Annotated in this window: 42 protein-coding genes and 2 pseudogenes (2 of these 44 running past the window's edge); 14 read left to right on the top strand and 30 right to left on the bottom strand. The window is 61.8% G+C overall.

Annotation, left to right across the window (positions count from 1 at the left end):
- The 4 genes from KKQ10_RS03845 to KKQ10_RS03830 all read left to right on the top strand — a co-directional run.
- Positions 1-2,680: the 3' portion of an efflux RND transporter permease subunit gene (locus KKQ10_RS03845; protein WP_127647011.1), read on the top strand. Its footprint begins 428 nt before the window's first position; the window shows 2,680 of its 3,108 coding nt (coding positions 429-3,108); its start codon lies off the left edge, out of view; its stop codon occupies positions 2,678-2,680.
- Positions 2,677-4,137 (top strand): efflux transporter outer membrane subunit, encoded by a 1,461-nt coding sequence (locus KKQ10_RS03840; protein ID WP_215500252.1) that lies wholly within the window; start codon positions 2,677-2,679, stop codon positions 4,135-4,137. Before KKQ10_RS03845 ends, KKQ10_RS03840 begins: the two co-directional genes overlap by 4 nt.
- A 272-nt stretch (positions 4,138-4,409) precedes the next feature.
- A complete protein-coding gene (locus KKQ10_RS03835) occupies positions 4,410-6,491 on the top strand; it encodes a putative bifunctional diguanylate cyclase/phosphodiesterase (RefSeq protein WP_215500251.1) in 2,082 nt (693 codons plus the stop codon).
- A 251-nt stretch (positions 6,492-6,742) separates the two neighbouring features.
- Positions 6,743-7,489, top strand: coding sequence for an SDR family oxidoreductase (locus tag KKQ10_RS03830; protein WP_127647017.1), 747 nt, complete (start codon positions 6,743-6,745; stop codon positions 7,487-7,489).
- Between the two features lie 116 nt (positions 7,490-7,605).
- On the opposite strand, the gene mapR is transcribed toward KKQ10_RS03830, so the two are convergent.
- From mapR to KKQ10_RS03815, 3 genes are all read right to left on the bottom strand, one after another.
- Complete coding sequence (gene mapR, locus KKQ10_RS03825; protein ID WP_008087199.1) at positions 7,606-9,015, bottom strand: GntR family transcriptional regulator MpaR; 1,410 nt, start codon at positions 9,013-9,015, stop codon at positions 7,606-7,608.
- Positions 9,016-9,183: 168 nt separating this feature from the next.
- On the bottom strand, positions 9,184-10,614 hold the full coding sequence (ccoG, locus tag KKQ10_RS03820; protein WP_215500250.1) for a cytochrome c oxidase accessory protein CcoG: 1,431 nt from the start codon (positions 10,612-10,614) through the stop codon (positions 9,184-9,186).
- Positions 10,615-10,809: 195 nt separating this feature from the next.
- Positions 10,810-11,058 carry a DUF3203 family protein gene (locus KKQ10_RS03815; RefSeq protein WP_215500249.1) on the bottom strand — a complete coding sequence of 83 codons (249 nt, stop codon included), beginning with the start codon at positions 11,056-11,058 and terminating at the stop codon, positions 10,810-10,812.
- Positions 11,059-11,180: 122 nt separating this feature from the next.
- On the opposite strand from KKQ10_RS03815, the gene KKQ10_RS03810 reads away from it, so the two are divergent.
- The gene (locus KKQ10_RS03810; protein ID WP_127647025.1) at positions 11,181-11,693 is read left to right on the top strand and encodes an MgtC/SapB family protein; all 513 of its coding nucleotides are present in this window, start codon (positions 11,181-11,183) and stop codon (positions 11,691-11,693) included.
- A 102-nt stretch (positions 11,694-11,795) separates the two neighbouring features.
- On the opposite strand, the gene KKQ10_RS03805 is transcribed toward KKQ10_RS03810, so the two are convergent.
- Positions 11,796-11,954, bottom strand: a complete 159-nt coding sequence (locus KKQ10_RS03805) for a hypothetical protein (RefSeq protein ID WP_164747810.1) — start codon at positions 11,952-11,954, stop codon at positions 11,796-11,798.
- Positions 11,955-12,171: 217 nt separating this feature from the next.
- Here KKQ10_RS03805 and KKQ10_RS03800 point away from each other — a divergent pair, with 217 nt between their 5' ends.
- The 3 genes from KKQ10_RS03800 (at position 12,172) to glgB (ending at position 19,878) form a co-directional block, all read left to right on the top strand.
- Positions 12,172-14,169 (top strand): alpha-1,4-glucan--maltose-1-phosphate maltosyltransferase, encoded by a 1,998-nt coding sequence (locus KKQ10_RS03800; RefSeq protein WP_215500248.1) that lies wholly within the window; start codon positions 12,172-12,174, stop codon positions 14,167-14,169.
- 133 nt (positions 14,170-14,302) lie between these two features.
- Positions 14,303-17,644: a maltose alpha-D-glucosyltransferase gene (gene treS / locus KKQ10_RS03795; RefSeq protein WP_215500247.1), complete on the top strand. Its 3,342-nt coding sequence runs from the start codon at positions 14,303-14,305 to the stop codon at positions 17,642-17,644.
- Positions 17,645-17,646: 2 nt separating this feature from the next.
- Positions 17,647-19,878 (top strand): 1,4-alpha-glucan branching protein GlgB, encoded by a 2,232-nt coding sequence (gene glgB, locus KKQ10_RS03790; RefSeq protein ID WP_215500246.1) that lies wholly within the window; start codon positions 17,647-17,649, stop codon positions 19,876-19,878.
- A gap of 128 nt (positions 19,879-20,006) precedes the next feature.
- Here the strand turns inward: glgB and KKQ10_RS03785 are convergent, their stop codons facing one another.
- The gene (locus KKQ10_RS03785; RefSeq protein ID WP_215500245.1) at positions 20,007-21,077 is read right to left on the bottom strand and encodes an autotransporter domain-containing protein; all 1,071 of its coding nucleotides are present in this window, start codon (positions 21,075-21,077) and stop codon (positions 20,007-20,009) included.
- A 404-nt stretch (positions 21,078-21,481) separates the two neighbouring features.
- A complete protein-coding gene (locus tag KKQ10_RS03780; protein ID WP_215500244.1) occupies positions 21,482-22,264 on the bottom strand; it encodes an endonuclease/exonuclease/phosphatase family protein in 783 nt (260 codons plus the stop codon).
- 469 nt (positions 22,265-22,733) lie between these two features.
- Between KKQ10_RS03780 and KKQ10_RS03775 the strand changes: the two genes are divergently transcribed.
- Together KKQ10_RS03775 and KKQ10_RS03770 are read left to right on the top strand one after the other, a co-directional pair.
- Positions 22,734-23,108, top strand: a complete 375-nt coding sequence (locus tag KKQ10_RS03775) for a DUF6124 family protein (protein ID WP_215500243.1) — start codon at positions 22,734-22,736, stop codon at positions 23,106-23,108.
- Between the two features lie 138 nt (positions 23,109-23,246).
- Positions 23,247-23,606: a DUF6124 family protein gene (locus KKQ10_RS03770; RefSeq protein ID WP_215500242.1), complete on the top strand. Its 360-nt coding sequence runs from the start codon at positions 23,247-23,249 to the stop codon at positions 23,604-23,606.
- Between the two features lie 189 nt (positions 23,607-23,795).
- Here the strand turns inward: KKQ10_RS03770 and KKQ10_RS03765 are convergent, their stop codons facing one another.
- From KKQ10_RS03765 to KKQ10_RS28690, 17 genes and pseudogenes are all read right to left on the bottom strand, one after another.
- On the bottom strand, positions 23,796-24,554 hold the full coding sequence (locus KKQ10_RS03765) for a PIG-L deacetylase family protein (RefSeq protein WP_127647039.1): 759 nt from the start codon (positions 24,552-24,554) through the stop codon (positions 23,796-23,798).
- A 157-nt stretch (positions 24,555-24,711) separates the two neighbouring features.
- The gene (locus KKQ10_RS03760) at positions 24,712-25,398 is read right to left on the bottom strand and encodes a glycosyltransferase family 2 protein (protein ID WP_215500241.1); all 687 of its coding nucleotides are present in this window, start codon (positions 25,396-25,398) and stop codon (positions 24,712-24,714) included.
- Positions 25,395-25,994 (bottom strand): SAM-dependent methyltransferase, encoded by a 600-nt coding sequence (locus KKQ10_RS03755; protein WP_215500240.1) that lies wholly within the window; start codon positions 25,992-25,994, stop codon positions 25,395-25,397. Before KKQ10_RS03755 ends, KKQ10_RS03760 begins: the two co-directional genes overlap by 4 nt.
- Positions 25,991-26,761, bottom strand: coding sequence for a PIG-L deacetylase family protein (locus tag KKQ10_RS03750; RefSeq protein WP_215500239.1), 771 nt, complete (start codon positions 26,759-26,761; stop codon positions 25,991-25,993). The genes KKQ10_RS03755 and KKQ10_RS03750 overlap by 4 nt, the downstream gene beginning before the upstream one ends.
- Positions 26,758-27,756 carry an acyl-CoA dehydrogenase family protein gene (locus tag KKQ10_RS03745; protein ID WP_215500238.1) on the bottom strand — a complete coding sequence of 333 codons (999 nt, stop codon included), beginning with the start codon at positions 27,754-27,756 and terminating at the stop codon, positions 26,758-26,760. Before KKQ10_RS03745 ends, KKQ10_RS03750 begins: the two co-directional genes overlap by 4 nt.
- Position 27,757: 1 nt before the next feature.
- On the bottom strand, positions 27,758-29,917 hold the full coding sequence (gene glgX, locus KKQ10_RS03740; RefSeq protein ID WP_127647049.1) for a glycogen debranching protein GlgX: 2,160 nt from the start codon (positions 29,915-29,917) through the stop codon (positions 27,758-27,760).
- Between the two features lie 224 nt (positions 29,918-30,141).
- Positions 30,142-30,474, bottom strand: a complete 333-nt coding sequence (locus KKQ10_RS03735; RefSeq protein ID WP_215500237.1) for a DUF2934 domain-containing protein — start codon at positions 30,472-30,474, stop codon at positions 30,142-30,144.
- A 27-nt stretch (positions 30,475-30,501) separates the two neighbouring features.
- Positions 30,502-33,270 (bottom strand): malto-oligosyltrehalose synthase, encoded by a 2,769-nt coding sequence (locus tag KKQ10_RS03730; RefSeq protein WP_215500236.1) that lies wholly within the window; start codon positions 33,268-33,270, stop codon positions 30,502-30,504.
- Positions 33,267-35,345 (bottom strand): 4-alpha-glucanotransferase, encoded by a 2,079-nt coding sequence (gene malQ, locus KKQ10_RS03725; RefSeq protein ID WP_215500235.1) that lies wholly within the window; start codon positions 35,343-35,345, stop codon positions 33,267-33,269. The genes KKQ10_RS03730 and malQ overlap by 4 nt, the downstream gene beginning before the upstream one ends.
- On the bottom strand, positions 35,342-37,144 hold the full coding sequence (gene treZ / locus KKQ10_RS03720) for a malto-oligosyltrehalose trehalohydrolase (RefSeq protein WP_215500234.1): 1,803 nt from the start codon (positions 37,142-37,144) through the stop codon (positions 35,342-35,344). Before treZ ends, malQ begins: the two co-directional genes overlap by 4 nt.
- 18 nt (positions 37,145-37,162) lie before the next feature.
- On the bottom strand, positions 37,163-38,749 hold the full coding sequence (gene glgA / locus KKQ10_RS03715; RefSeq protein WP_215500233.1) for a glycogen synthase GlgA: 1,587 nt from the start codon (positions 38,747-38,749) through the stop codon (positions 37,163-37,165).
- A gap of 591 nt (positions 38,750-39,340) precedes the next feature.
- A complete protein-coding gene (locus KKQ10_RS03710; protein ID WP_215500232.1) occupies positions 39,341-40,294 on the bottom strand; it encodes a D-2-hydroxyacid dehydrogenase family protein in 954 nt (317 codons plus the stop codon).
- Between the two features lie 13 nt (positions 40,295-40,307).
- A complete protein-coding gene (locus KKQ10_RS03705; protein ID WP_215500231.1) occupies positions 40,308-41,372 on the bottom strand; it encodes an alpha/beta fold hydrolase in 1,065 nt (354 codons plus the stop codon).
- Between the two features lie 86 nt (positions 41,373-41,458).
- Positions 41,459-41,893, bottom strand: coding sequence for a YqaA family protein (locus tag KKQ10_RS03700; protein WP_215500230.1), 435 nt, complete (start codon positions 41,891-41,893; stop codon positions 41,459-41,461).
- Complete coding sequence (locus KKQ10_RS03695) at positions 41,893-42,339, bottom strand: DUF411 domain-containing protein (RefSeq protein ID WP_127647067.1); 447 nt, start codon at positions 42,337-42,339, stop codon at positions 41,893-41,895. Before KKQ10_RS03695 ends, KKQ10_RS03700 begins: the two co-directional genes overlap by 1 nt.
- A gap of 276 nt (positions 42,340-42,615) precedes the next feature.
- Positions 42,616-43,143: pseudogene (locus KKQ10_RS28695) on the bottom strand (methyl-accepting chemotaxis protein); the annotation flags it as partial.
- A gap of 333 nt (positions 43,144-43,476) precedes the next feature.
- A pseudogene (locus KKQ10_RS28690) lies at positions 43,477-44,607 on the bottom strand (HAMP domain-containing protein); the annotation flags it as partial.
- A gap of 380 nt (positions 44,608-44,987) precedes the next feature.
- Between KKQ10_RS28690 and KKQ10_RS03685 the strand changes: the two are divergent.
- Complete coding sequence (locus tag KKQ10_RS03685) at positions 44,988-45,515, top strand: hypothetical protein (protein WP_215500228.1); 528 nt, start codon at positions 44,988-44,990, stop codon at positions 45,513-45,515.
- A gap of 47 nt (positions 45,516-45,562) precedes the next feature.
- Here the strand turns inward: KKQ10_RS03685 and KKQ10_RS03680 are convergent, their stop codons facing one another.
- The 5 genes from KKQ10_RS03680 to KKQ10_RS03660 are packed head-to-tail and all read right to left on the bottom strand — an operon-like array spanning position 45,563 to position 52,627.
- Positions 45,563-46,489 (bottom strand): GNAT family N-acetyltransferase, encoded by a 927-nt coding sequence (locus KKQ10_RS03680; RefSeq protein ID WP_215500227.1) that lies wholly within the window; start codon positions 46,487-46,489, stop codon positions 45,563-45,565.
- The gene (locus KKQ10_RS03675; protein WP_215500226.1) at positions 46,486-47,778 is read right to left on the bottom strand and encodes a phenylacetate--CoA ligase family protein; all 1,293 of its coding nucleotides are present in this window, start codon (positions 47,776-47,778) and stop codon (positions 46,486-46,488) included. The genes KKQ10_RS03680 and KKQ10_RS03675 overlap by 4 nt, the downstream gene beginning before the upstream one ends.
- 48 nt (positions 47,779-47,826) lie before the next feature.
- On the bottom strand, positions 47,827-50,229 hold the full coding sequence (locus tag KKQ10_RS03670; RefSeq protein ID WP_215500225.1) for an acyl-CoA reductase: 2,403 nt from the start codon (positions 50,227-50,229) through the stop codon (positions 47,827-47,829).
- A 1-nt stretch (position 50,230) separates the two neighbouring features.
- Positions 50,231-51,361 carry a LuxE/PaaK family acyltransferase gene (locus tag KKQ10_RS03665; protein WP_215500224.1) on the bottom strand — a complete coding sequence of 377 codons (1,131 nt, stop codon included), beginning with the start codon at positions 51,359-51,361 and terminating at the stop codon, positions 50,231-50,233.
- A gap of 9 nt (positions 51,362-51,370) precedes the next feature.
- On the bottom strand, positions 51,371-52,627 hold the full coding sequence (locus tag KKQ10_RS03660) for an MFS transporter (protein WP_215500223.1): 1,257 nt from the start codon (positions 52,625-52,627) through the stop codon (positions 51,371-51,373).
- Positions 52,628-53,181: 554 nt separating this feature from the next.
- Between KKQ10_RS03660 and KKQ10_RS03655 the strand changes: the two genes are divergently transcribed.
- Positions 53,182-53,370: a hypothetical protein gene (locus KKQ10_RS03655; protein WP_127647081.1), complete on the top strand. Its 189-nt coding sequence runs from the start codon at positions 53,182-53,184 to the stop codon at positions 53,368-53,370.
- Positions 53,371-53,388: 18 nt separating this feature from the next.
- Here the strand turns inward: KKQ10_RS03655 and KKQ10_RS03650 are convergent, their stop codons facing one another.
- Complete coding sequence (locus tag KKQ10_RS03650) at positions 53,389-53,766, bottom strand: fe2+ zn2+ uptake regulation protein (RefSeq protein ID WP_127647083.1); 378 nt, start codon at positions 53,764-53,766, stop codon at positions 53,389-53,391.
- A 277-nt stretch (positions 53,767-54,043) separates the two neighbouring features.
- Here KKQ10_RS03650 and pvdQ point away from each other — a divergent pair, with 277 nt between their 5' ends.
- Positions 54,044-56,389, top strand: a complete 2,346-nt coding sequence (pvdQ, locus tag KKQ10_RS03645; RefSeq protein ID WP_215500222.1) for a bifunctional acylase PvdQ — start codon at positions 54,044-54,046, stop codon at positions 56,387-56,389.
- Between the two features lie 75 nt (positions 56,390-56,464).
- On the opposite strand, the gene KKQ10_RS03640 is transcribed toward pvdQ, so the two are convergent.
- Positions 56,465-57,466: a FecR family protein gene (locus tag KKQ10_RS03640; protein WP_215500221.1), complete on the bottom strand. Its 1,002-nt coding sequence runs from the start codon at positions 57,464-57,466 to the stop codon at positions 56,465-56,467.
- A 153-nt stretch (positions 57,467-57,619) separates the two neighbouring features.
- On the opposite strand from KKQ10_RS03640, the gene KKQ10_RS03635 reads away from it, so the two are divergent.
- Positions 57,620-57,671: the start of a PepSY domain-containing protein gene (locus KKQ10_RS03635; protein WP_215500220.1), read on the top strand. Its footprint extends 218 nt past the window's final position; only the first 52 of its 270 coding nucleotides appear in the window; the start codon lies at positions 57,620-57,622; its stop codon lies off the right edge, out of view.

Genomic DNA, 57,671 nt, shown 5'->3' with positions numbered 1-57,671 from the left:
GCTGACCTCGGACGTGCTGGAAAAAGGCCAGCTCTATGACCTGGCCTCGACCATCCTGTCCCAGAGCCTGTCGCAGGTGCAGGGCGTGGGCGAAGTGCAGATCGGCGGCAGTTCGTTGCCGGCGGTGCGCATCGAACTCGAACCGCAGGCGCTGAACCAGTACGGCGTGGCGCTCGACGATGTGCGCAAGACCATCGCCGGGGCCAACGTGCGCCGGCCCAAGGGCTCGGTCGAAGACGGCGAGCGCCTGTGGCAGATCCAGGCCAACGACCAGTTGGAGAAGGCCAAGGATTACGAATCGCTGATCATCCATTACAACAACGGCGCGGCCCTGCGCCTGAAGGACGTGGCCAAGGTCAGCGATGGCGTCGAAGACCGTTACAACAGCGGTTTCTTCAACGATGACGCGGCGGTGCTGCTGGTGATCAACCGCCAGGCCGGCGCCAACATCATTGAGACGGTCAACGAGATCAAGGCCCAGTTGCCGGCCCTGCAAGCGGTGCTGCCGGCCAGCGTGAAGCTGAATCTGGCGATGGACCGCTCGCCGGTGATCAAGGCCACCCTGCATGAAGCGGAAATGACCCTGCTGATCGCCGTGGCGCTGGTGATTCTGGTGGTGTTTCTGTTTCTCGGTAACTTCCGCGCCTCGCTGATTCCGACGCTGGCGGTGCCGGTGTCGCTGGTCGGCACCTTTGCGGTGATGTACCTGTATGGCTTCTCGCTGAACAACCTGTCGCTGATGGCGCTGATTCTGGCCACCGGGCTGGTGGTGGACGATGCCATCGTGGTGCTGGAGAACATTTCCCGGCACATCGACGAAGGCATCAAACCGATGCAGGCCGCGTATCTCGGGGCCAAGGAAGTCGGCTTCACCTTGCTGTCGATGAACGTGTCGCTGGTGGCGGTATTCCTGTCGATCCTGTTCATGGGCGGAATTGTCGAGAGTCTGTTCCGCGAGTTTTCCATCACGTTGGCGGCGGCGATCGTGGTGTCGCTGGTGGTCTCGCTGACCCTGACGCCGATGCTCTGTGCGCGCTGGCTCAAGCCGCACACGCCGGGGCAGGAAAACCGTCTGCAACGCTGGAGCCGCAAGACCAACGACTGGATGGTCGGCAAGTACGCCACCAGCCTCGACTGGGTGCTGCGCCATCGGCGCCTGACCTTGCTCAGCCTGATCATCACGGTCGGGGTCAACGTCGCCCTGTATGTGGTTGTGCCCAAGACGTTCATGCCGCAGCAGGACACTGGTCAGTTGATCGGTTTCGTGCGCGGCGACGACGGCCTGTCGTTCAACGTGATGCAGCCGAAAATGGAAACCTTCCGCCGCGCCGTGCTCAAGGACGAAGCGGTGGAAAGCGTGGCCGGGTTCATCGGAGGCACCAACGGCACCAACAATGCCTTCATGCTGGTGCGCCTGAAGCCGATCAAGGAACGCAACCTGTCGGCGCAGAAGGTCATCGAGCGGCTGCGCAAGGAAATGCCCAAGGTGCCCGGCGCCCAGTTGATGCTGATGGCGGACCAGGACTTGCAGTTCGGCGGTGGCCGCGAGCAGACCACCTCGCAATACAGCTACATCCTGCAAAGCGGTGATCTGGGGGCGTTGCGCGAGTGGTATCCGAAAGTGGTCACCGCGCTGCGCGCACTGCCTGAACTGACGGCCATCGATGCCCGCGAAGGGCGCGGTGCACAGCAGGTGACGCTGATTGTCGACCGCGATCAGGCCAAGCGCCTCGGCGTCGACATGAACATGGTCACGGCGGTGTTGAACAACGCCTACAGCCAGCGGCAGATCTCGACCATCTACGACAGCCTCAACCAGTATCAGGTGGTGATGGAGGTCAATCCGAAGTACGCGCAGGATCCGGTGACCCTCAAGCAAGTGCAGGTGATCACCGCTGATGGCGCACGGATTCCGTTGTCGACCATCGCCCACTACGAAAACAGCCTGGAAGACGACCGGGTCAGCCACGAAGGCCAGTTCGCCTCCGAAAGCATCGCCTTCGACATGGCCGAAGGGGTGACAGTGGAGCAGGGCAGCGCCGCGATCGAGCGGGCAATTGCCAAGGTCGGTTTGCCGGAAGAGGTGATTGCGAAAATGGCCGGCACCGCCGACGCCTTTGCCGCGACCCAGAAGAGTCAGCCATTCATGATCCTCGGCGCGCTGCTGGCGGTGTATCTGGTGCTCGGGGTGCTCTATGAAAGCTACATTCACCCGCTGACGATTCTTTCGACGTTGCCGTCGGCCGGGGTCGGTGCGTTGCTGTCGATCTATGCGCTGGGCGGCGAGTTCAGCCTGATCTCGTTGCTCGGGCTGTTCCTGCTGATCGGTGTGGTGAAGAAAAACGCGATCCTGATGATCGATCTGGCGCTGCAACTGGAGCGCCATCAGGGCCTGTCGCCGCTGGAGTCGATCCGCAGCGCCTGCCTGCAACGACTGCGGCCGATTCTGATGACTACCCTGGCGGCGATTCTCGGTGCCTTGCCGTTGCTGCTCAGCCGGGCCGAGGGCGCAGAGATGCGCCAGCCGCTGGGCCTGACCATCATCGGCGGGCTGATCTTCAGCCAGGTGCTGACCCTTTACACCACCCCGGTGGTTTACCTCTATCTCGACAAGTTGCGCCACCGTTTCAACAAGTGGCGTGGCGTGCGTACTGACGCTGCTCTGGAAACTCCGCTATGACTGACCGTTCGCTTATCAATCTGGCCACTGTGCGGGGCTCGCGTCTGTTGAGCCTGTCGCTGTGCGTGGCGATGCTCAGTGCCTGCGCCGTCGGCCCGGACTATCAGCGCCCGCAGACCGCCGAAATCGCGCAATACAAAGAGGCCAAGGGCTGGCGTCAGGCCAACCCCAGCGACTCGCTGGCCCGCGGCGCCTGGTGGGAGCTGTATGGCGATCAGCAACTCAACGCACTGGTCGAGAAACTCAACAGCGCCAACCAGACCGTCGCCCAGTCCGAGGCTCAGTACCGTCAGGCCCAGGCTTTGGTACGCAGTGCCCGCGGGGCGTTTTACCCGAGTGTCGACCTGAGCGTGGGCAAGACCCGCTCCAGCCAGGGCACCGGTAGTAGCAGTTCGAGCCTGAGCAGTTCTTCCAGCGGCATTCGCGACACCTACAATGCGCAGTTGGGCGTGAGTTGGGAGGCGGACATCTGGGGCAAATTGCGTCGGGGACTTGAGGCCGACGAAGCCAGCGCCCAGGCCAGTTTTGCCGATCTGGCGGCGATGCGTCTGAGCCAGCAATCGGAACTGGTGCAGAATTACCTGCAATTGCGCGTGATCGATCAACAGAAACGCTTGCTCGAGTCGACGGTGGCGGCTTACGAAAAATCGCTGCAAATGACCCAGAACCAGTACCGCGCAGGGATCTCCGGACGTGATGCGGTAGCGCAGGCTCAGACCCAGCTGAAAAGCACCCAGGGCGATCTGGTGGACCTGATCTGGCAGCGCGCGCAATTCGAAAACGCTATCGCGGTGCTCACCGGACAGGCACCGGCCGAGTTCAGCATCGCCGAGACCCAGAACATTCCGAACCTGCCGCAGATTCCGTTGAACCTGCCGTCGCAGTTGCTGGAACGGCGTCCGGACATCGCTTCGGCGGAACGCTCGGTGATCGCCGCCAACGCCAACATCGGTGTGGCAAAAGCGGCGTACTACCCGGACCTGACCCTGAGCATGAGCGGCGGTTACAGCAGCAGTACATCAAAAAACCTCCTGACGCTGCCCAACCGTTTCTGGTCGGTTGGCCCGAAACTGGACTTGCCGATCTTCGATGGCGGGATCCGTTCCGCCGAAGTCGATCGCACCGAGGCGGTGTATGACCAGACCGTCGCCAAGTACCGCCAGACCGTGCTCGACGGTTTCCGCGAGGTGGAAAACTATCTGGTGCAATTGAAGGTGTATGAGAACGAGGCGGTGGTGCGTCAGGAAGCGCTGGACGCCGCGCGCGACTCGTTGCGCCTGACCCAGAACCAGTACAAGGCCGGGTTGATCGCCTACCTCGACGTGGTGGTGGTGCAGGCCACGGCGCTGAGCAACGAGCGCACCGTCCTCAACATTCTGCAGAACCGCTTGATTGCCAGCGTGCAGTTGATCGCGGCGCTGGGCGGTGGCTGGGATGGGCAAGTGCCTGCCGAATAAACTGTGTAGGAGCTGCGGCACGCTGCGATCCTTTGATCTTGATCTTCAAAAGCAAAGTCAAAAAAACGCGGCGTGCCGCAACTCCTGCAGGGGATTTGAGTAGCCTGTGAAGGCTGTTTCAGAGCCTTGCAGAGCGATCAAACAAGCGTTTCATCGGCTTGATGGCAAAATGATTACTTTGTCAGTGCGTTCTTCTGCGCAATCAGTACAATCGCCGCATTTTCCCGGCCGAGAATGGACGCAGTACGGCGCGGGTGGCTGCGAGAATCCCCATGCTCATCGGTAATTATTCCTTCACTCTGGTTTTCATTTCGCTGTGCGTGGCGATTCTGGCGTCGTATACGGCGCTTGATCTGACCGGGCGCATCGCCACCGCCCGTGGGCGTGCGGTGCATTTCTGGACCGCGGGCGGCGCACTGGCGATGGGCGTCGGCGTGTGGTCGATGCACTTTATCGGCATGCTCGCGTTCAAACTGCCGATCACCCTCGGTTACGACACTCCGATCACCGCGTTGTCGCTGTTGATCGCGGTGCTGTCCTGCGGGTTTGCCCTGTGGCTGGTCAGCCAGCCGAAGCTACCGATTCTGCAATTGGCGTTTGGCGCCTTGATCATGGGCGCCGGGATCAGCGCGATGCATTACACCGGCATGGCAGCGCTGCGCATGACCCCGGGGATCGATTACGACCCGACGCTGTTCGGCGCGTCACTGCTGATCGCGATCGGGGCCTCGGCGGCAGCCTTGTGGATCGCTTTTCGCTTGCGCCAGCACTCACCTTATGTACGCCTGATTCGCGGCGGCGCGGCGGTGTTCATGGGCATCGCCATCGTCGGCATGCACTACACCGGCATGGCTGCTGCGCAGTTTCCCGATGGCAGTTTCTGCGGCGCAACGCTCAACGGGCTGAAGGGCAACGGCCTCGACAGTCTGGTGCTGATCACCACGCTGGCGGTGTTGTCGATCGCCTTGCTGACGTCGATCCTCGATGCCCGCCTCGAAACGCGTACGGCCGATCTGGCGCATTCGCTGACCCTGGCCAACCGCGAGCTGACCCAACTGGCGCTGCACGACACCTTGACCGGCCTGCCAAACCGCATGCTGCTGGACGACCGGATCAATCAGGCGATGAATAAAGTCGAGGAGCAGGGTGGGTGTTTTGCGCTGATGTTCATCGATCTGGACGGTTTCAAACCGGTCAACGATGCTTTCGGTCATCACATGGGAGACCAGTTGCTGCGCGAAGTCGGGGCCCGTCTGCGCGAGGACTTGCGCAGTCAGGACACGCTGGCACGGATCGGCGGCGATGAATTCGTGCTGTTGGTGCGTCTGAACGAACCCAACGATGCCCTGAGCCTGGCTGCCCGCCAGGTCGGCTTGATCGGCCAGTCGTTTCGGGTGGCCGAACACGATTTGCAGATTTCCGCCAGTGTCGGCATCGCCTTGTACCCGGGCAATGGTCAGAGTGCTCAGGAGCTGTTGAGGAACGCCGACGCGGCGATGTATCACGCCAAGGGCGGCGGCAAAAACGGTTACAGCTTTTTCGACGCATCGATGAACAACAACGCGCGCAAGCAACTGCAACTGTTGCAAGACCTGCGTGCGGCGCTGGAGCACAATCAGTTCTGCCTGCATTACCAACCCAAGTTCGATGCCGCCAACGGCCGTCCGGTTGGCGCCGAAGCGCTCCTGCGCTGGCAGCACCCGACCCAGGGCATGTTGCTGCCGGACAAGTTCATCGATCTGGCGGAGAAGACCGGCGTGATCATCGCCATCGGCGAATGGGTGCTCAACGAGGCCTGCCGGCAGATGCGCGAATGGTACGTGCTCGGCTACACCGAGTGGCGCATCGCGGTGAACCTGTCGGCGCTGCAGTTCTGCCACGCGGGGCTGGTGCAGAGCGTGGCCAAGGCGCTGGCGACGCACCATTTGCCGGCCAACAGCCTGACCCTGGAAATCACTGAAACCACCGCCATGAGCGATGCCGATGCGAGCATGACCGTGTTGCAGGAGTTGTCGGACATGGGCGTCGACCTGTCGATCGACGACTTCGGCACCGGCTATTCGAGCCTGATGTACCTCAAGCGGTTGCCGGCCAACGAGCTGAAGATCGACCGCGGTTTTGTTCGCGATCTGGAGCACGATAGCGATGATGCGGCGATTGTCTCGGCGATTGTCGCGTTGGGGCAGGCGCTTGGATTGCGCATTGTTGCTGAAGGTGTCGAGACCGGTGTGCAGCAGGCGTTTCTGACTGAACTGGGGTGTGATTCTTTGCAGGGTTATCTGCTGGGGCATCCGATGCCAGCGGAAAAATTCATGCAGGATATTGCGCGGGTTGAGCAACAGGCGGTGGTCTGACTCCACACTGAGCCGAGGCCAGAAACATCTGTGGCGAGGGAGCTTGCTCCCGTTGGGTCGCGAAGCGACCCCTCTTTTAAAACATGGGCCTGCTGCGCAGGCCAGCAGGAGCAAGCTTCCTCGCCACAAAGGCACTGCAACGTCGAAACTGCGTGAGCGCTCAAGCCTTTGACACAGCCCATGCAAAACCCGTGAATGACGGTTATTCTTCCACCCGACTGTTACGTGTGCATTTTGGGGGAAGGGCCAGCATGGATAAAGTCATTGTGATCACCGGCGGCGGGCGCGGAATCGGCGCCGCTACGGCGCTGTTGGCTGCCGGGCAGGGCTATCGGATCTGCATCAACTATCAGTCGGATGAACAGGCCGCGCAAAGTGTGCTGGAGCAAGTGCGGGCGCTGGGGGCGCAAGCCATTGCCGTGCGCGCCGATGTCAGTATCGAAGACGAAGTGATCGCGCTGTTTCACCGGGTCGACACCGAACTCGGTCGGGTCACCGCGCTGGTGAACAACGCCGGCACCGTCGGACACAAATCGCGGGTCGAGGAAATGTCCGAATTCCGCATCCTCAAAATCATGAAAACCAACGTATTGGCGCCGATCCTCTGCGCCAAGCACGCGATCCTGCGCATGTCGCCCAAACACGGCGGGCAGGGCGGCAGCATCGTCAACGTGTCGTCGGTCGCCGCACGTCTGGGGTCGCCCAACGAATACGTCGACTATGCCGCCTCCAAAGGCGCGCTCGACACCTTCACCATCGGTTTGTCCAAGGAAGTGGCGGGTGAGGGAATTCGCGTTAATGCGGTGCGTCCGGGCTACATCTACACCGATTTCCATGCGCTGAGCGGCGATCCGGATCGGGTCAGCAAGCTCGAGTCGGCGATCCCGATGGCCCGGGGCGGCCGGCCGGATGAGGTGGCGGAGGCGATTGTCTGGTTGCTGTCGGACAAGGCTTCTTATGCGACGGGGACGTTTATTGATCTGGGCGGCGGCCGTTAATTCAACGGTGTCTGGACAGGCCCCATCGCGAGCAGGCTCACTCCTACAGGTGAACGCATTTCAAATGCAGGAGTGAGCCTGCTCGCGATAGCGCTAGTTCAGACAACACAGAACGGTCAGAACGACCGCACAATCCGCCCCAAGGTCTCCATTGCCTTCTCTGAATCCTCGGTCCACGGGCTGCCGTAATTCAAGCGGATACAGTTCCTGAACCGCTGGGTCGGTGAGAAAATCGGCCCCGGCGCAATGCTGATGCCTTGCGCCAATGCCATCTGAAACAACTTCAATGAATCCATCTGCGGTGGCAGTTCCAGCCACAGGAAGTAGCCGCCCGCCGGCTGACTGACCCGGGTCTGCGCCGGGAAGTAGCGGGCGATCGCTGCGAGCATTGCGCTTTGCTGTTCTTCCAGGGCGTAGCGCAGTTTGCGCAGGTGGCGATCGTAGCCGCCGTGTTGCAGGTAGTCGGCGATTGCCGCTTGCGCCGGCATCGAGGCGCACAGCGAGGTCATCAGTTTCAGTCGTTCGATTTTCTGCGCATAGCGCCCGGCGGCGACCCAGCCGATGCGGTAGCCGGGGGCCAGGCTCTTGGCGAACGAACCGCAGTGCATCACCAGCCCTTCGGTGTCGAAGGCCTTGGCCGGTTTCGGCGCTTGCTGGCCGTAATAGAGTTCGGCATAGACGTCGTCTTCGATCAGCGGCACCTGATGCCGGCGCAGCAGTTCGACCAGTTCCTGTTTCTTCGCCTCGGGCATGGTCGCGCCCATCGGGTTCTGGAAACTGGTCATACACCAGCAGGCCTTGATCGGGTGTCGTTCCAGCGTCTGCGCGAGCACGCCAAGGTCGATGCCGTCACGCGGGTGCACCGGAATTTCCACGGCTTTGAGTTTCAGTCGCTCCAGTACTTGCAGGCTGGCGTAGAACGCCGGGGCTTCGATGGCCACCAGATCACCCGGTTCGGTCACGGCTTGCAGGCACAGGTTCAGCGCTTCGAGGGCGCCGTTGGTGATCAGCAGTTCCTCCATCGGCAGCATCAGCCCGCCGACCATGTAACGCAGGGCAATTTGCCGGCGCAGTTGCGGGTTGCCCGGCGACATGTCGGTGACCACCATGCGCGGATCCATCTCCCGTGCCGCGCTGGCCAGCGAGCGCGACAGGCGTTGCAGGGGGAACAGGGTCGGGCTGGGGAATGCGGAGCCGAAGGGCACGGTGCTCGGGTCCTTGATCGATTCGAGGACCGAGAACACCAGTTCGCTGACATCGACTTCGGTGGAGTCGTTGACGTGGCTGCTGATCACCGGCTCCGAAAACGGACTCGGCGCGTGGGTGTTGACGAAGTAGCCGGAGCGCGGCCGGGCACGGATCAGGCCGCGACGTTCCAGCAGGTAATAGGCCTGGAACACCGTGGACGGGCTGACGCCGTAGGTCTGGCTGGCGTAGCGCACCGACGGCACCCGCTGCCCGGGGCCGAGGACGCCGGAGCGGATCAGTTCAGCGATGTCGTCGGCGAATTTTTCGTAGCGTTTCATCGGTATCCCGCGATGGACTGAATTCGGATTGCTTTTTGTGGCGAGGGAGCTTGCTCCCGCTGGGCTGCATAGCGGCCCCCAAAGCTTGTGAGTGCTACGCACTCAAGCGGGAGCAAGCTCCCTCGCCACAGGTATCGCAGTGTCAAAAGAGGACTGCATCTTAATGGCTCAGCGATTCATCGGCGCCACAAACCTGCTTTTTGCCACGCTATAAACCTCAGGCTCGTCGCTGTCGGCAATCTTGAAGCTCAAGGTCTGCGAGCTGCTGGCCGGGCGTTCCGTGGTCATCGCCACCGACACCGGCACATCGACAATCTCCCCCGGCGCCAGGCTCAGTTCGGTTTTGCCCTGCAACTGGAAACCCTCGCCATCCACCAGGCTGAGGTTGTAGGCCTGGCGTTGCTGGGTCTTGTTGATGACCTTGAGGGTGTAGATGTTCTCGATCTGGCCCTGACCGTTCTCACGGAACAGCCCGCGATCCTTGGTCACGTCCAGCGAGACCATTGGCCGTTCGACCAAGGCCAGCGCCAGCGCGCCGATCATCACCAGCAGCACCGCAACGTAACCGATCAGCCGTGGCCGCAGCAGGTGCGTCTTGCCGCCCTGCAATTCGCGCTCGGAACTGTAGCGAATCAGGCCACGCGGGTAGTTCATTTTGTCCATGATCGAGTCGCAGGCGTCGATGCACGCGGCGCAGCCGATGCATTCCATTTGCAGGCCGTCGCGGATGTCGATGCCGGTCGGGCAGACCTGTACGCACAACTGGCAATCGATGCAATCGCCCAGTCCGGCTTCGGCAGGCTTCACATCGCGTTTGCGCGGGCCACGGTTTTCGCCACGGGCCACGTCGTAGGAAATCGCCAGGGTGTCCTTGTCGAACATCACGCTCTGGAACCGCGCATACGGACACATGTGCATGCACACCGCTTCGCGCAGCCAACCGGCATTGATGTAGGTGGCGGCGGTGAAGAACAGCACCCAGAACAGGCTGACGCCGCCGATTTGCAGAGTGAACAGTTCTTCAGCCAGCGGACGAATCGGCGTGAAATAGCCAACGAAGGTCAGCCCGGTCATCACGCTGATCGCCAGCCATAGCGTGTGCTTGGCCGCGCGCCTGGCCAGTTTGTTCAGGCCCCACGGCGCCGCTTGCAGTTTGATGCGCTGGTTGCGCTCGCCTTCGGTGACCTTCTCGCACCACATGAAAATCCACGTCCACGAGCTCTGCGGGCAGGTGTAACCGCACCAGACGCGGCCCGCAAACACGGTGATGGCGAACAGACCGAACGCGGCAATGATCAACAGCGCCGAGAGCAGGATGAAATCCTGAGGCCAGAACGTTGCGCCGAAGATGTGGAATTTGCTGTCGGCCAGGTCCCACAGCACTGCCTGACGGCCACCCCAGTTCAACCACACGGTGCCGAAAAACAGCAAAAACAGAAACCCCGCGCCGCTCATGCGCAGGGTGCGGAACAGGCCGGTGAAGCTGCGGGTGTGGATGTGATTGTCGGTGGAGCCGGCCCTCGCCTTCATCGGGCGACCAGGCACATTTTTTATGGTGGGGCTTGCTTCTACGGTTCGGACGGGGATTTGTTCGCTCATGGTCGTTCGCTCATCAGCCTCCATCAGGCGGATGAACTATGAGCGCCGATCTGTTTGCATAACAGACTCAGCTATTTGAATAAAAAGCGTATCAGATGGCTTTTTGCGCCCGCCCTGCGACAACTTGAAGCAGCCCGCAGACGCCGGCGCAAACGCCTATCGCAGGCGTCTGCGCCGGGTGTTGATCAGGGTCAGTCAAATCACCGAATCACTCTCGTCAGCCTTCAGGTGCTTACGCCCGTCCTTGGCACCTGCGACGGTCAATCCATCGGCTTCGGCTTCGGTGATGTAAACGCGCCGGCCTTCGATTTCCACGAACGACATGGATTTTTCACTATCTGTTTTGACTTCCAGGGTGTCGCAGATGCGAATTTCCTCGCCATTTTCGACGGTGAAAAAACACACTTTTGATTCGGGATTGGATTCATCGATTCGAACGGGCATGAGGCTGTCCTTTTTCGGGGGTATCTACAGGGTTAGGACGCAGCGCCGGGTGATCGTTCGACGCAACCGATTAATGGTCGGCGCTGTCCATCGACTAACCACGTATAAGAAGGGATGGAGCGATGGACGCCTGGTGGCATGAAGTGTGGGTAACGCTGCAAGCGGAGTTCGCCGACATCGGCGATGCGTCGCAACTGACGCGCATCACCGTGCGCCTGCTGATGGCGGCGGTGCTGGGCGGGATTCTGGGTTTCGAACGCGAGCACAAGGGCAAGGCCGCCGGGGTGCGCACGCACATGCTGGTGGCGCTGGGGGCGGCACTGTTTGTGCTGGTGCCGCAGACCTCCGGGGCCGAATCCGACGCCATGAGCCGGGTGCTGCAGGGGGTGATCGCCGGGATCGGTTTTCTCGGCGCCGGGACGATCCTGAAGAATCAGGAGGGCGATGAAGGGCATGTCAAAGGGCTGACCACGGCGGCGGGACTGTGGATGACGGCGGCGATCGGCGTTGCGGCCGGGTTGGGCAAAGAGGCGACGGCGCTGCTCAGCACGTTGCTGGCGCTGGGGATTTTCAGCGTGATGCCACGGGTCGTCCGGCTGTTCGAGAAAGACGACGAGAAAAACCAACACCTGTAACACACCGCACACACCCTGTAGGAGCTGCCGAAGGCTGCGATCTTTTGATCTTTAAAAGCAAAGATCGCAGCCTTCGGCAGCTCCTACAGAGGGGCGCGCTGCTCAGACGATGACCGGGGGCATTGTTGTCGGTGGCTCTTCCTTCGGCGGCGGCGTGGTGCCTGGCGGTTCTTCGTCGGGAATCGGTGGCGGCTCGGTCTCGGGCAGGGTGGGTTTGTCGATGTTCGGATCAGGCGTTTCCGCCGGGATCGGGATGTTCATCTGTAGACCTCCGTGTGGCACATGGCGTGAGAAGTGCTTAAGTGGGTTGACCACCTCGTGGCGATTTCGATCCGCTTTTTTACCCAGGCAAATCCCTGTGAACTTTTCCCCGCGCCGGTCGCTCGGAACCTAAGTGAGTTCATGTCGGGGCCGGTGCCTCTTTGTGAACGCGGATCCGGCACAAGAGCGTCCTTGGGGCGTAAAGGAGAGATGCTCGATGTCTGCTGAAAAACCTTCAGAGCAGAGCTACAACCCGCACATGCCGCTGTCGCAAGCATTGTTGCTGCCGCGCATCGTGATCGAAAACACCATGCCGACCCTTGATGGCGGGCAGTTTGCCGTCAAGTCGATCGTCGATCGTGAAGTGATCGTCACCAGCAAGGTCTTTGCCGACGGCCACGACAAACTGGCCGTGCGCATCCGCTGGCGCGCGGAGGGCGAAGAGACCTGGCAAAGCGAGGTCATGCAGGAGCTGGGCAATAACAGCTGGGAAGGGCGTTTTCGTCCCGAGCGTCCGGGGCGCTATCTGTATTGCGTCGAGGCCTGGATCGACCACTTCGCCAGTTTCCAGTACGAACTGGAGAAAAAACACAACGCAGCCGTCCCGGTTTCACTGGAACTGCAGGAAGGCCGGAGCATGGTGCTACAGGCGGCCGAGCGCAGCGATGGGCCGCTCAGCGAACAACTCGCAGCGCTGCATCACGAACTGTCCGGCCTGCTTGAAACCGAGCAGGTGGCGTTGTTTCTGCACCGGCGCAGTGCGCAATTGATGGCGCAGGCCGATCACCGCGCCTACCTGAGCCTGAGCGCCGAGTTCCCGATGGATGTCGAACGGGAACTGGCCGAGTTCGCCAGTTGGTACGAGCTGTTTCCCCGCTCGATCACCGACGATCCCAACCGTCACGGCACCTTTAACGACGTGCATGCACGGTTGCCGATGATTCAGGACATGGGCTTTGATGTGTTGTATTTCACCCCGATCCATCCGATCGGTCGCGCTCACCGCAAGGGTCGCAATAATTCCCTGACGGCCGGGCCGGATGATCCGGGCAGCCCTTATGCCATCGGCAGCGAGGAGGGTGGCCATGAGGCGATTCACTCGCAGCTCGGGACCCGCGAAGATTTTCGTCGACTGGTGGCGGCCGCCGCCGAGCACGGCCTGGAAATCGCCCTCGATTTCGCCATCCAGTGTTCTCAGGATCACCCGTGGCTCAAGCAGCACCCGGGTTGGTTCAACTGGCGGCCGGACGGCACGATCAAATACGCGGAGAACCCGCCGAAGAAGTATCAGGACATCGTCAACGTCGACTTCTATGCGCCGGACGCGATCCCCAGCTTGTGGGTCGAACTGCGTGACATCGTGGTCGGCTGGGTCGAGGAAGGCGTGAAGATGTTTCGCGTCGACAATCCGCACACCAAGCCGCTGCCGTTCTGGCAATGGCTGATCGCCGATGTGCGGGCGCTGTACCCGCAAGTGATCTTCCTCGCCGAAGCCTTCACCACGCCGGCGATGATGGCGCGCCTCGGCAAGGTCGGTTACAGCCAGAGCTACACCTATTTCACCTGGCGCAATACCAAGGACGAGCTGGCGACGTATTTCACCGAGCTCAATCAATCGCCGTGGCGCGAGTGCTATCGGCCGAACTTCTTCGTCAATACGCCGGACATCAATCCGGCGTTCCTGCATGAATCCGGGCGCCCGGGGTTTCTCATCCGCGCGGCGCTGGCAACCATGGGCTCGGGCCTGTGGGGCATGTATTCAGGGTATGAACTGTGCGAATCGGCACCGGTGCCGGGCAAGGAGGAATACCTCGATTCGGAAAAGTACGAGATCCGTGTCCGCGACTTCAATGCACCGGGCAACATCATTGCCGAAATCGCCCAGCTCAACCGCATCCGTCGGCAGAACCCGGCGCTGCACACGCACCTGGGGCTGAAGGTCTACAACGCCTGGAACGACAACATTCTGTACTTCGGCAAGCGCAGCTTCGACGGCAGCAACTTCATCCTGGTGGCGGTGAGCCTTGATCCGCACAACGTGCAGGAGGCGAACTTCGAGTTGCCGCTGTGGGAAATGGGCCTGCCGGACGACGCGACGACCCACGGCGAGGATTTGATGAACGGGCATCGCTGGGACTGGCATGGCAAGTATCAGTTCATGCGCATTGACCCGGCGTATCAGCCGTTCGGGATCTGGAGAATCACTGCCGCTTAAGGCCCACATCGACCCCTGTAGGCGCTGCCGAAGGCTGCGATCTTTTGCCTTTGATTTTTAAAAGCAAGATCAAAGATCGCAGCCTTCGGCAGCTCCTACACAGGAATCGAACAGAATTTTTCAGGAGTTTCACATGGCGAAGAAACCCAAGGCAGCCACCTTCATCAAAGACCCGCTCTGGTACAAGGACGCGGTGATTTATCAGGTTCACGTCAAATCCTTTTTCGACTCCAACAACGACGGGATCGGCGACTTTCCCGGGCTGATCGCCAAACTCGATTACATTGCCGAACTCGGCGTCAACACCATCTGGCTGCTGCCGTTCTACCCCTCGCCACGCCGCGACGACGGTTACGACATCGCTGAATACCGTGGCGTGCACAGCGACTACGGGACGATGGCCGATGCCAGGCGTTTTATCGCCGAGGCGCACAAGCGTGGTTTGCGGGTGATCACCGAGCTGGTCATCAACCACACCTCCGACCAGCACCCGTGGTTCCAGCGTGCGCGCAAGGCCAAACCCGGTTCGGCGGCGCGGGACTTTTACGTGTGGTCGGATGACGACCAGAAATACGACGGCACCCGGATCATTTTTCTCGACACCGAAAAGTCCAACTGGACCTGGGACCCGGTTGCCGGCCAGTACTTCTGGCACCGCTTCTATTCGCACCAGCCCGACCTGAATTTCGACAACCCGCAGGTGATGAAAGCGGTGCTGTCGGTGATGCGCTACTGGCTGGACATGGGCATCGACGGCCTGCGCCTCGACGCCATTCCGTACCTGATCGAGCGCGACGGCACCAACAACGAAAACCTGCCCGAAACTCACGACGTCCTCAAGCAGATCCGTGCCGAAATCGACGCCAATTACCCCGACCGCATGCTGCTGGCCGAGGCCAACCAATGGCCGGAAGACACCCAGCTGTACTTCGGCGACACCGATGCCGCCGGCGTCAATGGTGACGAATGCCACATGGCGTTTCACTTTCCGCTGATGCCGCGCATGTACATGGCGCTGGCGCAGGAAGACCGCTTCCCGATCACCGACATTTTGCGCCAGACCCCGGAAATTCCCGCCAATTGCCAGTGGGCAATCTTCCTGCGCAACCACGACGAGTTGACGCTGGAGATGGTCACCGACAAGGAGCGCGACTACCTGTGGAACTACTACGCCGCTGACCGCCGCGCGCGGATCAACCTCGGCATTCGTCGGCGTCTGGCGCCGTTGATGGAGCGTGACCGCCGCCGGGTCGAACTGCTCAACAGCCTGCTGCTGTCGATGCCCGGCACGCCGACCCTGTATTACGGCGATGAAATCGGCATGGGCGACAACATCTACCTCGGCGACCGCGATGGCGTGCGGACCCCGATGCAATGGTCGATCGACCGCAACGGCGGTTTCTCCCGCGCCGACCCGGCGAGCCTGGTGCTGCCGCCGATCATGGACCCGCAATACGGCTATCTGTCGGTCAACGTCGAAACCCAGGCCGGCGACCCGCATTCGCTGCTCAACTGGACCCGACGCATGCTCGCCGTGCGCAAGCAGTCCAAGGCCTTCGGGCGCGGTACGCTGAAGATGCTCTCGCCGAGCAACCGGCGGATTCTGGCCTACACCCGTGAATTCACCGACGTCGACGGCAAGCACGAGATCATCCTCTGCGTGGCCAACGTGTCGCGCAGCGCGCAAGCGGCGGAGCTCGATCTGTCGGCGTATGTCGGCATGGTCCCGGTGGAGATGCTCGGCGGTAACGCGTTCCCGCCGATCGGTCAGTTGAATTTCCTCCTGACCTTGGCTCCGTACGGTTTCTACTGGTTCGCCCTGGCCACGGAAAACCAGATGCCGAGCTGGCACGTGGAACCGGCGCAGAGCCTGCCGGACTTCACCACGCTGGTGCTGAAAAAACGCATGGAAGAACTGCTCGAAGCGCCAACCCGCAACACCCTGGAGCAGGGCATCTTGCCGAGCTGGTTGCAGAATCGCCGCTGGTTCGCCGGCAAGGACGCGGCCATCGAACAAGTGCATCTGGCTTACGGTGTGCGTTTCGGCGATGCGCAGCATCCCGTGTTGCTCAGCGAGGTCGAGGTCACCAGCGCCGGGCAGACCAGCCGCTATCAACTGCCGTTCGGCTTCATCTCCGAAGATCAGGTCGGCCCGGCACTGCCGCAGCAGCTGGCGTTGTCCCGGGTCCGGCGTGGCCGCCAGGTCGGGCTGATCACCGACGCGTTCAGCCTTGAAGCGTTCGTCCGCGCGGTGCTTGAGGGCATGCAGAACAACACCGTGCTGAATTCCGAAGAAGGCGAGATTCGTTTCGCGCCGACCGCGCAGCTGGAGAAGCTTGGCCTCGGCGCCGAATCGGAAGTGCGCTATCTGTCGGCCGAGCAATCGAACAGCTCGGTGGTGATCGGCAACAGCCTGGTGCTGAAGCTGATCCGCAAAGTCGCCTCCGGTGTGCACCCGGAACTGGAAATGAGCGCCTACCTGACTGAGGCCGGTTTCCAGAACATCTCGCCACTGCTGGGCTCGGTGATCCGCCGCGATGCCAACGGTGAAGACAATCTGCTGATGATCGCCCAAGGCTATCTGAGCAATCAGGGCGATGCCTGGGAGTGGACGCAGAACAACCTCGAACGGGCGCTGCGCGATGAGCTGGCCGACGCCATGTCCGAGCAGGAGCAGCATTACAATGCCCTCGGTGAGCTGAAGGACTTTGCCGGCATGCTCGGCCAGCGTCTGGGGGAAATGCACCAGATGCTGGCGGCGCCGAACGACAACCCGGACTTCGCTCCGCAAACCACCAGTGCCAAGGACGCGTTAGCCACTGGCAAGGACGTTGCGGCGCAGGTCGAGCATGCGCTGAAGCTGCTCAAGCAGCATCAGGGCCAGTTGGGCGCGGCGGATCAGAAACGGGTCACACGCCTGCTGGACAACAAAAAGGTCATCCTCGGTCATGTGCAGGACCTGGCGAAACAAGCTGTCGGCGGGTTGCGCATTCGCGTCCACGGTGACCTGCATCTGGGCCAGGTGCTGGTGATCAAGGGCGATGCCTACCTGATCGATTTCGAGGGTGAACCGGCGCGGCCGCTGCACGAACGGCGCGGCAAACACAGTCCGTACAAGGACGTCAGCGGGGTGCTGCGTTCCTTTGATTACGCCGCGGCGATGACCATCAACGTACACAACGTCGATCACAGTCCGGAGTCGGAAGCGGCGCGGCATCGCGTTGCCGAGCGCTACTTGCGTGAGGCGCGTGAAGCATTTGTGCAGGCATATCGCCGGGCGGCAGCTAGTCTTGATCATGCCTGGCAGGATCCTGCGGGTGCCGACGCTGCGCTTGCGCTGTTCGGCCTGGAGAAGGCGGCCTATGAAGTGGCCTATGAAGCCGAAAATCGCCCCACGTGGCTGCCCGTGCCGTTGCACGGTTTGTATGGGTTATTGACGGGGCTTAAACCCTTTTCCGATCTTGGTGGAGAGTAGTCATGAGTTTCTCGAACAAGGAACAGGGTCATGCCAAAGAGGCATTGTTGCCGGCGGCGCAGGACATCGACGCCCTGGTGCGCGCCGAACACCACGACCCGTTTTCCATTCTCGGCCCGCACGGCGATGGTGCTGGCGGGCAATTCATCCGTGCCTATCTGCCCGGTGCGTTGAAGGTTGAAGTGCTGGACAAGGACAGCGGTGAAGAACGCGGCGAACTGACCGCCACCGAAACCCCGGGGTTGTTCGTCGGGCACTTTGCGCAGGCTCGGCCATATCTGCTGCGTACGCGCTGGGCCGGGGGCGAGCAGGTGGCTGAAGATCCTTACAGCTTCGGCCAGTTGCTCGGCGAAATGGATTTGTATCTGTTCGCCGAAGGCAATCACCGCGACCTCAGCAGCTGCCTCGGCGCGCAACTGACCACGGTCGATGGTGTCGACGGTGTACGTTTTGCCGTGTGGGCGCCGAATGCCCGACGCGTGTCGGTGGTCGGCGATTTCAACGTGTGGGACGGTCGCCGCCATCCGATGCGCCTGCGGCATCCGTCCGGGGTCTGGGAGCTGTTCATTCCGCGCCTGCAAGCGGGCGAGTTGTACAAGTACGAGATCCTCGGCGCCCACGGCATCCTGCCGCTGAAGGCTGACCCGATGGCGCTGGCCACCAGCCTGCCACCGGACACCGCGTCGAAAGTCGCCGCGCCGCTGCAGATCAACTGGCAAGATCAGGACTGGATGAGCAGCCGTCGCGAGCGGCAACAGCATTCGCAGCCACTGTCGATCTACGAGCTGCATGCCGGATCGTGGCAGTGCGAGCTCGACGATCTGGGCGAAGTCGCCCGCCAGTACACCTGGCCGGAGCTGGCTGAGCGGCTGATCCCTTACGTCAAGGAACTGGGGTTCACCCACATCGAGCTGATGCCGATCATGGAGCACCCGTTCGGTGGTTCGTGGGGCTATCAATTGCTCTCGCAATTCGCTCCGAGTGCGCGTTACGGCACACCGGAGCAATTCGGCGATTTCGTCAACGCCTGTCACCGCGCCGATATCGGCGTGATTCTCGACTGGGTCCCGGCGCATTTCCCCACCGATACCCATGGCCTGGCGCAGTTCGACGGCACGGCGTTGTACGAATACGGCAACCCGCTGGAAGGTTTCCATCAGGACTGGGACACGCTGATCTACAACCTCGGACGCACCGAGGTGCACGGCTACATGCTGGCGTCGGCGCTGCACTGGCTGAAGCATTTTCACGTCGATGGCCTGCGGGTCGACGCGGTGGCCTCGATGCTTTATCGCGACTATTCGCGCAAGGCCGGCGAATGGGTGCCGAACCGCCACGGCGGCCGGGAAAACCTCGAAGCCATCGATTTCCTGCGGCACTTGAATGACGTCGTCGAGCTGGAAGCCCCGGGGGCGCTGGTGATCGCCGAAGAATCCACGGCATGGCCGGGTGTCAGTCAGAGCACCCAGCAGGGTGGCCTCGGTTTTGCCTACAAATGGAACATGGGCTGGATGCACGACTCGCTGCATTACATCCAGCAGGATCCGGTGTACCGCGCACACCACCACAATGAGCTGAGTTTTGGCCTGGTCTACGCCTGGTCCGAGCGCTTCATCCTGCCGATTTCCCACGACGAAGTGGTGCACGGCAAGCATTCGCTGATCGACAAGATGCCCGGCGATCGCTGGCAGAAGTTCGCCAACTTGCGCGCCTACCTGAGCTTCATGTGGACCCATCCGGGCAAGAAGCTGTTGTTCATGGGCTGCGAGTTCGGCCAGTGGCGCGAGTGGAATCACGATCAGCAACTGGACTGGTACCTGCTGCAATACTCCGAGCACAAAGGCGTGCAGAAACTGGTCGGCGACCTCAATCGTCTGTACCGCGACGAACCGGCGCTGCACGATCAGGACGATGCGCCGCAGGGTTTCCAGTGGCTGATTGGCGATGACGCGATCAACAGCGTGTATGCGTGGCTGCGCTGGAGCAAGGACGGCAAACCGGTGCTGGTGGTGGCCAACTTCACCCCGGTGCCGCGCCAGTCGTACCGCGTTGGCGTGCCGTTTGCCGGGCGCTGGACCGAGTTGCTCAACAGCGATGCCGACACCTATGCCGGCTCCAACTATGGCAATGGCGGCGGGGCGTTCACCGAAGAGGTGCCGAGCCATGGGCAGGGGCTGTCGCTGGAACTGAACCTGCCGCCGCTGGCGGTGTTGATTCTCAAGCCGGAGGGCTGACAGACACCGCTAACCCGGTGGGAGTGAGCTTGCTCGCGAAGGCGATATGTCAGTCAACGATGATGTTGAATGTTCAGCCGCTTTCGCGAGCAAGCTCGCTCCCACAGTGATCCTGGGTGGTCCGAAAATCACCAGCGCATCCGCACCCCCACGCTGCCAATCAACCCGTTCAAATCATTGTCATCCACATCACTGCTGTAATCGGCGCTGACATACAGGCTGACGACAGGCGTTACTCGCGCCACCAGCCCCAGCCCTAACTCGACCGTCGACGATTTGCGGCTGCTGCTGATCTTGTCGACCTGATCCAGGGTCACCGTGTTGCCGGTGTAGACCGTGTGCCAGAGGTTGGTGCGCACGTAGGGTTCTACCGGCAGACCGTTCAAATCGTAACTGCCTTTGAGGCGCGCGCCGACGCGGCCGCTCCACGCCGACAGATCGGTTGATGAAGCATTGCCGGAACCTGCGTACGGTGTGTCGAGGGTGATGCGTTGGTTGATCAGTTGCGCCTGGGGTTCGACCACCCAGTTCTCGCTCAGGCCGATCGGGTAGCCACCCTCGACCGAGAAAGTCATCGCGCTGCCTTCGGTGGCTTGGCGTGCGCCTTGGCCGTTGCGGCTGAAACCGCTGACCCGGCCACCGCTGGCCGTCAGATCGACATGCCAGCCCTTGTCGCCGGTCAGGCGATAATAGGCGCCGAGGCTCTGGCCTTGCAGGTTGAGGGTGTCGGTGCTCGGGTCGGCGAGGGCGCGGCTGTTGAGCAGCCCGCCGCTGTTGGCCTGGATCTGGTTGCGCCCGCCAATCAGGCCGATGGTCTGGGTGTGGCCGCCGGAGGTTTGCACGGTGAGCACCGCCGGGCCTTTGAAGTCGCCGCTGCCGGGCGTGGCAAAACTTGGCGAAAGCACGTCGGTTTGCGCTTGCCGGGCGTTTTGCCCGTACAACTGATCCCAGGCCGCCGGGGCCAGGTCTTCGGTGATCAGGTTGACGCCTTGCAGGTCGGGGCGTGGACTCAAACGCTGTGGCTCGGGGGTGATCACGGTCGCCGGCAGGATCAGAACGGGCACATCCTGGCGATACCAGGGGGTGGTTTCATCCGCTGCAAGACCGGCTTGCGCCTCCATGGATGAGCACAGCAGGATCGAACTCGACACTGTGCAGAACGTCACTTTGATCTCTTGTGGGGGGAATGAGCTTTTCATGGAGGTCTACCTTGCAAGCGCATGCGGGATCTCTTTTCTGGCGTCTCTCCTACCCCGAACGAGGGGCGACCGAATGGAGCGGGGCGAACCGCGGTCGCTCGATTTCGCGAGTGCCGGAAGGGTCGCCCCGGGTTAGTGATTCCGGGGGTAGTAAGGTAGAGATAAGAAGAGCGAGGCTGTTGCGTCAAGAAACTGATCGATGAGCGGTAAGGTTTAATCAGAAGCTGCAAGCTTTTGTTTTGCTGCAGATATATAAGTTGTTGTTTGCAGGGGGAAACGCCGCGCTGTCAGCGAGACAGAGCGGTTACCTGCCAGGCTGCTGGTCTGGCGTCTGATGCGGATTCGCCTGTTCGACACCGAGGCTCGCCGTTCATTGCTGTCAATATCGCTACAGAAGTCGGTGCTTACAGATGCACCTCAACCGCCAGCGGCAGATGATCCGACAGATGCGTCCACGGCTTGTTGCCGAGGATCTGCGGGTCGTGGCTGGTGGCGTTGCGCAGGTAAATGCGGTCCAGGCGCAGCAGCGGGAAACGTGCCGGGTAGGTCTTGGCCGGACGGCCGTGGTGGCGCTCGAAGGCTTCGTGCAGGTAGTCGCGGCGGGCGAGGGCGACGTTGCCCTGCAGTTGCCAGTCGTTGAAGTCACCGGCAATGATCACCGGCGCATCGTCGGGCAGCGATTCGAGCAACTGGCAGAGCAGTTGCAACTGCAGTTGGCGGTGGCTTTCCAGCAGACTCAGGTGCACGCAGATCGCGTGCACCTCGGCGTGTCCCGGCACGTCCAGTACACAGTGCAGCAGGCCTCGGCGCTCGGGGCCGGTGATCGACACGTCGAGGTTGCGGTATTCGCGGATCGGGTACTTCGACAGCAGGGCATTGCCGTGGTGTCCATCGGGATAGACCGCATTGCGCCCGTAGGCGAAATCGCTCCACATGCTGTCGGCGAGAAATTCGTACTGCGAGGTTTGCGGCCATTCGTTGTAGCGATTGGAATGTCGCTCGTGTTCGCCCACGACTTCCTGGAGAAACACCAGATCGGCCGAGGTACTGCGCACCGCTTCGCGTAGTTCCGGCAGGATGAAGCGCCGGTTGAGGGCGGTGAAGCCCTTGTGGGTATTGACCGTCAGCACGCGCAGGCGGTGAATGACGGGGGCGTCGACGGCGTGACGCTTGGGATCGCTGGACACGTTCACTCCTCTGAAAAAACGGCTTCCTGTTCATGCGACTGGTCTGTGGGCGGGCAGTTCCTTCCAGATGCCTCAGTCCAATACAACCGGGCCAACCTTGGAAATAAACGCAAACCCGCAACCACGTTTAAAGTACACGAACCGTTACGCCATAACGGCTACAACGCCTTGCGCCGTTACCTACGCGTACGCCAGAATCCACCGGCTTACACGGCTATGGGCCGGGCTATATCGTTTCCCTGTCACTGAACATCAGTGATCGGGTTTGGTAGCCCGTTTCGGTACGACCGTATGGCATCACCTTATGCAGCCTCTTTCTTGCGGCTCAGCTATATATGGTGGACATGCGTGGGGCTCATTCGTGAGCGCCGGGTTCCGTATCGACCGGTCTACCAACCCGCGCATGGCCACCACCCATCGTTTGGTAGCGAGGGTGATGGCTCCTGTTTCTCGATACGGAGCTTCATCTATGTTCAAAGCCACACCCAACCCCCCAGACGCCGACCCGATCCCATACGACCCGGCCCTCGACCCGCAGAAGATAAAAGAAGCGACCGACCGCGCCATCAAGTTCTACCTCAACCCCGGCGCACTGAAGATATCGATCCCTTCAACCCCGTCACGCAAATCGAACAGAATCTTCCTCATCGACCCGACCGTTGACGAAGAAACTCTACTGGTCGAAGCCTGCGAATCACTAGCCGCCGCCAGCGACATGGCCCGCGATATCGGCAGCGCGCTCGACGACTCACACCGCCGCGCCGTGTTGATGCTGCATCAGGTGATCATGCTCAGTGAACTGATGATCAACCGAGTCCTGGACGGCCGCCGCGTGCCGAACTAGTCACCCGGCCCCTGTAGGAGCTGCCGCAGGCTGCGATCTTTTGATCTTGTTTTTAAAAGCAACATCAAAAGATCGCAGCCTGCGGCAGCTCCTACAGAGACTCATTCTTTCGAAGTGCCTCGATCGGAGTTCCATCTGATGTCCGAAACCACCCCCAATCCGCCGCCCACAGACGCGGTATCACCCTACGAATCCCACAACTCCAGAAAACTCCACGAAGCCGCCGAACGCGCCCTCGACCACTACCTGGCACCCGCGCAAATCATGGCGACGCCCTACACCCCCAGCAGCATGTTCATGGTCAACCCGCAAACCGACACCGAATCCCTGCTGGCCAACGCCTGCGAATCCCTGGCCTCGGTCACGGTGATGCTCGGTGATTTCGCCGGCACGCTGGAAGGGCCGAGTCGCAATACGGCGCTGGGCATTGCCCAAGTGGTGATGCTGGGCGAGTTGGCAGTGAATCAGGCGCTGGATAACGTCGTGCCCAAGGATTAGGCGGCAACTGTTATGGCCTCATCGCGAGCAGGCTCGCACATTGGATATGCGGTGCTCAGCTATTTCATGCCCGACAAAAAGTCCCCTGTGGGAGCGAGCCTGCTCGCGAAAGCGGTGTTTTAGCCAATACATCAAGTGCCTGACACGGCCTCTTCGCGAGCAAGTTTGCTTCCACAAGGAATGGTTGTTTCAGATGAAGACGATCTCGTACGGCAGTCGCATGCGTTCGAGGATGACCGGCGGCAGCATCGGTGCGATGCCGATCGCCGGTTCGCCCTTGAGCTGACTGGCGTAGGCATGTGTGGCGTGACTCTTGCGCGCTACGGTCCAGGTATCGAGCCGCAGCTTGCGCGCGCGTTCCCAGGGGATCAGGCCTTGGTCGCGCTCGGGCCAGTGCCAGGCCCAGACCGGCACGTCATGGAAAGTGGCGCCGACTTGCGCCGCCGCTTTGGCACTCGCGCGTCCGACCGTTTCGTGGTCGTCATTGCGATCATTGCGCCAGGTGCTGAACACCACGTCACCGGGGCGCAGGTAGCGGGCGATGAAGTCGGTCAGGTCGGCCTCGCGGTCGAGCAGCGCATTGTCGGTGAACCCGCCGCGCACCCATTTCAGACTGTGCATCGGCAGGCCGAGACGGCGCAGGGCCTCGACGCTTTCCTGCGGGCGAAACACGCTCAGGCGCTTTTCCGACCATTGCCGCGAGCCGGGATGGCTGGCGCTGCCGTCAGTGATCGAGAGCAATTGCAGGGGATGGCCGAGGCTGGAGAGCAATTGCAGGAGACCGCCGCAGGTCACCACTTCATCGCCCGGATGTGGCGCGACCACCACCGCTCGGGCACCGGCGGGTACCAGACTGTGGGTATTGATGACGGGGATGTTGTCCAGTTGCGGGGCGCTGTTCCAGATTTGCGCCGGCAATGGGTTGTCGCTGAGGGATAACGGTTTCATGGGTGTTACGTCCTTGTCGTGTCTGGCCCTCAGTCGTACAGACGCCGCAGAAAATCAGGCGTGCGCGACCCGTGAAGGCGGATGGATTGCCGTGCGACGCTCCGAACCCTGGATTGCCGCGCAGCAGAGTATTGCTCAAGACGGCCGGTTCGTCGCGTCACAGATCAATCTGATCCGCTTTTTTTTGATCGATCTGTACCAGGTGGCGCAAATAATCACCGAATCCGCCGCGTGCACGGCTGTCTAGACGAGCACTGGTGTGCACTTGCGGGCGATGGCTCCAGGCGATGTCGGCGCCGGACAGCTCCAGGTTTCGCACCAGTTGCACATCCTCATCGCAGGCCAGTGGCGGGAAGCCCCCGGCCCAGCGGTAGGCGTCGGCGCTGACCCCAAGGTTGGCGCCGTGGATGTGCCGATGTCCGTCGCGGGCCTGATAGTGGCGGTGATAGCGGATCTGAGCCGACTCATTGAACGACTGATCCCAGTGCTCGACGGTCACCGTGCCGCACACCGCGTCGGCACCGAGCCCCAGTTGCGCCACCAACCAGTCATCGGCCACGCGGCTGTCGGCGTCGGAGCAGGAGATCCAGCGCGCACCGCGCTCCAGCAGGACCTGCGCGCCGGCGGCCCGGGCCTGACCGACGTTGCGCGCGTCGATGTGCAGACTCAGCACCGGAAAGTCGCTGACGATCTGCGCCGAGCGGTCGGTGCAGCTGTCGAGCACCACCAGCACCTCCACCGGTTCGCCGGCCAACAACCCGTGTTTGCTGGCGCGCAACGCAGCGGTGAGGCATTGCCCGAGCAGGTCTTCCTCGTTGTGTGCAGGAATCAGAATCCCGATCATCGCAGGCCCTCCAGCGCGGCCACCGAGCGCGGTTCGCGGCTCCAGACTTCGAGAATGAAGTCGGCTTCCTGATGCAGTGCCACACGCGGCAGCGGCAGGTGTTCGTGGATCAGGTCGTGGACCTGACGGGCATTGAGCGGGCAGCCGTCGATCGGCGGGCGCCAGTGGCACGCCAGCAGTTGACCGTCGGCGGTCAGGGATTCACTGATGCGCCGGATCATTTCTGTCAGATCCTGGGTATCGAGGTAGTAGCCGATTTCGCTAAATACAATCAGGTCGAATTTTTCCTCCGGCCAGTCGCCAGGCAAGCGACTCTGGCGCACTTGGGCGTGGTCAAAAAGACTCAATCGGGTACGCGCCAGAGTCACCGCCGCGCTGGCGGTGTCGCAGCACAGCAGACGGTCGCAACGGCCGGCGAGTTCGGCGCTGAGCTCGCCATTGGCACAACCGGGTTCGAAGATCGCCCGGTAGTGCGCCCGGGGCAGGGCCGCGAGGGTGATGGCGCGTTTGCGCTGTTCGTACCAGCGCTCGCGGAAGGCCCAGGGGTCGTCGTTGGCACTGAACAAACCGTCGAAATAACGATCGTCGACGCTCATAGAAACACCACTTCGAAAGGTTGCAGCAGACGCTCCACCACGTAGGGCGCGAGCACGGGTGGCAGGCCGGCCTGCGGGTCGCCTTCCAGTTGGCTGGCGAATGCATGCACCGCGTGGCGTTTACGTGCGACTTGCTCGGGGGACAGCAAAATCTTGCGCGCTCGCTGCCACGGCACCGAGGCGTCTTCGGGATCGGCCCAGTGCCAGGTCCACACCGGCAGTTCGTGACAGGTGACGCCGACCCGGCGTGCGGCTTCGATACTGGCGCGGCCGACGGCTTCGTGATCGCAGTGACCGTCCTCGCACCAGGTGCTGAATACCACGTCACCGGGGCGCAAGTGGCGTTCAATGAACTCGACGAGCGCCGGTTCCTGCGCTGCCACCTGGGTATCGGTAAAACCGCCGCGCAGCCATTTCATCCGGTGCAGCGGCACGCCGAGGCGGCGCAGGGCCTCGGCCGATTCCTGTGGGCGAACCACGCTCAGACGCTCCACCGGCCAGCGCTCGGAGCCGGGGTGGCTGGCGCTGCCATCGGTGACCGAGATCAGCTCCAGGGGCCGTCCGGCCGCAGCAAGCAGTTGTAACAGCCCGCCGCACCCGAGTACTTCATCGTCCGGGTGCGGGGCGATGATCACGGCGCGGGTCCCGGGCGGCACCAGGCTGAGGACATCGACACTGTCCAGCGCGGCCAGTTGCCGGGAATGTTGCCATTGGTGCAGGGACGTGCCCTGACCGACGATCGGGTTGGATTTTCTGGCGGCGTTCATAGTGTCCAGACCTCCGCGGGATGTTCGGCCAGCCGTTGGCCGAGGGCCGCCAGGTCGCGCTCGGCGTGGCTCTGGCGCAGGAACACCGGCAGATCAGCGCTCAACCGGGCGAAATGCCGGTCTTTGCAGAACGGCCCGGCACCGAGTGCCCGGCCGACTTCGCGGATGACTTGTTCGGCCGACTGTTCGACCACAGCGCGGGCACGCCGCGCCAACAGTTCGGCGTCAGCCTCTGGGTGCGCATCGATGTGCAGTGCACTGAAGCGCAGCACGTTGGCCGCCGCGTACAGCGCCGCATCGACGGCGCCGAGATGGGCGAGGGCGTGCGGCTCCTGACGTTGTGCGCAGTGTTGGCGCAGCGCTTCGGCAATCTGCCGCGCCGCACCGTACCAGCACGCGGCGATGCCGATTCCGCCCTGCCAGAAACCGGGGCGTTGCAGGTAATCGCCGGGGTTGCCGATGGCTTGCGCCTCAGCACCGTCGAACAGTACTTCGACGCTGCCGGTGGCGCCCATGCCGACTGCCTGCCAACCCTCATTGGTCATGCTCACACCCGGTTGATCGAGGGCAACGGCGACCAGTTGCTGACGCTCTTCGGCGTCCCATGCGGTGAGCAGCGCATGGCTGAGCACCGCTGCGCCGGAGCACCAGGCCTTGCGGCCGTCGAGACGCACCATGTGTCCGACCGGGCGCACGTGCACCCGCGCCTGCGGTGGCTCGGCGGCCCACATGCCCCAGGTACTGCCCGGCGTTGGCGAACCGCCGAGTTGTTCGATGATTGCCAGGGCATCGGTATGGCCTTCGTAAAGTTTGCACAGGCCCAGATCGTGCCCGCCGACTTCGGCCAGGAGCTGAAAACGCTCCAGCGTGCGACCGCTGCCCGGCAACGGCAGTTGATCCAGCCCGGCTTCGACCATCGCCCGCAGGCACTGGCCGAGGGACGCGGTATGGGGATAGTCCGGCGGGCGGCGCGCCAGATAACTGTGCAGGTCCATATCAGTCTTCTTCTTCGCGTTGCAGTTCGAACAGCAGCAACGAACGGCCAGTGACGGAATATTGATGACCGAACTCGAAGCGCTCCTGACCGCGAATCGCCGGTTGATTGGTATCGACCATGCAGGTCCAGAAACGGCCTTCCGGCACTTCCGGCAAGGTGAAGTTGACGATGTCGTGGTGGGCGTTGACCACCAGCAGCAATGTCGCGTCGCCAGCCTTGCGGCGGATTCCGGTTTCCTGAGCGCGGCCATCGAGGAGCATGCCCAGGCAACGGTTGTGCGCGTCGTGCCAGTGTTCGGTGGTCATCTCGGTGGCGTCCGGCGCCAGCCAGGTCACGTCCTTGACGCCGATGTCCTCGTTGTACTCGCCGACCAGAAAACGTCCGCGACGCAGAATCGGATAAGCCAGACGCAACTTGATCAGGCGTTTGACGAACTTGAGCAACGCCTTGCCGTCCTCGCTGAGGTCCCAGTTGACCCAGCCGATGTCGCTGTCCTGACAATAGGCGTTGTTGTTGCCGTCCTGAGTGCGGGCGAATTCGTCGCCAGCGACGATCATCGGCGTGCCCTGGGCCAGCAGCAGGGTGGCGAAAAAGTTACGCATCTGCCGATGGCGCAGCGCATTGATCTCGGGATCGTCGGTCGGGCCTTCGACGCCGTGGTTCCAGGACAGATTGTTGTTGCTGCCGTCCTGATTATTCTCGTCGTTGGCTTCGTTGTGCTTGTCGTTGTACGACACCAGGTCGTTGAGAGTGAAACCGTCGTGGGCGGTGATGAAGTTCACCGACGAATACGGTCGCCGCCCGCGCTGGTTGAACATCTCGCCGGAGGCGGTCATGCGGCTGGCGAAGTCGGCGACCTGGCCGTCGTCGCCTTTCCAGAACGCGCGCACGGTGTCGCGGAACTTGTCGTTCCACTCGACCCAGCCCGGCGGGAAGTTGCCGACCTGATAGCCACCAGGGCCGCAGTCCCACGGCTCGGCGATCATTTTCACCTGACGCAGCACCGGGTCCTGACGGCAGGCGACGAGGAAGCTGTGGCGTTCGTCGAAACCGTCGTGATAACGCCCGAGAATGGTTGCCAGGTCAAAGCGGAAGCCGTCGACATGCATCTCGCTGGCCCAGTAGCGCAGCGAGTCGGTGACCATTTGCAGCACGCATGGGTGACTCAGGTCGAGGGTGTTGCCGGTGCCGGAATCGTTGATGTAGAAACGCTTGTCGTCGGGCATCAGCCGGTAATAGGAGGCGTTGTCGATACCGCGCATCGACAGGGTCGGGCCTTGCTCATTGCCCTCGGCGGTGTGGTTGTAGACCACGTCGAGGATCACTTCCAGATTGGCCTCGTGCAGGTGCGCGACCATTTCCTTGAACTCGGCGATCTTGCCGCTGGCCAGGTAACGCGGGTCCGGGGCGAAGAACGCGATGCTGTTGTAGCCCCAGTAGTTGGTCATGCCCTTGTGCAGCAGGTGCTGGTCGTTGACGAAGGCGTGGATCGGCAACAACTCCACCGACGACACGCCGAGCTTGCGGATGTGTTCGAGCACGTCATCGACCATCAACCCGGCAAACGTACCGCGCACGTTCTCTGGCACCGAGGGGTGACGCATGCTGATGCCGCGCACGTGGGTTTCATAAATGATCGTCTTGTCCCACGGCACGCTGACCCGGTGATCGTGGCCCCAGGTGTGGGCCGGGTCGATGACTTTGCACTTGGGCACGAACGGCGCACTGTCGCGTTCGTCGAAACTGAGGTCGGCATCCGGGTGGCCGATGGTGTAGCCGAACAACGCCTCGGACCATTTCAACTGGCCGACCAGTTGCTTGGCATACGGGTCGATGAGCAATTTGTTGTGGTTGAAGCGGTGACCGTTGGCCGGGTCGTAAGGGCCATAGACGCGATAGCCGTAGATCAGCCCCGGGTGGGCGTCGGGCAGATAGCCGTGGAAAATCTCGTCGGTGTATTCCGGCAGTTCGATGCGTTCGAGCTCGACTTCGCCGGCATCATCGAAAATGCACAGCTCAACCCTGGTGGCGTTGGCGGAAAACAGCGCAAAGTTCACCCCCAGTCCATCCCAGGTCGCTCCGAGCGGGAAGGGCAGGCCTTCACGGATTCTGGACGGCTCAGCGTGCGCTGCGGGCTCGGCTTTCTTTGGACGGGTCATGATTGCTCCTGCAAAACGGGGAAATTCTGATCTGATACAAAACCGTGTAGGAGTGAGCCTGCTCGCGATTGCGATCTGACATTCAACATTGATGTCGCCTGATATACCGCTATCGCGAGCAGGCTCACTCCTACAGGGGGTATTGGTATTTCTTGAGGACGAGTTGGCCCTCGGTGGCGAGCAAACTCGCCACACGGTCATTCAGTTCAATAATCCGGGGTGTGTCAGTTGGCCGGGGGTTTGCGGGGTGCCCGGGGCTTTTTCTCGGTGGCTTTTTCGCCCGGCGGGACGATCTTGGCGGCGCCGGCCGGTTTGGCTTTAGCAGCTGCCGGCGCCTTCGGTTTGGCCGCTGCAGCTTTACCATCCGTGTCTTTGGCAGCGGTCTTGCCGGCGGTTTTGCTGCCCGCCGCTTTCGGTGATTTCTTCGGCGCCAAAGCCTCGGCTTCAGCCAGTTTGCGCGCCATTTCCCAGTGGCGCGCTTCGTGACCTTCAGGCTTTCCTTCCGATTCCCAGATCTGATAGGCAAACTCGCGGATGCGTTTATCGTCGGTACTCATCGCAATGCTCCTGAACTGAACTCGTCGTTACGTAAAGAGTTGGATAAAGAGATTGACCGGGATATCCCCCAGCGCGGCGCTGACGTTCAGCTCCCTGTTTTTTGTGACTGCGCGGCTGTGAAAAAGTCCCTTCAGGTTTGTGTCAGAGGCGGCAAACGGTAAAACCACCCGCGTATCGCCCCAGCGCAGCGCATCGACTTGCGGCACGGCACTGTTTTCCAGCAGCGTCGCGCAGCGGATCGGCACGATCACGATGGCGTATGTCCCCTCGTGTTCACGGGCAAACGCGAGCACGTTGTGCGCCTGGCTGCCCAGCACATCGAGGGCCTGGTACGAGCCGCGCCGGAACAGCTCGGCGTGTTCGGCGCGCAGGTTCAACACTTGGGCGATCAACGCTTGCTTGATGCGCCCGTCACGCCAGTCGGCCAGCAATGTCTCGACCTCCGCATTCCCGTGCAGGGCCTGCTCGCGGGCGGCGTAATCCACCGGCCGGCGGTTGTCCGGATCGACCAGGCTGAAGTCCCAGAACTCGTTGCCCTGATACAGATCCGGCACCCCCGGCACCGTCATGCGCAGCAAGGTTTGCGCCAAGCCATTGAGGGCGCCGGCGGCGGCGATGCTGTTGACGGTCTTGCTCAGCGCGGCGCGCAGCAGTTCGCCTTCGTCACCGGTGAGCAGGCGTTGGGTGAACGTCTGGGCAGCGTTTTCATAGGCTTCGTTGGGCGCACTCCAGCTGCTTTGCAGCTTGGCTTCGCGCAGGGCTTTCTGTTGCCACTGCCAGATGCGCTGCGCGTAATCGGCAAAGCCTGCCGAATCGTCATCGCGCAGTTGCAGCGGCCAACTGCCGAGCAATGCCTGATAGAGGATCAGTTCATCGGCGGACGACGGCACTTGATCATCGTCACGCAGTGGCCGGGCGAGGGCACGCCATAGCTCGACCTGTTCGGCGTACCAGTGGCTGCGTTCACTGAGCACTGCCAGGCGCGCCCGGGTGTCTTCGCCGCGTTTGTGGTCGTGGGTGGCAGTGGCCAGCAAGTTATCGGGAAACGCCTTCAGGCGCTGCAGATTGATCGCATGGAAGTCACTGACCGGCGCGCTGAACTGTTCGGTGTTGTAGCCGACGTCATTGCGCGACAGCAGCACCGCCGAGCGATACAGCGCGGTGTCTTCGACGGCTTTGGCCGCTGCCGGTGAGGTCAGTTGCTGGAAGCGTACGCAGGCGTGTTTGAGGATCTTGCGCGAGCGCCCGCGCGGCGTGTGCCGCCACGGTGTGCCACCGAGCCAGGCGGCCACGCAGTCGAGCACCGGCCAGTCGCCTTCACCCAGGGTCTGGCGGGCACCGTCCATGGCCTGCTGGAAGAACTGTTCATCCTGCGTCGAACGGCCCAGTGCGCTGATGTAAGTGCGATACACCGGGAAGTGCACGATCAGCGCCTGCAATACCCGACGGATCGCGCCGAGGGTCAGGTCGCGGGTCATCAAGTCATCCCGCGCCACTTGCAGCAGCGCCTGGGCGACGCTTTCGCAATCGCTGGCCAGCGAGCCGTTGAGGATCTGCTGGCGTGCCAGTTGTGCTTCTTCGATGAACGCCGCCGGGCGCTCGGTGCGCCGCTGCCAGAGGTCGCCGAGCACGTATTCGCCATCCGGGTCGTGTTGCAGCAGTGACAGTTGATTCATGAATTCGTAGCCGGTGCTGCCATCCACCGCCCAGTCGCGGCGCAGGGTTTCGCCAGCACCCAGGATCTTCTCGACGTAGATCGGCAAGTGGCGGCCCGGGGCGAGCAAGTCGAGGCGGCGGCGCAGTTTGCGGCAGTAACCCCGCGGGTCGGCGAGGCCGTCGATGTGGTCGATGCGCAAGCCGTCGACCAGCCCCTCGGCGATCAACTGGAAGATCTTGCCGTGGGTCGCCTCGAACACCGCCGGACGTTCGACGCGAAGGCCGCCGAGTTCGTTAATGTCGAAAAAGCGCCGCCAGTTGATGTCATCCGCAGCCGTACGCCAACTGGCCAGGCGGTAGCTTTGGCGTTCAAGCAACTGATGCAGCTTGTCGAAACCTTCGGCGGTGGTGGAATCGTAATGCGCGAGATTTTTCTCGATCGCTGCGAGGATTTGCGGATCGCCTGCCAGTTCTCGCAGTTCATCCTTGAGCGGCAGCGCCAGCGAATGAGCGTCGGTCTGGTAGCTGAGGGTACTGAAACGATCGGCCAGGGCTTTCAGCGCTTCGACCGGTTTGAGCAGTTCACCGTAATCGTTCGGGCAGATCGGGAAGTGATGTTCGTAATGCTCGACGTGGAAGCGTCCCTGCAGCGCATCGAAATGCAGTTTCAGCGTGCCTTCCTGCAAGGCGATGCCGTAGTCGCTGCCGAGAAACGGCAGCAGCAACTGACCTTCCATCAATGGGTCCGGCGAGTGCCACTGAATGTCGAAGAACTCGCCGTAAGGGCTCAGCCGGCCCCATTCCAGCAGGTCGAGCCACCACGGGTTGTCACCGCCGCCGACCGCCATGTGGTTAGAGACGACGTCAAGGATCAGCCCCATTCCATGTTCGCGCAGGGTACTGACCAGACGCCGCAGCGCCGGCTCGCCGCCGAGCTCCGGATTGACTTGCGTCGGGTCGACCACGTCGTAGCCGTGCATCGAGCCGGCCCGTGCCGCGAGCAGCGGCGAGGCATAAATGTGGCTGATGCCGAGGCTGGCAAAATACGGTACCAGCGGCACCGCCTGTTCCAGGGTGAAGCCCTTGTGAAATTGCAGGCGCAAGGTCGCGCGCAGTGGCTGGATGAGCGTCTGGTTCATTGGTCACGCTCGGCAGCCTGAAGGCGGGCGCAGGCCAGCAGTTCCAGACGCCGCGCCGCATCGACACCGTCGAGCAAGGCTTCGCTGTTGCCGGGCAGGCGTCGCGACCAGTTCGGGTGGCTGTCGATGGTGCCGGGCAGGTTGGCCTGTTCGTCGATGCCCAGCGCATCCTCCAGCGGCAGCAACACCAGCGGCGCCCGGGTATGACCGAGGAAGCGCACACTGGCGTCCACCACCTGATCGGCTTCGTGGGACTCTTCGCGAAAGTTCTGCGGATCCTGACTCAGGGCGCTGCGCAAACCTTCGCGTTCACGCTGGCGATGACGCCGCCACTCGATTTCGCCGTTGGCGTCGACAAACCCCAGGCGCGCATTCCAGTCGATGTCGCGGCCATGCCACCAGCCGTTGAGCGTCGGCAGATCGTGGGTGGTGGTGGTTGCCAGGGCGTTGTCCGGCCAGTCGAGAATCGGTTTGAAACGGGTGTTGTCCTGTTCGAACAGCAGCACGCGCATGCCGAGAATCGAGCGGGCACTGAGTTTTTCCCGCAGACCTTCAGGCACGGTGCCGAGGTCTTCGCCGAGGACAATGGCCTGGTGACGATGGGATTCGAGGGTCAGCAGGCGCAGCAAGTCGTCCACCGGGTAATACAGGTACGCACCGTCGGCGGGTGCGGCGCCGTTGGGGATCACCCACAGGCGTTGCAGGCCCATCACATGGTCGATGCGCAACCCGCCGGCGTGGGCGAAGTTGGCGCGCAGCATGTCGATGAAGGCGCGAAAGCCGTTGCGGATCAGGCCCTCGGGAGAAAATGCGGAAATCCCCCAACCCTGACCGGAGCGGTTGAGAATGTCCGGTGGCGCGCCCACGGTGAGCGAGGCGAGCAGTTCATCCTGGAAACTCCAGGCCTGACTGCCGGCACCGTCGGCACCGACTGCCAGGTCGGCGATCAGGCCGATGCCCATGCCGGCGCTGCGGGCGGCGGTTTGTGCGCGCTCCAGGCAGCGGTGGATCAGCCATTGGCAGAAGGCGAAGTAGCCGATGCGCTCGGCGTATTCCTCGGCGAACGCTTCGAGGGCGGCGCCACGCGGGTCGTGCCAGTGTTCCGGCCATTCGCGCCAGTCGAGGCTCTCGCCACGGGCGGCGCGCATTTCCTGAATGGCTTCGAAGCGGCAATGGTTTTCCAGTGCTTCGCCACCGCTGTGGCGGAAACTGGCGAAGTCCGGGTGCAACGGATGCTCGCCGGCAACGAAACCGTCGTACAAGGCTTGCAGCAGTTTTTGTTTGGCGTCGGCAGCGCTGGGCCAATCGATGAGTTTCTGATCTTCCAGCTGCCGGAATTGCTCGGCCAGACCGCTGGCCTCGATCGCATCGCGCAGTGCCCGTTCGCCGAGGATGGCGCCCGGTGCGGCGTACAGGGCATTGAGGAACAGACGGCTGGACGGCGAATAGGGGCTGTAGCGCCCGGTGTCGGCGCTGAACATCGCATGCAGCGGGCTGATCGCCAGCGCATCGGCGCCACGCTCACCGGCGACCCGAACCAGTTCTTCCAGCGCCTGTGTGTCGCCGAAACCGCCATCGCCGGGGCGGCGCAGACCGTACAGTTGCGCACTCAGGCCCCAGACGCGGGGGATCGGGTTGTCCACGGCATCGCCGACGCTGAAGCAACGCTCCGGCGCCACGGCCAGGGTGAAATACTGATCGGCGATGTGCACCTGTTGATAGCCGACCGGGATCAGCCCCGGCAGCACGGCTTTGTCATCGAGCTTGAGGTTCATCCGCGCGCCGTCTTCAAGGTGGATTTCGCACGGGGTTTGCGGTTCGAAATAGCGCGCCAGGTCTATGCCGACGCCAACGTCTGCAGTCAGCAGCGGCGGCAGGTGCCGGTCCTGCTGGACTTGTTGCAATTGCAGCAGGCTGGCATCGATTTCCTGAGCGGTATTGGCTGGGTGCCCCAGCCCGACAAGAACATTGCGCAGCACCGCCGGGGCGACTTTTTGCGGGCGGCCGTTGGCGTCGATCCAGTCGACGGCGAGGCCGGCTCTGCTTGCGAGAATTTCCAGTTGCGCATCGCTCATAGGCGCTCTCCATCCAGAGGTTGCAAGGGGGTTGCGGCCGTGAGGCTGACAAGCGCGCAATACGCGGGCAGTTGGCCCGGTTCCGACAGGGCCACGGCGGGTGGCTGCTGAAACAGCCACACGGCGTCGTTCTGTGCAGGGTTGACCACTGGCGTGTCGCTGAGGTTCAGGTCAATTCGCAGCTCGCTGCCATCGCCCAGGCGCCAGCGCGCACTGACCGCGCCGAAGCCGAGGATGTGCGCGCCGAGTGCCTGGGTGCCGGACAGGTTCGGGATGATGTAGCGATGGCGCAATTGCAGCAGTTGCCGGTACAGCGCGAGGGTTTGTTGCTGGTTGGCGCTGCCGCTGCCGATCAGTCGCGGCTGTGAGGTGTGGAAGGTCTGTTCGGCATTCGGGTCGGGAATCTGCTCGCGCTTGTGTGGATCGGTGAAGGCGCTGAACCCGGCGAATTCATTCCGCCGTCCTTCGCGCACCAGGTCCGCCAGTTCGCCGTGGTGGCTGGTGAAAAACAGGAACGGCTGATCGGCGGCGAACTCGTCGCCCATGAACATCAACGGAATCATCGGCGACAGCAGCAACAGCACGGTGGCCGCCTGCACCGCCCGAGGATCGGCCAATTGATGCAGGCGCTCGCCAAAGGCGCGATTGCCGATCTGGTCGTGGTTCTGCAGGAACAGGATGAACGCGGTAGAGGGCAGGTGTTCGCTCGGCTCGCCACGCGGTTCGCCGTGACGGGTGATGTGACCCTGAAACACGAAACCTTGGCTCAGGCAGCGCGCCAGTTGTTCGGTGGGTTGCAGCGCATAGTCGGCGTAGTACGCGTCGGTTTCGCCGGTCAGCAGCACGTGCAAGGCGTTGTGCCCGTCGTCGTTCCACTGCGCGTCGTAATCCTCTTCGAGCAGGCTCGACTGGTTGAGCTCGTTCTCCACGGTCAGCCAGACGTGGCGCGTCGGATCGATCTGTTGGCGGATGCGCTGTGCCAGTTCGGGCAGGAAGTCCGGGCTTTCGATCGCGTGAACGGCGTCCAGACGCAGGCCGTCGAAGCGGTATTCCAGTACCCACATCAGCGCGTTTTCGATGAAGAAATCCCGCACTTCACGGCGGCGGAAATCGATCGCCGCGCCCCAGGGCGTGTGTTTGTCTTCGCGAAAGAAGCCTTTGGCGTAGCGTCCGAGGTAATTGCCGTCGGGGCCGAAGTGGTTGTAGACCACGTCGAGGATCACCGCCAGACCATGGCCGTGGGCGCTGTCGATCAGGTGTTTGAGCTGTTCCGGCGTGCCGTAGGAGGCTTGCGGTGCGTAGGGCAGCACGCCGTCGTAGCCCCAGTTTCGGCTGCCGGGGAACTGCGCCAGCGGCATCAGTTCGATGGCGGTAATCCCCAGTTCGGCGAGGCGCGCCAGATGCTGCTCGACTTCGGCAAAGCCGCCAAGTGCGCCGACGTGCAGCTCGTAGATTACCGCTTCGCTCCACGGCCGGCCGTGCCAGGTGGTGTGGCGCCACTGGTAGGCCAGCGGATCGACCACCACGCTGTGGCGGTCAAGGTCGCCGTCCTGGGCGCGAGAGGCCGGGTCGGGCACTTCCAGTTCGCCATCGATGTTGTAGCGGTAGCGGGTGCCCGCCGGGCACCGGGCCTTGATCACAAACCAGCCATCGCCCTGCGGCAGCATTGGCAGGGACTGACCGTTGGCGAGTTCGACACTGACGTAAAACGCATCCGGTGCCCACAGCGCGAATTGCGTGTGTTCGGCGTCCTGCATGATCGCGCCGTGGGGCCAGTTTTCTTGGGTCCGTAACGGCATCGTGGAAAACTCCCTGAGTTATTTGTGGCCGGCTTTACCCAGCGCCTTGGCGACCAGTTGTTCGTAGAGTTCGGCGTAGGGTTCGACGGCTTTGCACCAGTTGAACGGCGCGGCCATTGCCCGGCAGCGCATGGCGTTGAGCAGGTCAGGGAAGGCGAATACCTTGAACGCGCGACTCAGGGCTTCGCGGTAGCTGTCGGCGGTGGATTCGTCGAAGAGGAAACCGGTGACGCCGTTCTCGATGGTGTCGGCCAGCCCGCCGGTATTGCGCGCCACCGGCAACGAGCCGAAGCGCTGGGCGTACATCTGGCTCAGGCCGCAAGGCTCGTAACGCGATGGCATCAGCAGGAAATCGCTGCCGGCAAACATGCGCCGGGCGTCGGTTTCATTGAAGCCGATGCGCACGCCGATCTGCCCGGGAAAGCGCAGCGCCAGTTCGCGCATGGCCTGTTCTTCTTCCGGTTCGCCACGGCCGATGATTGCGATCTGGCCGCCGTTCTGCACGATGTATTCGGACACCGCCTGAGTCAGGTCCAGACCTTTTTGATAAACCAGACGCGAGACCACGGCGAACAGCGGCCCGGTGGAGTCCTTCAGACCGAACAGATCCCGCACATGGGCGGCGTTGACGGCCTTGCCGTCCCAGTCACCGATGTGGAACGGCGCGAACAGGTGCGGATCCGTCGCCGCGTCCCAGCTCTCGTCGATGCCGTTGGGGATGCCGCTGAGCAAGCCTTGCTGGGTCTTGGCGGCGAGAAACCCGTCGAGACCGCAGCCGAAATCCGGGGTGGTGATTTCCTGCGCATAGGTCGCGCTGACCGTGGTGATGTGGCTCGAATACGCCATGCCGGCCTTGAGGAACGACATCTTGCCGTAGAACTCCATGCCTTCCTGTTGCAGGGCATGGGTCGGAATGCCGAGCTCCGGGCACGAGCCGAGGCTGGTCACGCCCTGGTAGGCCAGGTTGTGAATGGTGAACAGGGTCGGCGTGCGCTGCCCGCGCCAGTGCATATAGGCGGGTGCCAGACCGGCGGGCCAGTCATGGGCGTGCACCAGATCCGGGCACCAGTGAATTTGCGCAAGGTTGGCGGCGATGTCGGCAGCGGCCAGGCCCAGGCGGGCGAAACGGATATGGTTGTCCGGCCAGTCGCGGCCGTTGTTGGCGCCGTAGGGCGAGCCTTCACGCTCATAGAGTTCGGGGCAGATCAGGACGTAGATCACCAGCCCGTCCGGCATGTCCATGCGACCGATCTTGCACGGTGGCAGCGCGGCGTGGCCACCGAGTTCGCCGATGATGTGGATCGGGTTTTCGCTGTGCATCACCTGCGGGTAACCGGGGATCAACACCCGTACATCATGCAAATGCGCCATGGCGCGGGGCAGGGCGGCGGAGACGTCACCCAGACCGCCGGTCTTCAACAGGTCGGCGATTTCCGAGGTCACGAACAATACTTTCTTTTTGTTGGGATTCTGGCTGGCGACCGGCGTCAGCGTTTTGGTGCCCGGGACGTTGATCGACCGGCTGCTGGGTAGACTCACGGTGCTCGATTCGCCAACCGCCTGCTGAGCACGCTCTCCCTGAATATCCAATGCCGCACTGATCATATGAATCTCCCGTATCGTTGATCTGATTCTTGTCTCGAACAAGCGATGTCCATGGCCAAATCCTGTGACCGGGCGCAAATGCGCCACGCATCGGTGAGCAAACGCTACCCAACACGCGCAAGCAGAATGGGTGAAGGGGCCGTTGCAAGGATTGCACCAGTAGCGTTGACACTCTGTTTCAGATGACCCGTCGCTTCGCGCAAAAGTTTCGAGTTTTTTTCCGCGTTGTGACCGACAGGTCGAGCGCTGCGAAAATCAGTCTAGGCCAGATCCTAGAGCGGGTCGGAGCAAATGGGTAAATTGTTCGACAATCGGTTTGCAGGCAACGAAAGTCGTGGTGTCCAGGTGCGAACGCACCGACGAAGGGCAGGTTTTTTTGCTTGAAAGGGCCAAAACGGTGACTGGTCGGTCACGATTTTGTGCTAGCGAAAAGGGAGGGCGCACTGTTGTGGTGCGGGCAGTTTGTTGATGGGGTGTCTGTGCGGGCCTTATCGCGAGCAGGCTCACTCCTACAGAGAAACGCATTGCAATGTGTAGGAGTGAGCCTGCTCGCGATGGCGTCGGTGGGCGCGCCGCAACGAGAAATTGCGGTCAGTTCAACAGGCGAACCGGACTCCCCGCCGCCCAGCCCTGAATATCCTCGATCATCTGCGAAAAGAATTGCTCATAGTTTTGCCGGCTGACATACCCCACATGCGGCGTGGCGAGCACGTTGTCCAGCGTGCGAAACGGGTGCAATTCGGGCAGCGGTTCCTGATCGAATACATCCAGTGCGGCCCCGGCGATGCGTTGTTTTTGCAAGGCCTTGATCAGCGCCGCTTCATCGACGATCGGCCCGCGAGCGGTGTTGACCAGCAGCGCCGTCGGCTTCATCCAGTCCAGCGCCTGCGCATCGACCAGCCCGCGACTGCGCTCGCTGAGCACCAGATGCACCGACAGCACATCGGCCTGTTCGAACAGTTGCTGCTTGCTGACGCAGGTCACGCCGGATTCCTGGGCGCGTTCGGCGGTGAGGTTCTCGCTCCAGGCGATCACGCGCATGCCGAACACCTGAGCAAATTTCGCCACCTTCTGGCCGATGCTGCCAAGCCCGAGGATGCCCAGGGTCTTGCCATGCAGATCACCGCCCAGCCCTTGCTGCCAGCCGCCGGCACGCAGGGAATTGGCTTCGTTCACCAGATTGCGCGTGGCGGCCATGATCAGCGCCCAGGTCAGTTCCGGTGCCGCGTGCTTGTAGCTGTCGGTGCCGCAGACCTTGATCCCGAGGCTGGCGGCCGCCTGCAGGTCCAGCGCCGCATTGCGCATGCCGCCGGTGACCAGCAGCTTGAGGTTGGGCAGGCGCTGGAGCAGGTCATGGTCGAAACGCGTGCGCTCGCGCATCACGCAGATCACCTGATACGGGCCCAGTCGTTCGGCCAGGGCGGCGTTGTCCGCCGGGTACTCATGCACAAACGTCACTTCACCGATGCTGTCGAGCGCCGACCAGTCGACCACGTCCCGTGCCACGTCCTGCCAGTCATCAATCACTGCAATCTGCACCGCCATCAGCCTTACCTCATCAACGAACGGGATTGGTATTGTTCAGCCAGCCCAGCAAGGCCTGATGAAACTTCGCCGGTTCTTCCATCTGCGGCGCGTGGCCCATGCCGGGGAATTCCACCAGTGTCGACTGCGGGATCAGCTTGGCCACCTGCTTGCCGAGCACATCATAGTGGCCGATCTTCGCCTTGACCTCGGGTGAGGCGAGGTCCTTGCCGATGGCCGTGGTGTCGGAGGTGCCGATCAGCAACAGGGTCGGCATCTTCAAGTCCTTGAACTCGTAGTACACCGGCTGGGTGAAGATCATGTCGTAGATCAGCGCCGAGTTCCACGCCACCTGGGTTTTGCCCGGGCCATTGCTCAAACCGGCGAGCATGTCGACCCAGCGGTCGAATTCCGGCTTCCAGCGGCCGTCGTAATAAGTGCTGCGCTCGTAGTCGCGAATGCCTTGGGCGGTGACTTTCAGTTCACGCTGATACCACTGATCGACGGTGCGCCAGGGCACGCCGAGCGCCTTCCAGTCTTCCAGACCGATCGGGTTGACCAGCGCCAGTTGCTCGACCTGATCCGGGAACAACAGGGCATAGCGGGTGGCGAGCATGCCGCCGGTGGAGTGGCCGAGCAGGGTGGCTTTCTGGATGCCCAGTGCCTTGAGCAGTTGCTGGGTGTTGGTCGCCAGTTGCTGAAAGCTGTACTGATAGTGGTCGGGTTTGCTGGAAGCGCAGAAGCCGATCTGATCCGGGGCGACGACCCGGTAACCGGCCTCGCTCAAGGCCTTGATCGAACTGTCCCAGGTGGCGGCGCAAAAATTCTTGCCGTGCATCAGCACCACGGTACGGCCATTGGCCTTGCCGTGGGCGGCGACATCCATGTAACCCATTTGCAGGGATTTACCCTGAGACTGAAAGGCAAAGTGCTTGAGTGTGTAGGGATATTGAAAGCCTTGCAGCTCGGGGCCATAGGTCGGGGCATCGTTCGGGGCTGCGCCGGGCGCCGCTTCGACGGGCGCGGCGGCATGGGCAAACAGCGGCAAAGCGGCAGTCAGGAACAGGCCGGGCAGCCAGCGGGATAGCGTGACGGACATAAGGGCGAACTCCATTGAAATCGGCCGATGCTGGAACGCCCGGATTAGGGCGACGTTAACCACAGGCAACCGTAACGCCGGAATGTTCAACCGAGCCAGCCCAGCGTCAACATCGCCACCACGGCGTAACGCGCACCCTTGGCGACGGTGACGATCAACAGAAAGCGCCCGGGCGGCTCGCGCATGACGCCGGCAATCAGGGTCAGCGGATCACCGATGACCGGCAGCCAACTGAGCAGCAGCGACCAGTGCCCGTAACGCTCGTAGTGTTGGCGCGCAGTGGCCATGTGTTTCGCGCTGACGGGAAACCAGCGCCGATCCTGAAAGCGCTCGAGGCGGCGTCCCAGCCACCAGTTGACCAGCGAACCGAGCACATTGCCCAGCGTCGCCACGGCCAGCAGCCCCCACAGCCAATAACGCTCACTGACGATCAGGCCGACCAGCAGCGCTTCGGATTGCAACGGCAACAGCGTCGCAGCGCCGAACGCCGCCGCGAACAGCCCGACGTAACCGACGGCCATCAGTGGGCCGGGTAGTCCGCCACCACCACATCCGTGCCGTCCTTCTTCAGGCCGATCACCTGATAGGCATCGCTCATGCCGTCCATTTCCATGCCCGGCGAGCCCATCGGCATACCCGGTGCGGCCACGCCCAGCAGGTCGTCGCGTTTGCTCAGGGCCAGCACTTGTTCAGCCGGGACATGGCCTTCAACGAACTTGCCGTTGATCAGCGCGGTATGGCACGAGCCCAGGCGCGGTGGCACGCCGTGTTGCTGCTTGAAGCTGCTCATGTCGCTTTCGACGTGGTCCTCGACTTTGAAACCGTTGGCTTCGAGGTGGCTGATCCATTTTTTGCAGCAGCCGCAATTGGCGTCGCGATGGACTTCGATCGGGATCAGGTCGGCGGCCTGGGCCAGGGAGGACAGGAGCAGGGCGCTCAGGGCGGCCAGTCGCAGGGAAGTTCGCATGATGAGGTCTCGGCTGGGATGACAGTCAAAAAGGAAAGCATTTTGACCGGATTATCCTGCCCGGCATCAACGGAGTGTTTCAAGTTGATACAAGGCAGGCTGGCCGGATGATCGTCGGTCAGGCCTGACAGCCTGCTGAGCGAGACATTACAAATCTGTCAGATACGAAACGATTCCCTGTAGGAGTTGCGGCACGCTGCGATCTTTTGACTTTGATTCTGTGAACCAGGATCAAAAGATCGCAGCGTGCCGCAGCTCCTACAGGAGAATGGTGGGTTACCGGACTTTGAAGCGCCCCATGATCGCGCTGACCCGGCTGTTGGCTTCCAGCAACTGGCGGGTGTTGAGTTCGCTGGTCTGGCCGCTCTGCACCAGTTCTTCGACCATGTGGCGGATCTGCACCATGCTGCGGTTGATCTCTTCGGTCACCGCACTTTGCTGCTCGGCAGCGGTGGCGATCTGCGTGCTGAGGCTGTTGATGTGGCTGACCGAGCCGGCCATTTCATCCAGGCCCGAGTTGACCCGCGCCGTGGCGTCGGCGGCGGACTGGCAACTGGCCTGGGTGTTTTCCATGGCGCTGACCGACGAACTCACGCCTTGTGTCAGACGGGTGAGCATTTCGTTGATCTCCGAGGTACTGGCCTGGGTGCGGGCGGCGAGGGCGCGCACTTCATCGGCGACCACGGCAAAACCGCGCCCCTGTTCCCCGGCACGGGCTGCTTCAATGGCGGCGTTGAGTGCCAGCAGGTTGGTCTGCCCGGCAATTGCGCCGATCACCCCGAGAATCTCGGTGATGCGTTGGGCGTCCTGCTGCATGTTCTCGACTTTCTGGGTGGCGCTGGCCACTTCGTCGATCAACGCCACCACGCTGTTGGTCGCTTCGCCGACCACCACTCGCGAACGGTCGGCGTTTTCGTTGGCGCGTTGAGTGAAGGCGGCGGTTTCAGCCGCGTTCTGCGCCACGCTGTCAGCGGTCGAACTCATTTCGGTGATGGCGGTAACGGTCTGATCGGTTTCCGACGCATGACGCAACAGGATCTGGCTGGTGTGGGCCGACGTCCGTTGCAGGTCGTCGAGGCTCGAGGCCATCGCGCCGGTGGCCTGGGTCACCTCACCGATCATGTTTTGCAGGTAGGCAATGAACGTGTTGACCGAGTGGCCGATGGCTCCGAGTTCATCTTCGGCGCGGATGGTGATGCGTCGGGTCAGGTCGGCATCGCCGCTGGACAGCAAGTCGATGTTGGCTTTCAGCGCTTTCATCCGCGACACCAACTGGCGGATCGCATAGACCTGCAACAGCACCAGCAGAATCACCAGTGGAATTTGCAACAGGCTCAGGGTGCTCAGCACATCGTCACGTTGAGCGGTGAGCATTTTGGTCGGCAAGGCGGTGGCGAGGAACCACGGCGTGCCCTCGATCGGGCGCATGAAGAAGGTGCTGGCCTCACCGTTATTGTCGAACTCGACACGTTGCGCCTGCTCGCGATTCTGCAGACCGGCCTTGACCTGGCTGGCGAAGGTCGAGCTGGCGGCCAGTTCGCTGATGTTCTTCAGCACGATCGGACCGCTGATGCGCGAGCTGTTGATGATGATTTTGCCGTCGGCCTCGACGATCAACATTTCGGCATTCAGGTCCTTTTCCTTGCGCGCCACCAGATCATTGAAGAAGCCCAGGGTCACGTCGATGGTCGATACGCCCCAGACGCTGCCGTTTTTCTGGATCGCCATGGCGCAGTTGGTGCGCGGCTCGGCACTGGCGTCATCCTTATAAGCCGCAGCCCAGGCGCACTGGCCGCGCGGGGTCTGCATGCCGCCCTTGTACCAGCTCTGGTCGTAGTAGTTGGGCGCCGCGTCGCTGTTCCAGAAGGTGTTCACCGCCAGTTTTCCCGAGGCATCGCGGTGCCAGAAGGTGCTGAATTTATTGCGCCCGGCCTCACGCTGGCCCGGCAACGGCCAGATCCCGCCGCCAAACACTTTCAGCTCGCCATATTGGTCGACCAGCCCAGGCAATACCGTGTCGATGGCTGCGCTGTCGAGCAGGGGAATGGTCTGGGTGATGCTGCGCTGCTGCGCCTGGACTTTGTTCAGTTCGCCCTGAATCTGCTCGGCGACTTCGGCGATGCGATTGAGCACCACCTGCTCTTCGGTATGACGCAGCTTGGGCGCGACCAGTTGGCTGATACCGACCACGGTCAGTACCGACAGCAGCAGGATGAACAGAACCAGAAACAGCGTGTAGCGAGCCTGAATGGTGCGGAATGCGGGCATGGGATACCGGTCCTTGAGCTGCGATTTCTTATTGTGGAGTCGGGGAAAAACGGCGGGGTAACACCAGCGTATCGTCGGCGCACGAGGAAGCTTTAGGTACTTTCGTGCAAGAAATCGCGGGGCTGACCAAAGGCAGGTATCGGCGCTGATACAAACACATTGACCGGCCAGTGCGGGGGCTGAAAAATTCAACGGGGGCGTTTGAGTAATCACCGGAAATGCCCGAGACAGCACGCTTGTCATGATTTGTATCGAGAATGTACAAAAATTGTAAGCGACAGCACTAAAAGGGTTGGTGCCACTAGTTGGCCGGTAGATACTCCCCGGCATTCGAGTGGTCCATCAGGACATTTCATGGTTATTTCACAGGGAGTCTTCTCATGACGATCGGCATTGTCGGCGGCTGGGAGAGCAAGGCAGGGGTGCTGGTTCGCAACACGGGCGCAAAAAAACAGGTGGCTCAGAGCGTCAAGGTGCAGCAGATGCTGACCTTGGTCGGTAATGACCCGAACGCGCTGAACACCGCGGAAATGGACAAGCAGGGCCTGCGCAAGAATCTCAAGGGTTTCGATCCGGCGAACACCTCGGTAAAGCAATTGGGCAACCTGAGTGCATTCCTGCGTGGCCGTGGGCTGATCTCTGAAATCACTTCCTTCACGTTGCTCAATGCGGGCGACAAGTTCGATCGGTTCGGCGTGACCAAAGACGTTGATGCCAAGTTCAACGCGCTGGAGTACTTCGCGACACAGCTCGACGCCATTCAGAGCAATGGCCTCAATGGCAACGCTTACGGCAAGAACCTGATCCCCGAATATAAAAAGGCGATCTACGTTCTGCAGAACCTGAAAACCTACGGTGAAGGCAACGCGCCCAAGCCTGTGGACCAAGGCGTCAAGGCCAAGGCATAAGCCGACTCTCTGCGGCCCGCTCATCCTTTGGGCGGGCCGTTTTCATTTCAGTTCTGATTCATTTCACCGAGCTCCCGGGCCTGATCCTGCAGGTGCTGCATGTGCGGGCAGTGCAAGGTCAGCGCGCAGGGCTGATAGCCGCGATGAAACAGCGCCAGCCAGCCTTCGCCGCGATCATCGGGAATAACCCCGGTGAAGGTGAAACCCACTGCAGTCAAGTTGTCCAGCGCGCTGGCAAATCCCTCGGCGAGCCGCAGCCGGATTGACGTCAGCCAGTGCGCAGGCAGTTGCCCCAATTGCTTGAGCAGGTTGTCATCCAATGCCTTGAGCGTCACGTCGTAACGCCCCGATACGTGTTCGAAATGCACCTTCGGCCCCTTCCAGGGTGGGGTTTTGTCTGCGATGCCAAAGACGGCTTGCAGATGCAGCATCAGTTCGCGACACGCTGCGGGCCAGACCAGCGCGGGGAGCGGACGTCGATAACCGTCGATGCTGCAGTAGCCGATAACGATTGTCTCGCGTCCCGGCCCGCCAAACGGTGAGGGCACGTAGTCCGGCAACAATCCGCAGCTGTGAAACCCCAGACTGGCAGCCATGCGTTGGGTGTACGGGTGCTGCGTCACCTGTTTGATCGTGACACCCCGGCAATCGAGCGCTTGTGCATGAATCAGCAACTGTTGGCCCAACTGCGTGGCAATGTTCTGCCCGCGCGTGTCCGGGTGCACCACGCTCAGCGCCAGCTCCGCGGTCGATGAGTGACAGGTCGTCTGGCGAAACAAGGTGGCGTGTCCACGGATCTTGTCGTTTACCAGCGCCACCAGTGAGTGCCAGCGACCGTTGCAGTGGTTTTGGCTGATCATGCAGGGCAGGTAAACGTGCGGTTGAACGTAATGATCGCCATAAATTTCCCGAAACAGGCCACTGACCGCCGGCGCATCGGTGATGCGATAGCGGCGCAGGGTCACCGGGTTCATCCTCTCTGCCTCTGGCATGGGGCGCCATATGCCCGTCGGTCGACGATCCGCTGGCGTTTGCCGGAGCGCGGATGACAAGTCAGCTCATCGTTTGTGAAAGCGATCACCTGCAGGTCGAGCAACTGATCGTCGTGCAGGTTTTTGATCAGCGGGTATTGGTCGATCAGCGCGCTGCGCAGCCTTGAGCTCGCCAGGGGGATGTCACGCGTTCGCAGGGTCGGTACCCATCTGAGGCTCAGCAGGTCTTTATTCCCCTCCTGCTCGATGACCAGTTGCCAGTCGTCGCTGTTGCCAATGGTTTGCACCAGATCGCCGACATGCCCTGTGTCCAGGCTCAGCACACCCACGCGTACGCGCTGGCTGTGCATGCTGCGGCCTGCCAGGGCGAACTTGCGCATTGGCGTGCCGGACGGTTCGCGCCAGCAGGCCAGGTCGCCAACCGGGTAGCGGATCACCGGCATCAGGCGACGCGTCAGATTCGTCAGAACCAGTCGCCCGTTGCGACCACATTCTTCAATGACCTCACCGGTCGCCTCATCAATGATTTCCAACACACTGTGACGCTCCAGCATCCGGTGCTCGCCCAGGGCGCAATCGCGGGCACTGATGCCGATCAGGCCTGCGTCGACACTGGCATAGCCGATCGACGCGATGCGTGCGTTGGGGAATACCCGGTGAAGCAATTGCAGCTGTGCGCCAAACAGGCTTTCACCCCCGTATAGCAGGGTATCAACACCCTCCAGGGTCCGGGACTGGCGTTCAAGCCAGGTGGCAAACTTCAGCAGTTGCGCCGGTACGCCGGCCAGCACGTTGATCCGGTAGGCCGCGATCGAGTCGGCCAATGCGCTGTTGTCGACGTCCCCGGTGAAGGGGAACTCGCTGACGGGTGTCTGGACATGGGCCAAGGCGTCGTGGACGAACACGAAGCTGGCATACAGGTCGCCGACGAAAAACAGATTGGCAACCCGGTCGCCGGGGGTCAGCTGTGCTGTGAGGTGGCTGCCAAAATCGCGCACCAGGGTTTGCCATTCAGTGCGGGTGAACAGTGAAAGTTTGCCTGAACCGGTGGTGCCCCCGGTCTTGAAAACCAGCGCATCGTGCAGGGGGCCGGTCAATACCGGCCACTGGTCCGGGTTCTGGCTGCCGCACCAGTATTGCTCAGGGTCGATCAAGGGCAGTTCGGTCAATGCGTTGATGTGCGCTGCGACCTCTGTGAAATGTTCGCGCCAATACGCCGAATGTTGGCGAGTGAAGCCGAGCAAGGTGTTCAATTCAATGATGGTGTTCATGGTTTTATTCTTGAAAGGTGGCGGTGGGCCGCGTGCAGATCTGTGCGTTCAGCGGCGTTTATCGATCAGTAACGGCGTCTTGCCGCTGTGTTTGTTTCGGGAAAAGTGCTCGACGGCGCACTGTTCGGCGTCCACCGTGAGCAATCCGGTCTCAACCAGCGTGGTGAGCGTCAGGTAGTTGTGCAGTCGTCGTTGGGTGTCTTGCGGTGGCAATGGGCAGCGCAAGCACATGCGTTCCAGGCCTTCCGGGCCGTGATCGAGGACCAGTTGAAACGGCGTCTGCAGGTGTTGCGCCAGCGTTGCCAACGAGATGAAATCGGTGCCGATGCGCAGCAACTTGCCGTGGCGCTCCAGCAGTTCAAAGCGTGGCGAAGTCAGACCGCAGGCGCACGGGCCGGACAGCCAACGCCCGCGGTCACCGATGTCATAGCGCCGCACCGACTGGCCCTGGCGTGCCCGGGAGGTCACCAGCAGACGGCCGGATTCGCCAGCGCCGACCGGTGTGTCTTGCTCAAAATCGACAATCTCCAGATGCTGAATGTCGCTCATCAGGTGGAAGACGCCATCCGCCGTGGCGTGGCAGGCATGACCCAAGGGGCCAGCATCGACGCTGCCGTAAATCGCCGAACGGATCAGGCCGACGCCGCAGCTTTGCAGCAACTCGCGGGTCGGCTCACTCAGGTGTTCACCGCCGAGAAAGACTTTGTCGATGGCGCCATAGTGCCGCAGCGTCTGTTGTTCGTTGAGAAACAGCCGGTGCAGCGTGGCGGGCATGCCGATCAATACGGTGATCCGTTGATCGACGATCAGTTGCGCGATCTCATGGTAATCGTCGTCCGCCGGAGCCCCCATCGGCCAGTGGCTGGCCTCCAGTTGTTCCAGCACCTTGGCAAAACTGGAGAATCCACCGTACAGCCCACCGCTGAAAAACAGGTTCATGACCCGGTCTCGCGCCGGGTCCAGGCCCGCCGCCAGCAGGCCATCGGCGGTGGCACGCATCTGGCGCTGGAAATCGTGGTAACTGAAGCCCGAAAGCGCCGGGGTGCCGCTGCTGCCGCCGGAGCGAAAATACAGCTGCGCCGCCGGGTCGACTGGCTGACTGGCGAAGGTGTCCTTGTTCATGATCGGCAGGCCTGTCAGCACGGGCGGTGAGGGCTGGCGATCAAGCGTGGCGTGGGTTGCCAGCGTGGTCGGCGCCAGGCTGACTGACACCCGGCGACTCAGGCGCTGCAAGGCATAGACCCCGTCATGCGGTTCGCCGTCGTAGCCATCGTGGATGGCCGCGATCGGGGCAATGCGGGTGACGCCGCTGGCGATCAACGTCTGTGACAGCTCGGCGATCTGCGCTTCGGGACACAGCAAGGCACAGCTTTGCAGCACATTGCGCCACGGCAGCAACGTAGTCGTGAGCTGCTCGCGGGGCACGGGTTTGAGCAGCAGGCTGCGAAACAGCGCAGAAGGTTCCAGCTGGCGGTCATGGCTCCAGATTACTCGCCAGCCGGGTGTGCTCCAGATCCGGCCAGTCTGCCCGACAAAACTCTGTGCCAGCCGCGCCATCGCCGTGCAGGTGGTGATTTGTGAGGCCTCTTCAGCACTCGGCGTAAGGGCCGGCCAGTGTCCGGCGCGGCGTTCGAACGCTTCGGCCAGTTGAGTACCGATATCGTTCAACACCGCCGTGTCGTCGCTGTCCATCAGCAGCCATTGCGGGCTGGAACAGGCTTGCTGGTCTAGGCGGCAGACTTCATCCACGATGGCGTCCAGTACCGTTGGCGTGACGGCGTCCGGGGTCAGGTAAGCGAAGCTGATACGGTGCCCCCAATCGATCCAGCGACACCCCGCCGGAAGTTGTTGGCGGATGGCGTGCAAGGCGCTTTCGCCACCCCAAGCCGAAACACCGTTGGCGTGTTTGCACAGTTGGCCGATTTGGCCGGTGGTCGCTGGCAACACCGCCACGTAGTGCTTGAGTTGCCCGCTCGGATCGCATTCGAGCAAGGCCTGGAGCAATTGTGCGGTAAAGCCGTCGTCGTTGCTGCTGGGACGCAACCAGTTCACGTTACCGCTCAACAAACCTTCCAGCACTGCACAGAACGCCAGCAACGGAGCGTTGGCCGGTGTGATGTGAACCACCAGACCCAGCGGGCTCCAGCGCTCGAAGCGAGATTGTCGATAGTCGATGCGGCGCAGTGAATCGGGTTGCAGACCGAGTTCACGGTCGAGTTTGGCTTGCAGCGCGCAAGGCTGGCAGAAGTCGATCAGCGCCTGGCGTTGTCCGGCATCAAGTGATAACTCCAGTTCGTGATGTTGCAGGCACCCGGCAAAGGCCTTGGCGGCAGCCAACAGCGTGCTGGTTGAAAGTGGCGTCTGCAGCCGTTGCGGCAGCTCAAGCTGAAGTTGCTGCAAGGCGCTGTCGAGGTTGCGGTCGGTGTGCCGTTGTCCGTTGATCAAATACATGTCAGTGCCTCCCCAGCAGTTCAGACGCGGCCATGGCGCAGCTTCTGGCGGCACCGGTACCGGCGCGGCCATGCAGTTCGAACCAGTCGCTGAACAGTCCGCACTCGCAATGTGTACCGGGATGCAGCGTGGCGAGGTCACTCATGACCACCGCGTGCGCGGGACTTGAGGAAATGTAGGGAGAGACCAGGTTCAACAGGCCGCGCTCGCCATAGGGCAGGACGGAAAAATCCTGCGGGCTGCGCACGTACACTTTCGAATAGACCGGTACGTGAAACCGATGATGAGCGCATTCGATATAAGGCACTGCGTGTTCGACCGCGCCATAACCATCGCGACAGTCCTCGGTATTGATGACCAGTTGCTGCTGGATGCGTGCATACAACTGCTGTTTGGGGACCTCTTCGGCGGCGCGGGTTTTCCAGCCGCCGCCAAAAAAAGCCAGCGATCCCGCCGGCAATCGCACATCCGCCACGCCGGTGGCGCGCATGCGTTGCAGGGTTTCCCAAAGAAACGCCGGAAAGCCGAAGATGCGCACCGGCAGACCTTCTTCGGCAAATGCCTGCAAGGCCGCGATCACTCCGAACAGATCAAACTGATGACCGTCGCCGTTATGGCGCAATGCGTACACCACCCGATTGACGGGGGCGAAGCGGCACAGGAATTGATCGGTGAAGGAGGTGCCCAACGTGATCGTCTGCTCTGGCTCGTAGCTCAGCAGCAGGTAATTGCAGGGCGCGTGCGGAGTGATCCAGCCGTACTGCGCGAATATCCGTTCGACCATGTGTTGCGCCGCCGCGAGGCTGCGAGTGTCATAGCGCATGCGACTTTTCTGCCCGCTGGTGCCCGAAGAGGTCAGCTCCAGGGCGTCTTCGCCAGTGGGGCTGAGCAACACATGCTGTTTGAAGAAACTGGCGAAAATCGGCGGTAGCTGCGACCAGTCATCCAGTGTGTCCAGCGCATCGATGTCGATCGCGTGGGTACTCAACCAGTGCGCGTAACCGGGCGTGTGGCTGGCATGGAACCGGGTTATTTCGGTCATGGCCTGATTGAACAGCCCCGGGGGGACTGAATCGGGGCAATAGGGTTGCGGCAACGCGCAAAGCGCATCGCTATGGGGGAATCGAGTCATCGAATGTCCTTATTGATGTGAGTCCGGCGCATCGGGCGCCGCAGGGGAGTTGCGCAGAAGGCGGTAGAGCAGGGGCAGGCACAGCAGGCCGCCGAGGGCTGCCCACATGGCGAAGGACTGGAGGCTCCGGCCGCCGCCGATGACGGCGATGAGCGATCCGCCGGCGCCCATCACGGCAATCGACAGCATGCCGATCATGGCCGAGACCAGACCTTTGCCTTCATCGCTTGCGAACAGCGTCAGCCGGTACAGCGCAGCGTTACTCATGCCCAGTCCCAGCGCGTACAGGGCAAGACCGGCGACGGTCAGTATCAGCGAGGTCGAACTCAGCGCCGTGGCGATGAGCATCAGCAGTCCGAGGCAGAACGGCCACAATGCCAGGCCAATCACTCGCACAAGCGAGTGATTCGTCAGCAATCGATCCAGTAGCAGATTGCCGACGATCACGGCCGAGAACACCGGAAGCTGCCACAGGCCATACGCCAGCGCCGACAGCTCCAGGCGCTGCATGAGCAGCACCGGCGCCAGCCCGATCCAGGCTATCAGCGGCAGGCTCATCAGGCCCAGCGCCAGGCTGCTGCCGACGAATCGGCGGTTGCGCAGCAGGGCAAGGTAACTGCGCCGGATCTGCCTGAGCGAGAACGGCACGGGAGCCTGTTGTTGTCCGTCGCGGCGCACCACACCGATGGTTTCCGGCATCCACACCCACAGACTGATCCAGGTCACGGCGCTTGCTGCGCCAAGGCCGAGAAACAACTGGCGCCAGCTCAACCATTCCAATAGAAGACTGCCGAGCAGCGGCCCGAGCAACGGCGACAGCAGTGCCACATTGCCCAGCAACGCCATGAGTCGCACGGCATCGGCTTCGCAGAATACTTCCTGCAGCGCCGGGTAGCTGACGGCAATGACGAAGCCCAGGCCCATGCCTTGAATCAGGCGCAACGCGTTGAACGCTTCGATACGCTGAGTCATGACCGCGGCGCTGCACGCCAGACCGAACAGTGCACAGCCGAGCAGCAGCAAGCGGCGTCTGCCGTAACGGTCGGAGAGAGGGCCGATCAGCCATTGCAGGCATACGCCGCCAATCAGGTACAAGTTGAAGGCGTTCGGTACATGCCGGGCGTCGGCGTTGAATTCGTCGGTGACCGTCAACATGGCCGGCATGATCATGTCGCTTGCCATGTAGGTGATCAGTTCGAAAGCGGTAATGGCCAGGCAGAATCCAATCATCTGCACCGGTCCCATTACGATCAGAGTTCTCTGCATAACATCCGTGTTCCATTGATCGAGAAAGTCCGCAGAGACTAGAGGCAGAGTCGCCGCAGCCTCTAATGCTTTGCTGCGACACAAGATTTCAAATACTTACAACGTATTAAATTGGATCCATGTCCGTCTCGAGCAGGCGCTTTTCAGGGCGTGGCGCGCCAACGAAAATGCCCGCCAGGTGGCGGGCATGGTGGGTACTGAAAAGCCTTGTGGTGTTTCTCGACCGGCGCTTCAGACACGCCGGCAGGCGAACGTCCCTGTTCTATCGACGGTAATAACCGGGACCTTCCTGGTACCGATGGTGGCCGTCGTGCCAGCCTCCGTGGGGGAAAATGATGCAGCCACTCAAGGTCAGTACGGCAAGGAGGGGAATCAGCCAGGTGATTCGACGGAACATTTCATAAATCCTCATGGTTACGCCGTCATGAAGCCAAAACTCTTCATCGGCTGTAACATGAGACCGCGTCCGCTGGGGCTCATCCCCGCAACACGGTATGCGCATGGCATGCAAACGGATACAAACCGGATACATTTGAAAGTTTCAGGAACCCGTAATGACCCAGAAGCAACGTTTGAAATACTCGATTCTGATCGCCCTGTCGGTGCTGGCGATCATGCTCGGCCTGTCCTGGCTGCAAAATGCCGGGATGCTCAGCGAGAAGATGTTCCAGTACATCGCCATTGGCGTGGCGGTCGTCGTGGTGGTGATCAACGGGGTGATGCGCCGCAAGGTCAAACCCTGACGGCGATCGCGGGACGCTTCAATCGTTATTGAGCACTGCAGCAGCCTGTGGATGCAGGCTGTAACTCTTGTCCGGGTTGAAGGTGACCACACCTTCGGCGCACAGACGCTTCAATACTTCGCGCACACTGAGAAACGACAGCGGGACGTCCAGGTCCAGCAGTTGACTGTGCACGCCGCGCACCCCCAGGCGTCGATCGCTTTGCGCGGCGACCAGCAGGGCGTCGATGACTTTCAGGCGTACCAGACTGGTGCGCAGGCCAAAACTTTTCAGCAGCAGGCGAATGCGTTCATTGCCCTGTCGCTCGGGGCTGGGTGCGAAACTGCTCGCGCGGGGACTCATGGAAGCTCCTTGTGACGCCTGGCTACCGTCCGTTGGTAGTTGCGAGTTGTACATGGGATTACTCCTTTTCAGAGCCTGATCAGGAACCGTTTTGGCTGCTCTCGATAAACAAGACGTTTCAGCACGGCGAATCATGAAAGAAAACATGTAGAAATTTTGTCGCTTATTCGTTGTTTTCCCGTCATCGCTGGCTGTGTTCGCGGGTACGCGGGCTAAATTTTTTCTCCCGGATTCGTTTCCTGAACAGCCACCTTGCGCGCAGGCGCAGGCATCAACTTCAGACCGGATCCGGCGCACGCGTCGATCCTTGTCCTATCGATCAGGAGCGTGCGTGATTATTCCCAGGCAGTTAACCGGGCTGGCCCTCGCCGGCGTGTTTCTCGGGCTCAGTCTGTCGGCCCATGCGTTCAGTCCCGCCACTCAGGCCAGCGCCGAGATTCGTCGCACCGGGTTTGGTGTGCCGCACATTCGTGCCGAAAACGAGCGTGGCCTGGGCTTCGGCATCGGTTATGCCTACGCCCAGGACAACTTGTGCCTGCTGGCCAACGAAATCGTCACGGTCAATGGCCAGCGCTCACGCTATTTCGGCCCGGACCTATTCACCGTTGAGGAACGCGAAAACCGCGTCAGCGATCTGTTTTTCACCTGGCTCAATACCCCTGAAGCGGTGAAAGCGTTCTGGGATGCGCAGCCGACCGAAGTGCACGACCTCGTGCAAGGCTACGCCGCCGGCTACAACCGCTATCTGGCCGAGCGCCGCCAGCAAGGTTTGCCGCAGCAGTGTCAGGGGGAATGGGTGCGTGATATCGCTGCCGAGGATCTGGTGAAACTCACGCGCCGGCTGCTGGTTGAAGGCGGGGTCGGGCAGTTCGCCGAGGCGTTGGCCGGGGCAACACCGCCGCAGGCGTCGGCACAGGTCGACCGCAACGCACACGCTTATCAGGTGGCGGACACGCGCATGCAGCGCTTCGCCCTGGATCGCGGCAGCAACGCCGTCGCGGTCGGCAGCGAACGCTCGTTCAACGGTCGCGGCATGCTGCTGGCCAACCCGCATTTTCCGTGGGTCGGTGGCATGCGTTTTTACCAGATGCACCTGACCATCCCGGGCAAGCTCGACGTCATGGGCGCGGCGTTACCGGGGCTGCCGATGATCAACATCGGCTTCAACCAGCACCTGGCCTGGACTCACACGGTCGATTCGTCGAAGCACTTCACCCTGTATCGCCTGCAACTCGATCCGAAAGACCCGACACGCTACTTGCTGGACGGCAAATCGCTGCCGATGAGCAAGCAGGCCGTGACCGTGCAGGTCAAACAGGCGGACGGTCAGGTGGTGCCGGTCACACGGGATATCTACAGCTCGCCGTTCGGCCCGATTGTGCAGTGGCCGGGCAAGCTCGACTGGGACCATCAGTACGCCTTCAGCCTGCGCGATGCCAATCTGGGCAACGATCGGGTCTTGACGCAGTGGTACGCAATGAATCAGGCCGCCAACCTCAAGGATTTGCAGGATTCGGTGCACAAGATCCAGGGCATTCCGTGGGTCAATACCCTGGCCGTGGATGACAAGGGCCAGACGCTGTACATGAACCTGTCGGTGGTGCCGAACGTCAGCGCCGACAAACTCGCCCGGTGCAGTGATCCGCGCGCCGGGTTGCAGATGATTGTGCTGGACGGTTCGCACAGCGCCTGTGCCTGGGATATCGACCCACAAGCGGCGCAGCCGGGCATCTATGCCGCCAGCCAGTTACCGCAATTGCTGCGCAGGGATTTCGTCCAGCATTCCAACGATTCGGCCTGGCTGGCGAACCCGGCGCAACCGTTGACCGGTTTCTCCCCTTTGATTAGTCAGGACGGCCAGCCATTGGGCCTGCGTGCCCGGTTTGCTCTGGATCGCCTGGCTACGCTGGGCAAACAAGGGCCGGTGGGGGTGAAGGATCTGCAGCACATGGTGATGGATGACAACGTGTATCTGGCGACGCAGGTGCTGCCCGATCTGTTGACATTCTGCAGTGCTGATCTTGCCGCCGACGCCGCCGCACTGAAGCCGGTTTGTGCCAGCCTCAAGGGCTGGGACGGTCGGGCGAATCTGGATTCGGGCACCGGCCTGGTGCATTTCCAGAACATCATGCAGGCCTTGCTCGAGTCGCCGGATATCTGGCGGGTGCCGTTCGATGCGAAAGACCCGCAACACACCCCGCGCGGGCTGGCGATCGAACAACCGGCAGTGACCAAGGCGTTGCGCGAGGCGATGCTGGCGTCGGCCGCCACCGTCGAGAAAATGCGCCTCAAGCCTGACACCCGCTGGGGTGATATTCAGGTGGTGAGCAGCGGCGCTCGGCAAACGGCGATTCACGGCGGACCGGGGACGCTTGGCATCTACAACGCCATCCAGAGTGTGCCGCGCGAAGACGGCAAGCTCGAAGTGGTCAGCGGCACCAGCTACCTGCAAGTGGTGAGCTTCGACGACAAAGGCCCGCAGGCCCAGGGGTTGCTGGCGTTTTCCTTGTCCAGTGATCCGGCGTCGACATACTCCCGGGACCAGACCGAGGCCTTTTCGAAAAAGCAGTGGAGTGTGCTCCCGTTCACTGAACAGCAGATTACCGCCGATCCGCACTATCAGGTGCAGGCGATTCGCGAGGCCTCTGAGCAGCCGACAAAGGTAGTGGCGCAATAAACGATTGAGCGCGGCCTGAACGAAAAAGCCGCTGCCCCCTGAACAAGGGGCAGCGGCTTTTTTTATTGCCAGGCTTCAGGTTTTCGGCGGCTGGCGGGGCATCGAGTTGATGACGGGATCACCTTCGGTGTTGCGGGTCAGGTAGACCGGCAGCACCTTGGGCAGGGTGTTGACGAGGCCGCCGAGCTCTTTGATGTTGTAGACGCCGCCGACGCGGATCGCTCCGGTGCTGGCGTCCGCGAGTTTCAGCGGCTTGCTCAGGTAACGGTTGATCAGGGGCAGGGCTTCGTTCAACGCCAGATTGTCCAGCACCAGTTTGCCGCTGCGCCAGGCCAGGGCGTTGTCGTTGGGGTAGGTCTGGCTGATCTGTGGCATGTAATCGCCATGCCTGTACTGCGCCTGCATCGCCGGCCCCAAACGCAAACCATCACCCGGCAGTGCAGCGTTGCTGGTGACCAGGACCGAGCCTTCGATCAGGTTGACCCGCACTTGATCTTCATAGCGCCAGACATTGAAACGGGTGCCGGTCACGCGGATCTTGCCTTCGGCCGCCCGGACCACGAAGGGGTGGGAGAGATCGTGGCTGACCTCGAAAAAGGCTTCACCTTTTTTCAGGGTGACCCGGCGCTCGTCCTTGTAATTGCTGAAGGTCAGCTCAGTGTTGAGGTTGAGCTCGATCTGGCTGCCATCGCTCAGGGTGACCTGACGGACATTATCGCTGGCTTCAAAATGCTGGTAGCTGTTGGGCAGCCAGCCCAGATGCCATCCGCTGTAGGCCGCCAAGGGCAGGGCCAGAGCACAGACGCTGGCGGCCATTGCGTAACGACGCCAGGCCGGGGCCGGTTTGTTCAGTGGCACGTTCGGGATCGGTTGCGGACGCGGCAAATGTTCAGCAACGCCCCAGATCTCCAGCATGGCTTCGTATTCGAAGGCATGCAGCGGATGCGCGTCGCGCCATTGCTCGAAAGCCAGACGCTCCTCGGCGGAGCAGTCAACAGCGTGCAGACGCATGCACCAGTGCGCGGCGGCATCGGTGATCGCATCGTATTCGGCTTCCGAGAGGGATTCTTGGGTCATTGACTCGTCCTGATTTGCTGCATTCTAACCTTGTCGGCAAGGCGCCGAGAACATCCGTCATGGCAATTGCCCATCAACGTGGAACTTATTTTTCCGTCTGACGCCCAAAAAACAGGACGTCTGACGGACATCATCCACAAACGGAGTGAAAAAATGATCAAAAAAACCTTTGCCGCTGTTGTTGCCACCGCCGCGCTGCTCAGCG

This window comes from Pseudomonas sp. MG-9, assembly GCF_018729515.1.
Classification (GTDB): Bacteria; Pseudomonadota; Gammaproteobacteria; order Pseudomonadales; family Pseudomonadaceae; genus Aquipseudomonas; species Aquipseudomonas serboccidentalis.
Note: the sequence above shows the minus strand (reverse complement) of the source record. Positions and strands in the feature narration are given on the sequence as shown.

Excerpts from the sequence above, each read along its gene's own strand:
- KKQ10_RS03840 (WP_215500252.1), top strand. The coding sequence starts at position 2,677 with ATGACTGACCGTTCGCTTATCAATCTGGCCACTGTGCGGGGCTCGCGT.
- KKQ10_RS03835 (WP_215500251.1), top strand. The coding sequence starts at position 4,410 with ATGCTCATCGGTAATTATTCCTTCACTCTGGTTTTCATTTCGCTGTGC.
- KKQ10_RS03830 (WP_127647017.1), top strand. The coding sequence starts at position 6,743 with ATGGATAAAGTCATTGTGATCACCGGCGGCGGGCGCGGAATCGGCGCC.
- mapR (WP_008087199.1), bottom strand. The coding sequence starts at position 9,015 with ATGAAACGCTACGAAAAATTCGCCGACGACATCGCTGAACTGATCCGC.
- ccoG (WP_215500250.1), bottom strand. The coding sequence starts at position 10,614 with ATGAGCGAACAAATCCCCGTCCGAACCGTAGAAGCAAGCCCCACCATA.
- KKQ10_RS03815 (WP_215500249.1), bottom strand. The coding sequence starts at position 11,058 with ATGCCCGTTCGAATCGATGAATCCAATCCCGAATCAAAAGTGTGTTTT.
- KKQ10_RS03810 (WP_127647025.1), top strand. The coding sequence starts at position 11,181 with ATGGACGCCTGGTGGCATGAAGTGTGGGTAACGCTGCAAGCGGAGTTC.
- KKQ10_RS03805 (WP_164747810.1), bottom strand. The coding sequence starts at position 11,954 with ATGAACATCCCGATCCCGGCGGAAACGCCTGATCCGAACATCGACAAA.
- KKQ10_RS03800 (WP_215500248.1), top strand. The coding sequence starts at position 12,172 with ATGTCTGCTGAAAAACCTTCAGAGCAGAGCTACAACCCGCACATGCCG.
- treS (WP_215500247.1), top strand. The coding sequence starts at position 14,303 with ATGGCGAAGAAACCCAAGGCAGCCACCTTCATCAAAGACCCGCTCTGG.
- glgB (WP_215500246.1), top strand. The coding sequence starts at position 17,647 with ATGAGTTTCTCGAACAAGGAACAGGGTCATGCCAAAGAGGCATTGTTG.
- KKQ10_RS03785 (WP_215500245.1), bottom strand. The coding sequence starts at position 21,077 with ATGAAAAGCTCATTCCCCCCACAAGAGATCAAAGTGACGTTCTGCACA.
- KKQ10_RS03775 (WP_215500243.1), top strand. The coding sequence starts at position 22,734 with ATGTTCAAAGCCACACCCAACCCCCCAGACGCCGACCCGATCCCATAC.
- KKQ10_RS03770 (WP_215500242.1), top strand. The coding sequence starts at position 23,247 with ATGTCCGAAACCACCCCCAATCCGCCGCCCACAGACGCGGTATCACCC.
- KKQ10_RS03765 (WP_127647039.1), bottom strand. The coding sequence starts at position 24,554 with ATGAAACCGTTATCCCTCAGCGACAACCCATTGCCGGCGCAAATCTGG.
- KKQ10_RS03760 (WP_215500241.1), bottom strand. The coding sequence starts at position 25,398 with ATGATCGGGATTCTGATTCCTGCACACAACGAGGAAGACCTGCTCGGG.
- KKQ10_RS03755 (WP_215500240.1), bottom strand. The coding sequence starts at position 25,994 with ATGAGCGTCGACGATCGTTATTTCGACGGTTTGTTCAGTGCCAACGAC.
- KKQ10_RS03750 (WP_215500239.1), bottom strand. The coding sequence starts at position 26,761 with ATGAACGCCGCCAGAAAATCCAACCCGATCGTCGGTCAGGGCACGTCC.
- KKQ10_RS03745 (WP_215500238.1), bottom strand. The coding sequence starts at position 27,756 with ATGGACCTGCACAGTTATCTGGCGCGCCGCCCGCCGGACTATCCCCAT.
- glgX (WP_127647049.1), bottom strand. The coding sequence starts at position 29,917 with ATGACCCGTCCAAAGAAAGCCGAGCCCGCAGCGCACGCTGAGCCGTCC.
- KKQ10_RS03735 (WP_215500237.1), bottom strand. The coding sequence starts at position 30,474 with ATGAGTACCGACGATAAACGCATCCGCGAGTTTGCCTATCAGATCTGG.
- KKQ10_RS03730 (WP_215500236.1), bottom strand. The coding sequence starts at position 33,270 with ATGAACCAGACGCTCATCCAGCCACTGCGCGCGACCTTGCGCCTGCAA.
- malQ (WP_215500235.1), bottom strand. The coding sequence starts at position 35,345 with ATGAGCGATGCGCAACTGGAAATTCTCGCAAGCAGAGCCGGCCTCGCC.
- treZ (WP_215500234.1), bottom strand. The coding sequence starts at position 37,144 with ATGCCGTTACGGACCCAAGAAAACTGGCCCCACGGCGCGATCATGCAG.
- glgA (WP_215500233.1), bottom strand. The coding sequence starts at position 38,749 with ATGATCAGTGCGGCATTGGATATTCAGGGAGAGCGTGCTCAGCAGGCG.
- KKQ10_RS03710 (WP_215500232.1), bottom strand. The coding sequence starts at position 40,294 with ATGGCGGTGCAGATTGCAGTGATTGATGACTGGCAGGACGTGGCACGG.
- KKQ10_RS03705 (WP_215500231.1), bottom strand. The coding sequence starts at position 41,372 with ATGTCCGTCACGCTATCCCGCTGGCTGCCCGGCCTGTTCCTGACTGCC.
- KKQ10_RS03700 (WP_215500230.1), bottom strand. The coding sequence starts at position 41,893 with ATGGCCGTCGGTTACGTCGGGCTGTTCGCGGCGGCGTTCGGCGCTGCG.
- KKQ10_RS03695 (WP_127647067.1), bottom strand. The coding sequence starts at position 42,339 with ATGCGAACTTCCCTGCGACTGGCCGCCCTGAGCGCCCTGCTCCTGTCC.
- KKQ10_RS03685 (WP_215500228.1), top strand. The coding sequence starts at position 44,988 with ATGACGATCGGCATTGTCGGCGGCTGGGAGAGCAAGGCAGGGGTGCTG.
- KKQ10_RS03680 (WP_215500227.1), bottom strand. The coding sequence starts at position 46,489 with ATGAACCCGGTGACCCTGCGCCGCTATCGCATCACCGATGCGCCGGCG.
- KKQ10_RS03675 (WP_215500226.1), bottom strand. The coding sequence starts at position 47,778 with ATGAACACCATCATTGAATTGAACACCTTGCTCGGCTTCACTCGCCAA.
- KKQ10_RS03670 (WP_215500225.1), bottom strand. The coding sequence starts at position 50,229 with ATGTATTTGATCAACGGACAACGGCACACCGACCGCAACCTCGACAGC.
- KKQ10_RS03665 (WP_215500224.1), bottom strand. The coding sequence starts at position 51,361 with ATGACTCGATTCCCCCATAGCGATGCGCTTTGCGCGTTGCCGCAACCC.
- KKQ10_RS03660 (WP_215500223.1), bottom strand. The coding sequence starts at position 52,627 with ATGCAGAGAACTCTGATCGTAATGGGACCGGTGCAGATGATTGGATTC.
- KKQ10_RS03655 (WP_127647081.1), top strand. The coding sequence starts at position 53,182 with ATGACCCAGAAGCAACGTTTGAAATACTCGATTCTGATCGCCCTGTCG.
- KKQ10_RS03650 (WP_127647083.1), bottom strand. The coding sequence starts at position 53,766 with ATGTACAACTCGCAACTACCAACGGACGGTAGCCAGGCGTCACAAGGA.
- KKQ10_RS03640 (WP_215500221.1), bottom strand. The coding sequence starts at position 57,466 with ATGACCCAAGAATCCCTCTCGGAAGCCGAATACGATGCGATCACCGAT.